51 protein-coding genes, 4 tRNA genes and 3 pseudogenes (1 of these 58 running past the window's edge) are annotated in these 57,671 nt (G+C 43.9%); 13 read left to right on the top strand and 45 right to left on the bottom strand.

Annotated features, from left to right (window positions below; genetic code table 11):
* From ACLTWA_RS00290 to ruvA, 6 genes are all read right to left on the bottom strand, one after another.
* Positions 1-839, bottom strand: partial view of a peptidoglycan D,D-transpeptidase FtsI family protein gene (locus ACLTWA_RS00290; RefSeq protein ID WP_412325564.1) — the 5' portion only. It extends 586 nt beyond the left edge of the window; the window shows 839 of its 1,425 coding nt (coding positions 1-839); its start codon is at positions 837-839; its stop codon lies off the left edge, out of view.
* The gene (locus ACLTWA_RS00285; protein ID WP_412325563.1) at positions 829-2,154 is read right to left on the bottom strand and encodes an FtsW/RodA/SpoVE family cell cycle protein; all 1,326 of its coding nucleotides are present in this window, start codon (positions 2,152-2,154) and stop codon (positions 829-831) included. The genes ACLTWA_RS00290 and ACLTWA_RS00285 overlap by 11 nt, the downstream gene beginning before the upstream one ends.
* Positions 2,155-2,161: 7 nt before the next feature.
* Positions 2,162-4,297, bottom strand: coding sequence for a DUF3656 domain-containing U32 family peptidase (locus ACLTWA_RS00280; RefSeq protein WP_412327141.1), 2,136 nt, complete (start codon positions 4,295-4,297; stop codon positions 2,162-2,164).
* A 120-nt stretch (positions 4,298-4,417) separates the two neighbouring features.
* Positions 4,418-4,786, bottom strand: a complete 369-nt coding sequence (locus tag ACLTWA_RS00275; RefSeq protein WP_412325562.1) for a cell division protein ZapA — start codon at positions 4,784-4,786, stop codon at positions 4,418-4,420.
* A gap of 82 nt (positions 4,787-4,868) precedes the next feature.
* On the bottom strand, positions 4,869-5,867 hold the full coding sequence (ruvB, locus tag ACLTWA_RS00270) for a Holliday junction branch migration DNA helicase RuvB (protein WP_412325561.1): 999 nt from the start codon (positions 5,865-5,867) through the stop codon (positions 4,869-4,871).
* A 21-nt stretch (positions 5,868-5,888) separates the two neighbouring features.
* Positions 5,889-6,497 carry a Holliday junction branch migration protein RuvA gene (gene ruvA, locus ACLTWA_RS00265; protein WP_412325560.1) on the bottom strand — a complete coding sequence of 203 codons (609 nt, stop codon included), beginning with the start codon at positions 6,495-6,497 and terminating at the stop codon, positions 5,889-5,891.
* A gap of 166 nt (positions 6,498-6,663) precedes the next feature.
* Between ruvA and ACLTWA_RS00260 the strand changes: the two genes are divergently transcribed.
* A complete protein-coding gene (locus ACLTWA_RS00260) occupies positions 6,664-7,752 on the top strand; it encodes a ribonuclease H-like domain-containing protein (RefSeq protein WP_412325559.1) in 1,089 nt (362 codons plus the stop codon).
* A 9-nt stretch (positions 7,753-7,761) separates the two neighbouring features.
* Here the strand turns inward: ACLTWA_RS00260 and ACLTWA_RS00255 are convergent, their stop codons facing one another.
* Both ACLTWA_RS00255 and ACLTWA_RS00250 read right to left on the bottom strand, forming a co-directional pair.
* Complete coding sequence (locus ACLTWA_RS00255; RefSeq protein ID WP_412325558.1) at positions 7,762-8,571, bottom strand: AraC family transcriptional regulator; 810 nt, start codon at positions 8,569-8,571, stop codon at positions 7,762-7,764.
* 41 nt (positions 8,572-8,612) lie between these two features.
* Entirely contained in the window at positions 8,613-9,158 is a 546-nt protein-coding gene (locus ACLTWA_RS00250) for a DUF5662 family protein (RefSeq protein ID WP_412325557.1), read from the bottom strand.
* A gap of 214 nt (positions 9,159-9,372) precedes the next feature.
* On the opposite strand from ACLTWA_RS00250, the gene ACLTWA_RS00245 reads away from it, so the two are divergent.
* Positions 9,373-9,570 carry a cold shock domain-containing protein gene (locus tag ACLTWA_RS00245; protein WP_025233342.1) on the top strand — a complete coding sequence of 66 codons (198 nt, stop codon included), beginning with the start codon at positions 9,373-9,375 and terminating at the stop codon, positions 9,568-9,570.
* Positions 9,571-9,707: 137 nt separating this feature from the next.
* Here the strand turns inward: ACLTWA_RS00245 and hslO are convergent, their stop codons facing one another.
* The 11 genes and pseudogenes from hslO to ACLTWA_RS00190 form a co-directional block, all read right to left on the bottom strand.
* Positions 9,708-10,589 carry an Hsp33 family molecular chaperone HslO gene (hslO, locus tag ACLTWA_RS00240; protein WP_412325556.1) on the bottom strand — a complete coding sequence of 294 codons (882 nt, stop codon included), beginning with the start codon at positions 10,587-10,589 and terminating at the stop codon, positions 9,708-9,710.
* Between the two features lies 1 nt (position 10,590).
* A complete protein-coding gene (locus tag ACLTWA_RS00235; RefSeq protein WP_412327140.1) occupies positions 10,591-11,349 on the bottom strand; it encodes a class I SAM-dependent DNA methyltransferase in 759 nt (252 codons plus the stop codon).
* Positions 11,350-11,457: 108 nt separating this feature from the next.
* On the bottom strand, positions 11,458-11,967 hold the full coding sequence (locus ACLTWA_RS00230) for an SEC-C metal-binding domain-containing protein (RefSeq protein ID WP_412325555.1): 510 nt from the start codon (positions 11,965-11,967) through the stop codon (positions 11,458-11,460).
* A 137-nt stretch (positions 11,968-12,104) separates the two neighbouring features.
* Complete coding sequence (locus ACLTWA_RS00225) at positions 12,105-14,666, bottom strand: transglutaminase-like domain-containing protein (RefSeq protein WP_412325554.1); 2,562 nt, start codon at positions 14,664-14,666, stop codon at positions 12,105-12,107.
* Positions 14,667-14,694: 28 nt separating this feature from the next.
* A complete protein-coding gene (locus ACLTWA_RS00220) occupies positions 14,695-15,459 on the bottom strand; it encodes a DeoR/GlpR family DNA-binding transcription regulator (RefSeq protein WP_412325553.1) in 765 nt (254 codons plus the stop codon).
* Entirely contained in the window at positions 15,438-16,205 is a 768-nt protein-coding gene (locus ACLTWA_RS00215; RefSeq protein ID WP_412325552.1) for a copper homeostasis protein CutC, read from the bottom strand. The genes ACLTWA_RS00220 and ACLTWA_RS00215 overlap by 22 nt, the downstream gene beginning before the upstream one ends.
* Before the next feature lie 44 nt (positions 16,206-16,249).
* A complete protein-coding gene (locus ACLTWA_RS00210; protein ID WP_412325551.1) occupies positions 16,250-17,218 on the bottom strand; it encodes an ABC transporter ATP-binding protein in 969 nt (322 codons plus the stop codon).
* A gap of 11 nt (positions 17,219-17,229) precedes the next feature.
* Positions 17,230-18,220, bottom strand: a pseudogene (locus ACLTWA_RS00205) (ABC transporter ATP-binding protein).
* Between the two features lie 10 nt (positions 18,221-18,230).
* Positions 18,231-19,136 carry an ABC transporter permease gene (locus tag ACLTWA_RS00200; protein WP_412325550.1) on the bottom strand — a complete coding sequence of 302 codons (906 nt, stop codon included), beginning with the start codon at positions 19,134-19,136 and terminating at the stop codon, positions 18,231-18,233.
* A gap of 2 nt (positions 19,137-19,138) precedes the next feature.
* Positions 19,139-20,077 carry an ABC transporter permease gene (locus ACLTWA_RS00195; RefSeq protein WP_412325549.1) on the bottom strand — a complete coding sequence of 313 codons (939 nt, stop codon included), beginning with the start codon at positions 20,075-20,077 and terminating at the stop codon, positions 19,139-19,141.
* Between the two features lie 90 nt (positions 20,078-20,167).
* Positions 20,168-21,817: a peptide ABC transporter substrate-binding protein gene (locus tag ACLTWA_RS00190; RefSeq protein ID WP_412325548.1), complete on the bottom strand. Its 1,650-nt coding sequence runs from the start codon at positions 21,815-21,817 to the stop codon at positions 20,168-20,170.
* 345 nt (positions 21,818-22,162) lie between these two features.
* Here ACLTWA_RS00190 and ACLTWA_RS00185 point away from each other — a divergent pair, with 345 nt between their 5' ends.
* Together ACLTWA_RS00185 and ACLTWA_RS00180 are read left to right on the top strand one after the other, a co-directional pair.
* Positions 22,163-22,330: a CPC_1213 family protein gene (locus ACLTWA_RS00185; RefSeq protein WP_412325547.1), complete on the top strand. Its 168-nt coding sequence runs from the start codon at positions 22,163-22,165 to the stop codon at positions 22,328-22,330.
* Complete coding sequence (locus ACLTWA_RS00180; RefSeq protein ID WP_412325546.1) at positions 22,327-22,545, top strand: heavy-metal-associated domain-containing protein; 219 nt, start codon at positions 22,327-22,329, stop codon at positions 22,543-22,545. The genes ACLTWA_RS00185 and ACLTWA_RS00180 overlap by 4 nt, the downstream gene beginning before the upstream one ends.
* Positions 22,546-22,728: 183 nt before the next feature.
* Here the strand turns inward: ACLTWA_RS00180 and ACLTWA_RS00175 are convergent, their stop codons facing one another.
* A complete protein-coding gene (locus tag ACLTWA_RS00175) occupies positions 22,729-24,402 on the bottom strand; it encodes a S8 family peptidase (RefSeq protein ID WP_412325545.1) in 1,674 nt (557 codons plus the stop codon).
* Between the two features lie 173 nt (positions 24,403-24,575).
* Between ACLTWA_RS00175 and ACLTWA_RS00170 the strand changes: the two genes are divergently transcribed.
* Entirely contained in the window at positions 24,576-26,258 is a 1,683-nt protein-coding gene (locus ACLTWA_RS00170; RefSeq protein ID WP_412325544.1) for a S8 family peptidase, read from the top strand.
* Here the strand turns inward: ACLTWA_RS00170 and mscL are convergent.
* The 3 genes from mscL to ACLTWA_RS00155 all read right to left on the bottom strand — a co-directional run bounded on the left by mscL (position 26,255) and on the right by ACLTWA_RS00155 (position 28,780).
* Positions 26,255-26,788, bottom strand: coding sequence for a large conductance mechanosensitive channel protein MscL (gene mscL, locus ACLTWA_RS00165; RefSeq protein WP_412325543.1), 534 nt, complete (start codon positions 26,786-26,788; stop codon positions 26,255-26,257). The two genes, ACLTWA_RS00170 and mscL, sit on opposite strands and share 4 nt — an antisense overlap.
* Before the next feature lie 223 nt (positions 26,789-27,011).
* Positions 27,012-27,773, bottom strand: coding sequence for an SDR family NAD(P)-dependent oxidoreductase (locus tag ACLTWA_RS00160; RefSeq protein ID WP_412325542.1), 762 nt, complete (start codon positions 27,771-27,773; stop codon positions 27,012-27,014).
* A 101-nt stretch (positions 27,774-27,874) separates the two neighbouring features.
* Positions 27,875-28,780: a LysR family transcriptional regulator gene (locus ACLTWA_RS00155; RefSeq protein ID WP_412325541.1), complete on the bottom strand. Its 906-nt coding sequence runs from the start codon at positions 28,778-28,780 to the stop codon at positions 27,875-27,877.
* Between the two features lie 143 nt (positions 28,781-28,923).
* Here ACLTWA_RS00155 and ACLTWA_RS00150 point away from each other — a divergent pair, with 143 nt between their 5' ends.
* Entirely contained in the window at positions 28,924-29,883 is a 960-nt protein-coding gene (locus ACLTWA_RS00150; protein WP_412325540.1) for a ketopantoate reductase family protein, read from the top strand.
* 102 nt (positions 29,884-29,985) lie between these two features.
* Here the strand turns inward: ACLTWA_RS00150 and ACLTWA_RS00145 are convergent, their stop codons facing one another.
* From ACLTWA_RS00145 to ACLTWA_RS00105, 9 genes and pseudogenes are all read right to left on the bottom strand, one after another.
* A complete protein-coding gene (locus ACLTWA_RS00145) occupies positions 29,986-30,354 on the bottom strand; it encodes a DUF1634 domain-containing protein (RefSeq protein ID WP_412325539.1) in 369 nt (122 codons plus the stop codon).
* Positions 30,351-31,184 carry a sulfite exporter TauE/SafE family protein gene (locus tag ACLTWA_RS00140; protein ID WP_412325538.1) on the bottom strand — a complete coding sequence of 278 codons (834 nt, stop codon included), beginning with the start codon at positions 31,182-31,184 and terminating at the stop codon, positions 30,351-30,353. The genes ACLTWA_RS00145 and ACLTWA_RS00140 overlap by 4 nt, the downstream gene beginning before the upstream one ends.
* A 14-nt stretch (positions 31,185-31,198) precedes the next feature.
* Entirely contained in the window at positions 31,199-31,918 is a 720-nt protein-coding gene (locus ACLTWA_RS00135) for a GntR family transcriptional regulator (protein ID WP_412325537.1), read from the bottom strand.
* Positions 31,919-32,239: 321 nt separating this feature from the next.
* Positions 32,240-32,353 (bottom strand): annotated as a pseudogene (locus tag ACLTWA_RS00130) (rubredoxin-like domain-containing protein); the annotation flags it as partial.
* 210 nt (positions 32,354-32,563) lie between these two features.
* Entirely contained in the window at positions 32,564-32,767 is a 204-nt protein-coding gene (locus ACLTWA_RS00125) for a holin (RefSeq protein ID WP_412325536.1), read from the bottom strand.
* 112 nt (positions 32,768-32,879) lie between these two features.
* Complete coding sequence (locus ACLTWA_RS00120; protein ID WP_412325535.1) at positions 32,880-33,203, bottom strand: glutaredoxin; 324 nt, start codon at positions 33,201-33,203, stop codon at positions 32,880-32,882.
* A gap of 41 nt (positions 33,204-33,244) precedes the next feature.
* On the bottom strand, positions 33,245-33,610 hold the full coding sequence (locus ACLTWA_RS00115) for a molecular chaperone Hsp90 (RefSeq protein WP_412325534.1): 366 nt from the start codon (positions 33,608-33,610) through the stop codon (positions 33,245-33,247).
* Positions 33,611-33,686: 76 nt separating this feature from the next.
* Positions 33,687-35,261, bottom strand: a complete 1,575-nt coding sequence (locus ACLTWA_RS00110) for a flotillin family protein (RefSeq protein ID WP_412325533.1) — start codon at positions 35,259-35,261, stop codon at positions 33,687-33,689.
* Between the two features lie 341 nt (positions 35,262-35,602).
* A complete protein-coding gene (locus tag ACLTWA_RS00105) occupies positions 35,603-36,166 on the bottom strand; it encodes a GNAT family N-acetyltransferase (protein ID WP_412325532.1) in 564 nt (187 codons plus the stop codon).
* A 494-nt stretch (positions 36,167-36,660) separates the two neighbouring features.
* Between ACLTWA_RS00105 and ACLTWA_RS00100 the strand changes: the two genes are divergently transcribed.
* Positions 36,661-37,878, top strand: a complete 1,218-nt coding sequence (locus tag ACLTWA_RS00100; protein WP_412325531.1) for a 6-phosphofructokinase — start codon at positions 36,661-36,663, stop codon at positions 37,876-37,878.
* A 190-nt stretch (positions 37,879-38,068) separates the two neighbouring features.
* Entirely contained in the window at positions 38,069-39,709 is a 1,641-nt protein-coding gene (locus tag ACLTWA_RS00095) for a diguanylate cyclase domain-containing protein (RefSeq protein ID WP_412325530.1), read from the top strand.
* 207 nt (positions 39,710-39,916) lie between these two features.
* On the opposite strand, the gene ACLTWA_RS00090 is transcribed toward ACLTWA_RS00095, so the two are convergent.
* The 3 genes from ACLTWA_RS00090 to ACLTWA_RS00080 form a co-directional block, all read right to left on the bottom strand.
* Positions 39,917-40,000: transfer RNA gene (locus tag ACLTWA_RS00090), tRNA-Leu, on the bottom strand.
* Between the two features lie 187 nt (positions 40,001-40,187).
* Positions 40,188-40,271: transfer RNA gene (locus tag ACLTWA_RS00085), tRNA-Leu, on the bottom strand.
* A gap of 48 nt (positions 40,272-40,319) precedes the next feature.
* Positions 40,320-40,403, bottom strand: a tRNA-Leu gene (locus ACLTWA_RS00080).
* Between the two features lie 157 nt (positions 40,404-40,560).
* Between ACLTWA_RS00080 and ACLTWA_RS00075 the strand changes: the two genes are divergently transcribed.
* The 5 genes from ACLTWA_RS00075 (at position 40,561) to ACLTWA_RS00055 (ending at position 45,182) form a co-directional block, all read left to right on the top strand.
* Positions 40,561-40,644: transfer RNA gene (locus ACLTWA_RS00075), tRNA-Leu, on the top strand.
* Between the two features lie 286 nt (positions 40,645-40,930).
* Entirely contained in the window at positions 40,931-42,790 is a 1,860-nt protein-coding gene (locus tag ACLTWA_RS00070) for a TIGR03960 family B12-binding radical SAM protein (RefSeq protein ID WP_291683575.1), read from the top strand.
* Positions 42,780-43,487, top strand: a complete 708-nt coding sequence (locus ACLTWA_RS00065; RefSeq protein ID WP_173750135.1) for a TIGR03936 family radical SAM-associated protein — start codon at positions 42,780-42,782, stop codon at positions 43,485-43,487. Before ACLTWA_RS00070 ends, ACLTWA_RS00065 begins: the two co-directional genes overlap by 11 nt.
* Positions 43,480-44,688, top strand: a complete 1,209-nt coding sequence (locus tag ACLTWA_RS00060) for a ribonuclease E/G (protein WP_226853452.1) — start codon at positions 43,480-43,482, stop codon at positions 44,686-44,688. Before ACLTWA_RS00065 ends, ACLTWA_RS00060 begins: the two co-directional genes overlap by 8 nt.
* Positions 44,685-45,182 (top strand): NUDIX hydrolase, encoded by a 498-nt coding sequence (locus ACLTWA_RS00055; protein WP_173750134.1) that lies wholly within the window; start codon positions 44,685-44,687, stop codon positions 45,180-45,182. Before ACLTWA_RS00060 ends, ACLTWA_RS00055 begins: the two co-directional genes overlap by 4 nt.
* A 70-nt stretch (positions 45,183-45,252) precedes the next feature.
* On the opposite strand, the gene ACLTWA_RS00050 is transcribed toward ACLTWA_RS00055, so the two are convergent.
* From ACLTWA_RS00050 to ACLTWA_RS00005, 10 genes and pseudogenes are all read right to left on the bottom strand, one after another.
* Positions 45,253-46,533: an amidohydrolase family protein gene (locus tag ACLTWA_RS00050; RefSeq protein ID WP_173750133.1), complete on the bottom strand. Its 1,281-nt coding sequence runs from the start codon at positions 46,531-46,533 to the stop codon at positions 45,253-45,255.
* Positions 46,534-46,583: 50 nt separating this feature from the next.
* Positions 46,584-47,453 carry an amidohydrolase family protein gene (locus ACLTWA_RS00045; protein WP_173750132.1) on the bottom strand — a complete coding sequence of 290 codons (870 nt, stop codon included), beginning with the start codon at positions 47,451-47,453 and terminating at the stop codon, positions 46,584-46,586.
* A gap of 67 nt (positions 47,454-47,520) precedes the next feature.
* Positions 47,521-49,017 carry a glycerol kinase GlpK gene (glpK, locus tag ACLTWA_RS00040; protein WP_173750131.1) on the bottom strand — a complete coding sequence of 499 codons (1,497 nt, stop codon included), beginning with the start codon at positions 49,015-49,017 and terminating at the stop codon, positions 47,521-47,523.
* A 290-nt stretch (positions 49,018-49,307) separates the two neighbouring features.
* On the bottom strand, positions 49,308-50,477 hold the full coding sequence (rlmD, locus tag ACLTWA_RS00035; RefSeq protein ID WP_173750130.1) for a 23S rRNA (uracil(1939)-C(5))-methyltransferase RlmD: 1,170 nt from the start codon (positions 50,475-50,477) through the stop codon (positions 49,308-49,310).
* A gap of 165 nt (positions 50,478-50,642) precedes the next feature.
* A complete protein-coding gene (locus tag ACLTWA_RS00030) occupies positions 50,643-51,692 on the bottom strand; it encodes an NAD(P)-dependent alcohol dehydrogenase (RefSeq protein WP_412325529.1) in 1,050 nt (349 codons plus the stop codon).
* Between the two features lie 115 nt (positions 51,693-51,807).
* Positions 51,808-52,935 (bottom strand): ROK family protein, encoded by a 1,128-nt coding sequence (locus ACLTWA_RS00025; RefSeq protein WP_173750128.1) that lies wholly within the window; start codon positions 52,933-52,935, stop codon positions 51,808-51,810.
* Positions 52,936-52,951: 16 nt separating this feature from the next.
* Positions 52,952-53,479, bottom strand: coding sequence for a hypothetical protein (locus ACLTWA_RS00020; RefSeq protein ID WP_173750127.1), 528 nt, complete (start codon positions 53,477-53,479; stop codon positions 52,952-52,954).
* 185 nt (positions 53,480-53,664) lie between these two features.
* Positions 53,665-54,876, bottom strand: coding sequence for an aspartate kinase (locus ACLTWA_RS00015; RefSeq protein ID WP_173750126.1), 1,212 nt, complete (start codon positions 54,874-54,876; stop codon positions 53,665-53,667).
* Between the two features lie 73 nt (positions 54,877-54,949).
* Positions 54,950-57,484, bottom strand: coding sequence for an ABC transporter permease (locus ACLTWA_RS00010; RefSeq protein WP_412325528.1), 2,535 nt, complete (start codon positions 57,482-57,484; stop codon positions 54,950-54,952).
* A pseudogene (locus ACLTWA_RS00005) lies at positions 57,481-57,671 on the bottom strand (ABC transporter ATP-binding protein); the annotation flags it as partial. The gene ACLTWA_RS00010 and the pseudogene ACLTWA_RS00005, both read right to left, overlap by 4 nt.

Raw genomic sequence — 57,671 nt, 5'->3', positions numbered from 1 at the left:
AGATTTGCAAATGCTCCGTTGCAGGAATTTGCAAATGCCTGCTGGAAATCCTGATGTCCATGGGCCGTTTCATGATAGCATTTGATAGCATACTCCCCATTTTTATAGATTCCATTACAGTCAAAGGTATAATTTCTGTAACCTGCTGGATTTTCTCTCATATATTCCAAAGCCGTTACCACCTTAAAGGTGGAGCCGGGAGGATACAGCCCCTGTGTGGCCCGGTTTAAAAGCTGGCCAGATGTATTTTCTTCTGCCACCAGATGCTCCCAGTCGGCAGGCAGGGTGTTGGGGTTATAATCCGGTTTTGATACCATGGCCAGGATCTTCCCGGTGTCCGGTTCCATAACCACAACAGCCCCATTCCTGCCCCCCAAAGCGTCATAGGCTTTTTTCTGCATATCCACATCAAGGGTAGACACCACATTATCTCCCTGATTCTTTATGGAAGACAGTTCATTTACCACCTGTTCTATGATGTTTACATGGCTGGTAAGCAGATAAAAATTAGAAACTGCTTCCAGGCCGGTTTTTCCATTGGAAGAATATCCTACTACATGGGCAAACAAAGAATCAAAGGGGTAGACCCTGGTTTCATTTCCTTCCCCGTCCACCTCGGTACGTGCAAGAACCCTTCCGTCATTGCTTCTTATCTCTCCCCGCACCACACGGTCTGCAAAGCTGTCCAGCCTTGCATTATAGGAATTGTTGATCACGGTATCACTTTTTACGAATAAAAAATAGCAGTAATAAGCCGTCAGTCCTGCAAATAAAAGCACGACTCCATAGGTGAGTATCAGCATATGGCGGTTTGCTTTTGGATTTGAATTAGTCTTCATATTCCTCTTCTTCCTCTTCATTGCGCTTTAAAACATACAGCCCCTGGATGATTCCGAAAATAATAAATGTACTTAAAATTGAGCTTCCGCCGTAGCTTACAAACGGAAGTGTCACACCGGTGGAGGGAATAAATTTGGTCACACCGCCTACGGTTAAAAACACCTGGATAATGTAAATGGTTCCAAGGCCAAATGCGATCAGCTTATAAAACACTGCCTGCATCCGGCCGGCAATCATCATGAACTGCAAAAAACATCCAAGACAGATAAACAGGATACATAATGCAAAGACCCCGCCCAGTTCTTCAGAAACGGCAGAAAAAATAAAGTCCTTTTCCACCACCGGAATCTTTCTTGGAAGGCCCCGGTAAAGTCCCATACCAAACCATCCTCCGGTGCCTATGGCAAATAAGGACTGGGTAATCTGATACCCTTTACCGGCAATATCAGACCATGGATTCAGCCAGGCCAAAATACGGGTCCTTACATGGGCAAAGATCTGATAGGCAAGTAAAGAAGCCAAAACACCTCCGCCTGCCCCAGCCAGAAGATACAGCCACTTCCCCGTCGCAACAAACAGCATAAAAACATAGGTCACAAAGAATATAAGAGCACTTCCCAAATCTTTCGACAGCACAAGGATCAGAACATGAAGGGATGCAATTCCGGTAACGAGAAGTACGGTCTTTAAGCTGGTAGAGCGGTAAAACATGGTAGCGACAAAAAATACATAACTGATTTTTACAAACTCTGACGGCTGAAAGGAGAATTCGCCCAGTCCAAGAGAAAGCTGGGCACCATAACTGCTGGTTCCTGCCAAGCATACGATACCAAGAAGCAAAAGTCCCCCGATGCCGTAGAACCACGGGATTTTGCTTAACTGCCAGACACGGTCAATAATGAAAGGAATCACCCAGGTGACCAGAGCCGCCGCCACGACGATGACAAACTGCTTCATGGCACGGTCAAAGGAAAGTCTGGTCAGCATAATAAAGCCTACCGTCAAGAGCATGCACATATTATTGACCAGAAGTCTGGATGCATTCCGGTAAAACAACCGGTACAGGCACAGATATAGAAAGAAGAACAAAACCTGCGCCAGATAAAATACCAGCACCCGTTCATCTTCCGTCTCAAACCATATAATGAGATAAGCCAGAAGATGAATCAGGAACATGGCAAAATTCTGGCGTCTGCAGATTTTATTTTTTCTGAATTCATCCTGTATGGAAAATACACGAAAATTAAAATATGTGTATAAAGCGATCAACAGTATCATCAGATATCTGGATACGTCAATTATCAGATTAATCATATGCCACCTACTCTACACCGCGTTTAAAATGACCTCTTGTAAACTCATCAAACGGCAGTTTTGCTCTCTGCCCCTGATAAAACTCCTCTGAAAAATATCTTATTACTGCTTCTGTCTGCCCTTGATCCTCAGTGGTAAACTGAAGCCGCAGGGAAGACGGTGCTAAAGCCTTTACCGCATCATCAAAACCATGAAGAGATACCGGAGCAGAATTATAAATGGAATTATAACAAAATCTGCAGTGGTTTTTTACAGGAAACTCTTTGCCCATACGGTCTTTGAGCATAAGTACCGCAGGACTTTTATCACACTGTTCGGTTCCCTGATGGATACACTGTGCAGTTACCATCATAGGCAGTCTGCCATATATCAAAAGCTCCCCCGGAACGCTTAGTTTTCCCAGTTCTCTGCTGTTTAATTCCACCGGCCAGGTAAGCTCATCCGCTCCCAGCTTTAACAGCAGCTTCTGGGACCAGCGGTTCATTCCATATACGCCGAAATCAAATACCAGATCTCCTTTGATTCCCTTTTGCTTTAGATACCCGACTTCCTCCAGAGAACGGATCAAAAAGCCGTCAAACCCGGCTTCTTCAAGTTCTTTTTTGTATCTGTCAAAGAACTGCTCTGCCTGTTCACGGAAAATGTGAGGCATGGTAAGCATACATTCCTTGCCATTCCTGCGGCATAGGTCTGCATAAGTGCTCCACCGGCCCGGTTCAAATTCCGCAGCATCGATATAAATGCGGCCTACCTGATTGCTTTCTGCCGCTGCCTCCAGACAATCCGGCCGCTCCAGAGAAACCGTCAGCTTTGGAACTTCAAGTGACTTTTTCTTCACAAAAGCTGGACTTTCTTCTGCTTTAAGAATACTTTGTCCATATTCTCTCCGGTAATCCTTTAAAACAGCCTGCTCAAGTTCTTCCAGCCCCCGGCGGCGAAGCTCATTCAAAGACTGGACCGGAAGGAATACATTTCCATTCAGCTGTATCTCAAGACGTTCAAAATAAAAAGGAGTATTCCCGGTCTTTTCAAGCTGCTTTTTCACTTTTTCTTCTGTCATCGGCTGGTTTTGAGCTGTCTGTACCAGGTCCCCTGTGATCGTAACCTCATGTCCGCAGGCTTCTAACCGCAGACAGGCCCTCTGGCCTTCTTCCAGGAAAGCATGACCTCTGACCGGTTCTTTTATCTCTTTTTCCACATAATTCTTATCCAAATAATCAAATAAGGCCTGATTCCCTTCCCGAAAAGAAGGTTTTTCCTTCCAGACCACCATATCCCGTCCGTTATGGCGCTTATAATACCCGTCGGTCTGACCTCCCCGGTCAAATAAATCCAGCAAAGTCTTCCGGTCCTCTTCCATGACCTGATATCCTTCTCTTCCCTGGCTAAGGTAGAGGTCCGCATATTTACGGTAAATGCTTACCACTCCGGCCGTATATCTGGGACTTTTCATTCTTCCTTCGATCTTCATGGAATAGACACCTGCCTCAATCATATCCGGAATCAGATCCAGGGTGCTTAAATCCTTAAGGCTCAGGCAATAACGGTCCTCTTTTTTCCCAAGCGTCTTTCCGTTCTTCTTAACCTCAAAAGGAAGACGGCAGGTTTGGGCACACCTCCCCCGGTTTCCGCTCCTCCCGCCGATCAGACTGCTGAAAAGACACTGCCCGGAATAACAGTAACATAATGCGCCGTGTACAAAGCTTTCGATCTCCACATCGACCTGGTCACGAATCTTTTCAATATCCTTTAAGGACAATTCTCTGGCCGTCACTACCCGCTCGGCTCCCAGATCCTTTAACATAGCAGCACCATAGGCGCCTGTAATGGTCATTTGAGTACTCGCATGGATGGGAAGTGCGGGAAATTTTTCTTTTATATAGGAAAGAACGCCCATATCCTGAACAATCGCCGCATCAAGCCCCTGTTTGTAATAAGGAAGAAGATAATCAAAAAGTTCCTCCATCTCCTGTTCCTTCATCAGCGTATTGACCGTAAGATACAGCTTCCGTCCATGCAGATGCACATAATCTATGGCTTCCAGAAGCTTGTCCTCTTCCGGGTTTTGTGCAAATGCTCTGGCACCGAATCTGCTGCCTCCCATATAGACGGCATCAGCTCCCGCCGCAACCGCTGCCTTCATGCTTTCCAATGATCCTGCCGGAGCAAGAATTTCTACCGCTTTCTTCACATATGCCTCCTGAATCCCTCTATTGATGAAAGAGAGGATGCCATGGCTCTGCCATAGAACATCCCCTCCTGTTTATTCCTTTTTTTCACTGTCCGCCAGCTTCTTTGCTTCTTCCAGTTCCGCTTTGACGGCCTCAAGCTTCATCTGAGTCGCCACCAGCTCATGCTTTAAGCTGTACGTCTCTTTCTCCATCTCCGCCTTCTGCTGCTCCAATCTTGCAATCTGCTCTCTGGCTTTGAAATAATCATCCGCCATATTCAGCTCTATCATAACATTCTGGTACTCCGCACTCTGCTTTGTGAACCCTTCCTGACGCTTTAATGTCAGAACCATCTCATTGATATAACTGGCCAGACGCTGAATGTATCCTTCTTCTTCACTTCCAGCTAATGTATAAATCTTGCCATCGATTAAAACTTCAGTATTGTGTTTGGAATCCATGTTATTCTCTCCTGTTATCATTTGCTCTTTCTTTACTATATCACACTTTATAGCGTTAGGAAAGTTCTAAAATTCAGGCTCGTCACGGTTCCATGGCAATCCCAAGATGATGATAGGCCCGTTCGGTAGCAACACGTCCCCGGGAGGTGCGGTTTATAAATCCGTTCATCAGCAGATAGGGCTCATAAACATCTTCTAAGGTTCCGGCATCCTCGCCCAAAGCCGCGGCCAGGGTATCCAGGCCAACCGGCCCGCCGGAAAATTTCTCGATCATTGTGGTCAAAATGGCCCGGTCATTGTAATCAAGACCAAACTTATCCACATCAAGGATATCCAGTGCAAAATCTGCCACTTCTCTGGTAATAATACCATCGTATTTTACCTGGGCAAAATCACGTACTCTCTTTAACAGACGGTTTGCAAGTCTGGGGGTTCCTCTGGACCGTTTGGCGATCTCTGCTGCGCCGTCTTCTTCGATCTCCACATGAAGGACCTTTGCGGATCGGCATACAATGACCTTAAGTTCCTCCGGAGTATAAAATTCCAGCTTCTGTACCACTCCGAAACGGTCCCTCAACGGAGCCGTCAAAAGCCCGGCCCTTGTAGTCGCTCCTACCAAAGTAAACCTGGGCAGATCCAGTCTTATGGATCTTGCTGCAGAATCCTTCCCCAGCATAATATCAATGGCAAAATCCTCCATAGCCGGATACAGGACTTCCTCCACCTGCCGGTTCAGACGGTGGATCTCATCCACGAACAGCACATCGCCTTCCTCCAGATTATTTAAAATCGCCGCGATCTCACCAGGCTTTTCTATTGCCGGTCCTGATGTTATCTTTATATTAACTCCCATCTCATTGGCGATAATCCCGGAAAGAGTTGTCTTGCCAAGACCCGGAGGCCCGTAAAAAAGCACATGGTCAAGGGATTCTCCTCTGGCTTTGGCGGCTTCAATATACACTTTTAAATTGGTACGGATCTTTTCCTGACCAATGTATTCCTGCAGACACAAAGGCCGTAAACCAGGCTCAATCTGCTTATCTTCTTCCGTTACCTCTGTGGTTATTATTCTTCGTTCCATCTTTGCCTTTACCCGTTATCTCTATAAAAATGCCAAATGTTTTAAGGATGCCTTCAGCACATCTTCCGCTGTCATGGATTCTGTCACTTCCACTTTCTTAACGGCACGTCCGGCCTCCACAGAAGAATATCCGAGAGCTGTCAGAGCCTCAATGGCTTCTCCTGCCACTCCGCCTGTTATGGACCCGGTGCTTTCTTCCTCTGTAAGCACAGGCAGCAAAAACTCTTTAAGATCGATCTTGTCCTTTAAATCCAGAATGATCCTCTGGGCTGTTTTTGCACCTACGCCGGGTGCCTTTGAAATGGCTTTTGCGTCTCCGGAAACAATGGCTCTCCTTAAATCATCAGGAGACAGGGCAGACAACACGCCAAGGGCTCCTTTGGGACCAATTCCATTCACACTGATCAGCTGCTTAAATATCTGCAGGTCCTGGCGGTTTAAGAACCCATAGAGACACATGGCATCCTCTCTTACCTGAAAATATGTATAAAGTTTTGCTTCCCTGCCGACTCCCGGCAGCTTCTGAAGCACTGACACAGGTACGTGTATTTCGTAGCCTATATTTCCACACTCGATTACAACCGTGTCCTCGAAGATTTCGGCCACCGGCCCTTTAACAAAAGAAATCAAATCCGTCCGTCTCCTTTTGGCTCTCTCTGGTATTCATATTCAATGCTTTTATCATAGCATACTGCCTGTTGTTATGCAAGCAGATAGTCGAACAAATATTCTGTTTTCGTTGACGAAAGGACCTGCTTCCGCTATAATATTTGTGAAAGAAAGGACGGAATCATTCATGATCACCTTACATAAAACCATTGAATTTGAAGAGACCTATCCCCTTGACCGCATAGGCAGACGGGATGATCTTCTGTTTTTTGATATAGAGACCACCGGTTTTTCAGGGGAGTATTCCACCTTGTATTTAATCGGCTGCGTATACTACCGCAACGGCTCCTGGAATCTGGTACAGTGGTTTGCCGATACGCTGGACGCGGAACAGGAGCTGCTTTTAACCTTTTTTGAATTTTTAAAGGAATTCCGAAAAGTCATACATTTTAACGGGGATGGGTTTGACCTTCCCTACCTGTTAAAGCGCTGCCGCGCTCACGGGCTTTCTTATGACTTTTCTGAGGTGGACAGCTTTGATATATACAAAAAGATACGCCCTTACCGGGAAGTCCTTGGTCTTTCCAGTTTGAAGCAGAAAGCCATTGAAGCATTTTTAAAGGTGGAGCGAAAAGACCTTTATTCCGGAGGGCAGCTCATTGAAGTGTACAAAGATTATTTAATGACCCATGAGAATTTTTTATTCGACTTACTAATCCTTCATAATGAAGATGATTTAAAGGGAATGCCTTTGATCCTCCCCATATTGAATTATCCGGATTTTCTGGAAGAGGAATTCAAACTGGAGCGTCAGGAGCTTATAAGCCAGCCGGATATCTTCGGTCGGGAGCACCGGTCCTTGCGGTTAACCTGCAAAAACGGATTTTCTGTCCCCATAGGATTTTCAAAATCCAATTCCCTTGTCCTTCTGGAGGCAGAAGAGGAAAAGCTGACCATCACCATTGACCTTTATGAGGGGGAATTAAAATATTTCTATCCGGATTATAAAAATTACTATTATCTGATTTACGAAGACAAAGCCATTCATAAAAGTGTGGCTGAATACGTGGATAAGGAAGCCAGGATCAAGGCCACCGCAAAAACCTGCTATACCCGCCAGTCCGGGCTTTACCTTCCGCAGTTTTCCCAATTATGGTCTCCTTATCTTCAGATGGAATACAAAGACAAGATCACTTATGTTTCTTATGATCCCTGCCTGCTTGAAGATCCCGGGAATGCCAGTACATACATCCGTCATTTGCTCAAGAGCCTGTAACAGGGCCGGTTATACGATTCCCTTCATTTTTCTAAAGACTCTGGGCGCAACTCCTTTGATCTTTTTAAATGCATCCCCAAAGTAATTTCCATCTCCGAATCCGCATTCCACCGCGATTTCAGTAATCGGCCTGGAGGTGGTCAACAGTAAGTCTGCCGCTTTTCTGATACGGATATTGGTTAAGTATTCCTTATAACCAAAGCCGGTGACTGCTTTAAACTTTCTGGAAAAATAAGCAGGGCTCATATGAATCCGCTCCGCCACTTCCTCCAGAGTGATCTGTGAGGCATAATGATGGTATATATATTCGGCCGCCTCCTCAATGGCTTTTTCCGCAACCGGAAGCTTTACCGGTTCCGGCTTGGCTTCCTGACACCTGGATAGAAAAATCAGCAGTTCATAAAGGTAATTCTGCATCATCACTCCGGAATATCCATCCTGCCCTGCCGCTTCATATTCCATTCTCTTTATCAGTTCCTCCGCATAAGCCTGTCTTCCTTCCGGTATGGATATTCTGGGGTTGCGGAACAGGTGCATGGTCATCTGAGTGCCGCACTGTTCTTCCATCGGGGCCAGATACTCTTTTCCAAAACTTAAAGTGACCCGTTCATTTACCGGACTGGAATAGTAGGTCGTACGGTGGATTTCTCCCGGAGAGATCAGGCATAAGTCTCCCGGGGAGATATAATATAAGGTATGATTAATCAATAATCTGCAATGCCCTGATTCCAGATAAAACAGCTCATACCACGGATGCCAATGGCTGTTGGCCATGTTAAATTCAAAGGAACGTTTCGTTCTGCTTATAATAAATTCCATGATCTGCTCCTGCTCAATGAATCATCGCTTGTACTTCCTTTTTAGTAATCTCCTTTTTTCAGCAATTCTCTCATATATGCAAACATTTTTTCTTCCCCTTCTTCTTTCAGCATAAGCAAAAGCTCCTCAAGCAGCTTTCTTGTCTCCGGAGCAATTACTGAATAAGGCTTTGTCAGCATATAATATTCCCAGGGCGACGCATCGGTATAATTTTTGCCTTTATAGGTTCTGCATGCAGCCATCCGGTCGATGACCATCTCAATCACATACTTTAAAGGCATCTTAAGTCCTACCAGGCCTTTGGAATAATCTTTGGAAAAATCAATCCAGTACTCATCATGATGCTTGTTGCGTCCCTTATGATGGAGCCATGCTCCGGAATATCCTTTTTCCTCTCTTTCCGCAGCGTTAGGGCTTCGGTTTCCCTGGTAATACCTAACTCCTGCAAGAAACTCCTGAGGGCTGAATTTTGATAAATCATGAAGAAGCCCCTGCTTATAAAGACCCACTCGAAAACAGTTCTTCATGACCTGGAACTTATGCCGGTTTACGGTGCTGAAATGTCCCCAAATATTTCTGAATTTCATTGTTCATCCCTTCTTATCCTATGTCGCATTCTTTTCCCATTCTACCACAATTTTCTCCGTATTTACCACCCATTTTTACCATTCATTTATTTTTGTGATTTCTTGTTTTTTAAGGCGGAAAATGTTTGACACTTTCCCCGTTTTATGCTATTCTTAGGGAAGTTACAGATATCCTGTAGCAGTACAATTTTTTATTCGTTTTGGAGGTATCATAATGAAAGGTACAGTTAAGTGGTTTAACAACCAAAAGGGTTACGGATTTATTTCCGACGAACAGGGTAACGATGTATTTGTTCACTACTCAGGTCTTAGCATGGATGGTTTTAAGTCTTTAGACGAAGGCGCAGCTGTTGAGTTCGATGTAGTTGACGGAGCGAAGGGGCCACAGGCAACAAACGTTACTAAATTATAATCATTGCTCATCAGTGTACCTTTTTTCAATATACAGGAAGAAGTTATATTGTTTCACATGATTACGACTAGAGCCACCCGGATTGGATGGCTCTTTTTGATGGTTTGAAAAGGCGGATAATCCCGAAAGCGGGACATTTAACCATTGGCCTTTTCGTAAAGATCCGTCAGGTCTTCCACTGTAAATTCGTAATTTTTGTTGCAGAAATGGCAATTCACTTCTATACTTTTTCCATCATCGATCATCTCCTGGAGTTCTTTTCTTCCGATGCTGATCAATGCTTTTTCCACTCTGTTCTTATCACAATTGCAGTGGAATCGCACAGGAACCCGCTCCATCATCTCTACTCCAAAATCTCCAAGAATATGCTCCAGAATCATCTCCGGTGTTTTTCCTTCATCCAAAAGCGAAGTGATAGAGGTGATTTCTCCCAGCTTTTTCTCAAGCTTGTCTATAATCTCATCCGATGCTCCGGGAAGAAGCTGTATGATAAAACCACCGGACTGCTTCACCGTATTTTCCTTGTTCATAAGGACTCCCAGTGCAACGGAGGATGGAGTCTGCTCTGATGTGGCATAATAATAGGTAAGATCTTCTGCAATTTCTCCGCCTACCAGGATTGTCTGACCAACATACGGCTCTTTTAAGCCAATGTCTTTGATCACACTCAATACACCTTCTCCTACTGCACCGCCGACATCCAGCTTTCCATCCTGATTCGGCGGGAGCATGACTCCGGGATTATAGGCATAGCCTTTTACATTCCCTTTGGAATCGGCTGTTACGGTAAGACCTTCTATGGGACCGCTACCCTGAATCTTAATGGTCAGCAGATCATCCTCTCCCTTCATCATGATTCCCATCATGCTGCCTGCTGTCAAAAGTCTTCCTAAAGCCGCAGTTGCAATGGGACTTGTATTATGAGCCTGTCTTGCATGCTCCACCAGCTCTCTGGTTGTTGCAGCAAAGGCACGGATCTGATGATCTCCTGCTGTCGCTCTTACAATATAATCCGTCATTTTATAACTCCTTTCCATGTTCTCTTGCGATGATATAAATCCGCTCACTGGTCTCTTTTACCGGTTCTTTCGTAAATGCATCATACGCCGCCACAAATTCCATTCCAGATTCTGCGATGGCCTCTTTAACCTGTGACAAAGTATAGGATTTCTGATAATGGTATTCCGTATACTTGCGGTATAAATCTTCTTCCTGCTTTATGAACAGCGATAGTCCATATTCATTGATCCCGGTTTCTTTATCGTAATAATTGTCCCAGATAAAGCTGCATTCCTCCCGGTCTTCCGCAATGGTAGAATCGCCCATAACTTTTTCATATTTATAGGCCGTGTTCAAATCAAAGATAAAGATTCCGCCGGGGTCCAGATAATTATTGACCAGACGGAACACGTTTGTCAGTTCCTCGTATTCCAGAATATAATTCATACAGTCACAGATGCTTATCACTGCACGGACTGTACCGTAAAGCTCGAATTCTCTCATATCCTGCATGAGGTAGAGGATATCCTTTCCTGACTCTGCCTTCTTTTCCATGGCAATCTGAAGCATGTCTTCAGAGTTATCCACTCCTATCATATCATACCCACGATCTGCCAGTAATTCCGTCAGACTTCCTGTCCCGCAGCCAAGATCCAGAACCAGTCCATCGCTTATATCATATTCCCTTAAAAGACCGGAAACATAGCCGCACCAGTCTTCATACGGAATGTTGTCCATAAACAGATCGTAGACTTCTGCAAATCCCTCATAAGCCTCCATTTGCACATTCCCTTTCCTGCGTCCATACTTTAAAAACAAAGCAGGTAGCCCCTTATGAGGTACCTGCCTTCCTGTCTCTTTTTTCTTTAAAAGAAACGCCCGGTCTTTCTACAGGCCGCTTCCACAGCACTTTTTATATTTCTTGCCGCTTCCGCAGGGACATGGATCGTTTCTTCCGATCTTCGCTCCCTTAACAACCGTACCGGAAGCTTTCTGCTTTTTATACAGTTCTTTTCTCTTATCCTCTGTCAGTATGTTATCCCACTGAGGAAGATTATACAACCATTCTGCCTTTGCCTCTACCATATTATAATACAGCTTTTCTGTATCGACCTCAATCTTGACCACCGTTTTCTCATCCATGGTCTCGATTGGATTTTCATATCCTTTTAAGCTTTCATTGATTCCATCTAAAAATCCGGTCATCGTCTGAACATCGGTGCCGTATTTCTTTGCCAGTTCTTCGACGGTTCCTTCAATGACTTCTTCCGGTTTTGAAAGAATATGTTCATAGATTCCTTTTTCTACCTTGAAATACTCTGCCCATAATTCTTCTTTGCCTTTATCATCCAATCCCTCACCATATGCCAGATTTCTCCAATTTTCTAAAATAGTCATGCTTAAACCATCCTTTTATCTCTTAATTTCTGGTAATACTCCATCAAACAGTATATAACATCTTTATGGATTTTGCAAGCTGTCCGGTCATATGTTTTAGAACTGCCGTCAGGCTGAAGTTTCACCGGTTTCTTTGCTTAAGAGAGTCTCAAAAGCTTGACCATCAAATCCACACTTCCCACATTATAACCGCTGCATCCGTAGATGGCCTTTAATCCGGGCTTTGTCACGATCAAAAGGGGCAGCTTCTCCGGGTCCACATACATTCTGCGGGCAAGGGGCTCTACGGCATCCTCAAAATTTATAAATGCAGTACGGATGACCGGTATCTCAGCAAGCACCTTTTGAAGCGTGGGATTTTTTAGGGAAACCTGGTCCCGTACAAAGAATAATATCTGCGCATCCAGCCTGTTCAATACATCCTTCTGCTCCAGCATCTCATTAAGCACATGTTCCGTAGGTTCCTCTCCTTCGGATAAAAATGCAAGGATATTGGCTCTGTTTCCTGTAACGGATGATGCCGTGGTTTTTATATCATTTTCACCGGAAGACAGCTGCATTTCAAAATCTTCAAGAACGTTGGCAACCAGCATATCCTCCAGATTTCCTTCCCGAAGCCGCATGGTTATCTCTTTTTCTTCCTTATCCTTTAAATCAAGCACATAAGCACTGGAACGCTGGCCACCGCCTGGCATCCGGGCGGAAGTGAGAAGCCGGTAGGTCCCCGGTTCCAGATCCAGCTTCAATATGCCGTCTGTAAATTTAAGTCCCGTATAATCCAGGGTCTCAAACCGGTCTTTTTTTAACTTTCCAATGGTCCAGGTCTGATAATAGGTCCATGACTGCTTTGGGTCTGTATACAGTATTATGGATGCAGAAAGCATGGAGCTGACAGCCTTTGTTTCCTTCTTTCCTGAAACAGGAACAAAGGAACCATTCTCATAGAATTCTGCTTCCAGATTAACCGGATTAAGCCTTGCCGGAATGCCAAAGGTCCGGCAGATGGCCGCAAACAGGATCTTCTGGCTGATGGGATTTGCAAAGGAAAGTCTGAGGCTGCCTGCAGGAGTGGAACAAATCGTACTGTAATCCAGCTTTGATAAGAATTTAATATGACTTTTTATATATTCCCATACGCTGGCAGGGTTATTTTGAAAGCTGTTTTTCTCTTCTTCCGAAAAGTAGTTCTGAATAAATTCCCGGTAATCTGTCAACTCCTCCAACAAAATCCTGGGACACAGGATATATGCCTCATAAATGTCCAGACTTCCTTTTTCCGCCCACTTATCCCGATATGTGCCTGCTGCCAGATGGCTTTCCAAAATATCCGCTTTGGCATCTTTATAATCCTTTATGGTCAGACTTTTTAACATTGCCAGCCGGTCCGGATTGTTATCTTTATGCAGAAACTGAAAAATCTCATCAAAATTGCCTGCGGACTGTTTAAGCATCCCGACCGCTTCCGGATATAAAAGAGCCTTTTCTTCCTTATAGCAGGCGTTAATACGGCCTTCCCGCATTTCTGCGGATTTTTGGAGCCGTTTTTTGTTTTTCTCTTTTTGCTCTTTTGTAAGCGTCACCGGATGCATGGGATAATCCCCGGGCGCTTCTACATCCGCATCCAGCCAGATATCTTTTTGACAGATAGCTGCTTTTTTGTCAAATACAAGAACCAGCCGGTCCGTATCCTTAACGCTGGTCCAGGCTTCCAGCCATGTCCCGTCTTTCACGGCACGGATGTGCACATCCCCAAGCCCAATGGTAATGAAGGCTCTTCCGGCTTCATTGGTGGTAAGTGTGGCAACCGGGCAGTATTCTGCCATATTTAAAATCTCTATAAATACAGTAACATCCTGCAAGGGATTTTTTTTCTCATCCACAACCAGAATCTCATATGTTTTTGTCTTTGCATAGGTTTTTGTCCCGTTGTAATAAACGGTTATATCTTCCCTGCCCACGCATTCCAAATCATCATTGACGGAATAATCGGAAAACGTTCTGGTATGTATAAGCAAAGCTCTGGAGGAAGCATTTGTAAACCAGCCTCTATTAAGGACCTCTTCCGGCTCACAGGCCCCGAGAAACTGCCACTTCCCTTCTGCATAAACTTCCACCCATGCATGATTATCGTCACAATGTGCCCATCTTGGTGTATATACCTGTCTGGCCGGAATTCCCACGCTTCGGAATGCAGTCACCGCAAAGGTGGATTCCTCCCCGCAGCGTCCTTTTCCTGACCGGTATAAGGTCATGGGGGAAATGGTACGGTTATCCGAAGATTCATACGTTCCGTTTTCTGCACACCAGTAATTGATTTCCAGAACAGCCTCTTTGACAGAAAGCCCTGAGATCCGGTCCTTTAACTGATCATAAAAGAACCGGCGGCAGTCTTCGATATTCTCGGAATTGACACGGTAATAGAGAATATGATGCAGAAATACGTCTTCCTGGATATTCCGGCACCACTCCATTTGCTGATAAACCATCAGGGAATGCCTGACAAAGCCAAGGAATACGGAAAATCCATATTCCCCTGCATCCCGCAGCGGCATGGTGCCGTAGAGAAATTTCATAAGCACCTGCTCATCCGGTGTACATTGTTCCATTGCTTCTTCTATTTCTTCTTTTAAGGTTCCAAAAAACGGAAGCCGTCCCATATATTTCTCCTGGGCATATTTTTGCAGATGTTCTGAAAACATTGGAAGGTTCTCCTTTTTCTTTGTAATGCTATACCAATATCCTCACTCCGGCTGAATCAAACCGCCTTGCCGTTGCTTCATCCGGCATCGAATCCGTAATGATTCCATCAATATCGTCAAAGTGAGCAAATTTATAGGAATCATTAAAGTAAAACTTGTCTTTCTCCATGACCAGATATTTGTGCCTGCTGCTGGCAATTGCAGCTCTTTTTGTAAGACCGTCTTCCACGCCCAGAGTCGTAATGGAATTATCCGTAAGATCCAGCCCGCAGGTGCCTATGAATGCCCGGTCAAAGCTGTACTGCCTGATGATCTCAATAGCTGCTGCTCCCATAAATCCATTGACCGTCCGGTACATGATACCACCTGTACCAATGGCAGTGATTGACGGATTTACCGCAAGGGCCTGCATGATATCAATCATATTGGTCACTACCGTAATACGTTTATGAGAATTGGCAAGCTGTTCCGCCACCATGATATTGGTGGTGGAGATATCCAGAAAAACAGTTTCATTGTTTCCGATCAATTCAAATGCCTTCTGGGCAATCTTCTTCTTTTTCTCAATATTTGTATCTCTGCGGTCTATGACATCCCGCTTCAAAGGATAATCCTGAGATAAAAGGGCCCCTCCGTAGGTTCTTTTCAGTTTTCCTGCATTTTCAAGATTCTTTAAATCCTTACGTATACAGTCTTCCGTAACCTGAAATAAAGTGCTTAACTCTTTTACCTTTACCATGCCCTGATCCTGCAAAAGTTTTAAGATCCGGTCTAAACGTTCTTCTGTAAACATGCCTTTTCCTCCATACACCTTTTCGCCTGACTAATCTTATCTTCATCTGTACGAAAAATGTCATATTCGCCGATTCCCGGAATCCCCATGTTCACATCATCTTTTCGATAACGCATTCCGCTGTCCACAATCACTTTCCCCGACATATGGAAACACCGGACATTGGATTCCTCCATCAGGCTGGAAATGACATGGGCATCCACACCGCTTCCAGCCATAATATCGATCTTGTCTTCCGCCAGTCTGACCAGTTCTCCCAAAAGTTTCTTTCCTTTCAGACAGGTATCCTGCTGCCCGGAGGTGAGTATGGTATCAACTCCGATCTCCATTGCTTCCTTCAGGCTTTTAAAAGGATCCCGGCACACATCAAATGCCCGGTGAAGGGTCATACTGCCCTTTCCCGCTTCTATGCGAAGCTTATGTAAACGCTCTTTGTCAAGATTTCCGTCAGGATCAAGAAAACCGACGACAAATCCATCAGCCCCAAGCTTATGAAACATTCTTGTATCTTCTAAAATCATCTGAAACTCATGATCTGTATACAAAAAATCACCATACCGGGGGCGAATCAGCACGTTGATCGGAACGTTGCAGGCTTTGCGTATCTGCTTAAACTGGCTGACTCCGGGAGTGGTTCCTCCAATCACCAGATTGGCGCACAGTTCCAGCCGGTCAGCACCTCCCCGTACTGCTGCTTTCGCAGACTCCACAGAATCCACACAGACCTCCAGGATATAGTCTTTCATCGTTTTCTCCTAAATATATATTTTTCACTCGCTATGAATCCGGTCTAGACCGCCTTATGGCAGGCCGCATAATGCCCCGGCTTCACTTCTTTAAATTCCGGTGATAACTTCCGGCATACCTCATCCGCATGAGGACACCGGGAGGCAAACCTGCAGCCCTCCTTTAAATCAATGGGATTTGGCAGACTTCCTTCCAGCATGATCCGGTTCCGCCCTTTTTCTGCATCCGGATCCGGTATGGGAATCGCCGAAAGCAATGCTCTGGTATAAGGATGAATCGGATCTTCAAACAGTTCTTCACTTTCTGCCAGTTCCACAAGTCCTCCCAGATACATGACACCGATTCTGTCGCTGATATGCTTTACCATGGATAAATCATGGGCAATGAATAAATAAGTCAGGCCTCTCTTTTTCTGCAGCTCCTTTAACAGATTAATGACCTGTGCCTGAATGGACACATCAAGTGCGGAAATAGGTTCATCACAGATAATAAACTCCGGGTCCACTGCCAGCGCTCTGGCAATTCCCACTCTCTGGCGCTGTCCGCCGGAAAACTCATGAGGGAACCGGTTGGCATGTTCTTCGGAAAGACCTACCGTCTTTAAAAGCTCCAGAACCTTTTTCTCCCGTTCTTTTCCAGAAGCGATTTGATGGGCATCCATTCCTTCCGCCACAATATCCATGACCTTCATTCTGGGATTGAGAGAAGCATAGGGATCCTGAAAGATCATCTGCATTTTTCTTGAAAATTCACGATGTCCGTTCGCAGACAAGGAAGCGTCAATGGCCTGACCATCGTAAATAACCTCTCCGGAAGTAGGCTCATACAATTGGATGACCGTTCTGCCAAAGGTTGATTTTCCGCAGCCGCTTTCTCCAACAAGACCAAATGTCTCTCCTTTTAATACCTCAAGTGTCACATCATCCACCGCTTTCAAGGTCTGCTTTTTCCCTACCTGAAAGTATTTCTTTAAATGCTTCACTTCTAATAATGGTTTCTTTTCTGTTGACATTCTGATCCCCCTTATTCTCTGAGAGCCCCGGCCCGTTCATCAAGAAGCCAGCAGCGGGCATGATGGCCGTTTTTCAAGTCCGTATCTTCCGGCATATATTCCTGGCAGACTACCATTGTTTCCCTGCATCTGGCTGCAAACGGACAGCCTTTCGGCGGTTCCATCAAATCAGGCGGTGTTCCGGGAATTGCCGTCAGCTCCTTGCCTTTATCCATGGCCTTTGGTATGGAAGCCAGAAGCCCTTTGGTATAAGGATGCTTTGTTTCGTAAAACAATTCCCTGACTCCGGCAGTTTCTACCAGCTGCCCACCGTACATGACGGCAACCCGGTCTGCAATATTGGCCACCACCCCCAGATTATGAGTGATCATAATGATGGAGGTTTTGATCCTTTTCTGCAAATCCCTTAAAAGATCCAGAATCTGAGCCTGAATCGTCACATCCAAAGCGGTCGTCGGCTCATCTGCAATTAATATCTGAGGATCACAGGCCAATGCGATTGCAATCACAACTCTCTGGCGCATTCCGCCGGAAAGCTGGTGGGGGGTACTGAGAGAATCTTGCTTCCGGGCTGGAAATCCCTACCAGGGAGAGAAGCTCAATGGCCCGCTCCTTTTTCTTTTCCCTGCTCATATCGTTTCTGTGCTCATTTAACACTTCCATGATCTGCTTTCCAACCGTCATGGTGGGATTTAAGGAAGTCATAGGATCCTGAAAGATCATGGATATATCAGACCCTCTTACCTTCTGCATCTGATGTTCCGTGAATTTTGCCAGATCATTGCCTTTAAACATAATCGAACCTTCTGTTATTCTTCCATTTTTCGGAAGGAGCCCCATAATGCTTTTAACGGAAATGGATTTTCCGGAACCGGATTCTCCTACGATTGCAAGAGTCTCCTGTTCTTCCAGATAAAAACTTACCCCCCTTACCGCCTGTACAATCCCATGCTGGGTCTTTATATTCACATGTAACTGATTCACTTCCAGTAATCTGCTCATGCCATTTCACCTACTTTCTCATCCTTGGGTCTAATGCATCCCGCAGTCCGTCCCCCAAAATACTGAAACAAACCATAATAAGAACAATTACGACCGCAGGAAAAATCAATACGTGGGGGAAATTTCTCAATACCTGGTATCCATTATTAATAAGAACTCCTAAAGAAGCCTTTGGCTCCTGCATACCGATCCCGATAAAGCTCAAAAATGCCTCTGTAAATATGGCAGAAGGAATTGTGAACATGGCATTGATAACAATGACTCCTACGGTATTGGGAATCAAGTGTTTCCATATGATCCCAGTCGTTCTGGTACCTAAGACTCGGGCCGCCAGGACAAATTCCTGATTTTTCAGCTTTAATATTTCCGCACGTACCAGACGGGCCATATTCACCCAGCCGGTAATGGAAAGTGCTGCCACAATGGTCCAAATGCCTGCCGGCATGATCATCATCAAAAGAATTACAATAATTAAATGAGGGATGCCCACCAATACCTCAATGATACGCTGCATCACTGCATCCACTCTGCCTCCGGACAGAGCAGAAACCGCACCGTAAGCCACTCCTACCGTCAAATCAAGCAGTGCCGCCACCAAAGCAATGAGAAGGGAAATCCGTGTTCCCATAAAGGTCCGCACCCATAGATCCCGTCCAAACTGGTCCGTTCCAAATAAATGAACCAGAGACGGAGTCTGATAAATCATATCATAATTGGTTTCTTTATAAGAATATCTTGAAAATTCCGGTGCAAGAATTGCTAAAATCCCAATGGCGATCAGCGTAAATAAAGATACGACTGCCGCTTTATTCTTCTTTAAACGCAGCCACCCATCCTGAAACGCCGTAAGGTTGGGCCTTGCAATATGTTCCTTTTCTGATTCATCTACTTTTACTTTTACAAATAATTCATCCATGATCACCCCTCCTTACCTGATGCCAGACGTATCCTGGGGTCAATCAGGGAATACGCAATATCCACGATCAGAACTACAAATATATAAAAAGCACTGTAGAAAACAGTGATTCCCATAATTGTGGAATAGTCATTTGCCTTAATACTGTCTACAAATAAGCTGCCGATTCCCGGTATGGTATAGATGTTTTCCACCGCAAGGGAACCGGTAAGAAGATTGACTACGATAGGTCCAAGAATGGTCACTACCGGAATGATGGAGTTCCTTACCGCATGGCGCATCAGTACTTTCATCGGACTGAGTCCCTTTGCCCTTGCCGTAACGATATAATCCTGTTCCAGTACCTCAAGCATTTCCGTACGGATGAATCTGGCAACCATTGCTGTGGCAGAAAAAGAAAGCGCAATGGATGGAAGTACAGAACATTTCCATTCCGTCCAGAAGCCAACGGGCAGAATGCCCCATTTCAAAGCCACGTAATACTGCAAAAGAGCCGCAGCAACAAAGTTAGGGACTGACACCCCTAACACGGCCAGAATCATGGTAAAGTAATCAATGCCGCTGTTATGCCTCCAGGCAGCGATAATTCCCAGCGTCAGTCCCACTCCTAAACCAATGAGAACCGCCTGTAGTCCGATAAGGGCAGACGGACCGATTCTCCCGCCAATAACAGAAGACACCTTTTGCCCCGAATAGGTAAAAGATGTTCCAAAATCACCGTGAAGAATATTTCCCATATATTTTACATACTGACGGGGCAGAGATTCATCTAATCCATACTGTTCTAATATTGTCTGCTGCTGTGCTGCCGACATTAAATTAAACCGCTCTGCGTCAAAGGGAGATCCGGGCAGCTTCTTCATCAGAAAAAAAGTGGCGGTAACAATGACCCAAAGTGTAAACACCAGATAAATAAGCCGCTTTGAAATATATTTTATCATGCTGCGTTCTCCTTTGCATTGATATTGTGGTAAGTTTTTACAAAAGAACCATCCTTCCTCTTATACAGATAGGAAGGATGGCTGTGTTGCCTATTCAAAATAAGCGTATTTGAATTCCACTTCTGGTCCGAATGGGTGGTTGACCAGTCCTTTTACGTTGGATTTTGTAAGAGTTGCAGATCCTCTGTGGAACAAGGGAGCTACCACCACATCGTCCTGTACCAGGATTTTCTCTGCCTGCAGCAGCATATCCAGACGCTTTGCATCATCGGTTTCTGTTTTCGCACCGCTGATCAGTTTGTTGTATTCCTCATTGGTGTAGGAACCGCGGTAAGGAGTTCCATTGGTCCATAAATCCAGATAGGTCATAGGATCATCGTAATCAGCGCCCCATGCGGTGGATGCGAACATGTAATTATCATTATCCATTAATTCATTTCTTGCCTGAACGGTTTTTGTATCAATGACAATGTCAATGCCTAAGTTCTTGTTCAGCTCACTTTGTATGTAAGTGGCAACCGCTTTTGTTACAGAATCATCTCTTACCAGTAACGTAAGCGTAGGAGTCTGACCCAGCTCCTTTACGCCCTCTTCCCAGTATTTCTTTGCCTGTGCTGCATCAAAGGGGCTAACAGTCCCGTTTAATTCACGGAAGGTCTTCTCATCATTTCCATACATGCCTTCTGCAATAAGCCCGGCACTTTTAGAGGATCCGTCCGCCAGAATTGCTTTTGCAAGAGTTTCTCTGTCAATTGCCATAGAAACGGCCCGGCGGATATTTTTATTGGCCATTACCGGATTTGACAAAGAGAACTGAAGATACTCGGTTCTAAATTCACTTTCTGAATGGAATTCCGGATCATTTTCATAAGCTGCTACATTGGAAGAATCCAGTTTCACCTGGCTTAATTCATTAGCAAGATACGCATTTAAGGCTGCCGAACCGTCTTTCATAACACGGACTCTGGCATCTTCAACCTTAACATTTTCTGCATCCCAGTATTTCTCATTCTTCTTTAAGTCAGCTCCCACAGCCGGATCGTAGCTGGTAATTACGTAGGGACCGCAGTAGATCATATGATCAGCCGTCAGACCATACTGATCGCCTTGTTCCGTTACATAGGCTTCGTTAAGAGGGAAAAACTGGCAAAGAACGGTTAATCTTGGAAAATAAGGTGTTGGTGCCTTTAAGGTCACTTCCAGAGTCTTGTCATCAAGAGCCTTTACTCCAACCTCCTCCGCTTTTACGGTTCCTTCATTATACTCAATCCCATTGACAATATAATCTGTCATAATAAAGCTGTAGCCGTTGGTTGCCTCTGCACTCATCTGCTTTAACCAGGCAAATACAAAATCATTGGCTGTCAGAGGAGTTCCGTCGCTCCACTGCAGGCCGTCTCTTAAATGAAAGGTATATGTAAGCTTATCCTCTGAAACATCAAAGCTCTCTGCAAGCGCCGGCTGTGCTTCATTCTTCTCATCGAGACGAAGAAGACCTTCAAATGCATTATTATTCACCATTGCCGACTGGCTGTCAGAAGCAGCCCACTGTACCAGTGTCTTGATCTCGGCATTGGCATATACGCTGAGTACCTGACTGCCTGCAGCCGCTTCACTTTCTTTTCCTGCAGCCGTTTCACTTGCGGCAGTACTTTCCGTGGAACCGGTAAAGCCACAGCCTGTCAGAACGCCCATGGCCAGACAAACCGCCGAACTTAAAGCTAAAACTTTTTTTCTCATCGTTCCTCTCCTCTTAACAATTGTTTTTTATTGTTTCATCTTAATTTACAGGCATTTCGCCCATCAAATTATTAGAATTATACATAAACCGCCTATTTAAGTCAATATAATTTTCTTATTTTGTATTGTTTTGAATTGTTTCAATTCAAAACAAGTAAATATACCTTTTTATCGGCCATATAATTAAGATTCTTTTGTCCATCATTAATATTCTTCGTTTTTTTAGTTATATATACACCTTACCGAACTGCTTGTCTGGTTTTAATTGTAAACGTATAGCAGAATGAAACTTTTATATAAATGGGATACTAAAATAACAGCTATATAGAGAAAAGGAGGCAAACTATGAGCAGAAATCAAAAAAAGAGTACCGCCAATCACAAAAAGGAAGACGGAACGTTTCATTCCAAACATGTCAATCACAATCCACAGGCAGAAAGTGCCAGAGCCGTGTTTGGATTAAAGTCCGATAACTCAAAAGAAAAAGAAAAACACAAAGGAGACATCTCATGAACCGAGTACACTACAATATTTCCGGAATCCAAAATTCTGAAATGAAGACACAGCTTAAAAATGCACTAGAAAAATTAGATGGAATTTCCATGGTAAACGTTGATGTGGCAAGAGAATCAATTGAAATTGGATATCGTGATTCAACAGACGAAAATTCCATAAAGTCCTGTATTGAAAATGTTGGCTGTAACATTATAAGCCAGACAGACCGGTAAAAAGCCTGCACACAAAAAAATACCCCACATGCGACGCCTTTGCCGCACATGGGGTATTAAAAAGGGGAGGATAAGTATTCACTTATCTTTGGTATATTTTTATTATGGACCATTTTTGAAATTATATTCAAACAAATATAATTTTTTCTTCTAAACATTACGGAATGTCCTTATTTAACTGGTTTATATATTGGTCAGCCGCTCAAACAGCATGTTTACTTCAATCTTACCATACCCCCAGATGTTATTGGGATAGGTAAAAGCAGTGCTGCGCTGGGCACCTCTGATAATCAGGCGGTTTACATCATTACCTGTTATATTGGTGTAATTTCCTCTTGGCACTGCCCATTCAAAAACCATGGCAACGATTCCTGCTGCCTGTGCGGCAGCGCATCCGCTTCCGGTGATCGTTCCGTACCGGTTTCCAGGAACGGCGCAAGCAAGCTGGAAACCCGGCGCTGATATATCCGGCTTGATCAAGCCGGTTCTTGTATAGCCTCTGCCAGACTCCGGCAAAATGCTGTCATTAAACTGGTTGTATGCTGTTACGGTCAAAGGGTTGGTGGCATTCCCCGGAGAGGTTATGGTGGTGTCCGGATTAGAATTAACGAAAAAGGTTTCATCCGAAATCAAATCCCCGGACGGCAGCCACGCGTGAAAAGAAAACGCCTCATTATCTAAATTCACGACCCGGATATTCCAAATTCCCGGAATGGGGTTTTGGAAACGCATCAATATCAGCTGGTCTCCGGTTTCTTCTTCAAATATATAATTGTTGATCCATACACCGCTTTCATTGGAGGCAAGGGAAAATTCCCTGCACTCACCTAGTGAAGGGAGGACTTCTCCGGTAGATTCCTGATTGGGTGCTATAATTTCAATCGCCAGTCTGGCTGGTGCAAAGGGCCACAGCTCGATGGCAAACAGCCTGTCACTTTCTCCTACACGCAATTCAAACTGATTGGAAAATGGCTCTGCAATGGTATTGTTAAAGTAATGTCTCCGCTTATTTGCTTCATTACCGGTGGTTATGGTGATTCCGGTCAGAGGCTGCTGCGCCAGAAAATTGGTATAATAGCTGGTTGCCCCTCTTCCGTCATGGCTTGACTGGTTTGTTCCCATTGCAACGCACACAACAACCGGACGGTTCAGCCTTAGTCCCACTGATGTTACATAATTAAGGCCGATGATCAAGTCCGATTCCTGGTAGCATTCCGCTTCTTCCGGTACAAAAAAAATTCTTTTTAAATTTGCTTTCGCCGGTTTCAACTTGACAATAAGAAGATCTGCTTCCGGAACAACACCGCTGAAAGACTGTTCCAGATTGGGCTTTCCCGCCATAACGCTTGCAATTGCGGTTCCATGCCCATTGGTATCTACGGAAGGGACAATGGATAAAGGATTTTCTGATCTCAGCGCTACATTGATATGTTCTCTTGTATACTCCGTGCCATATGTATATCCTTCCGGCGGCGGCCCAGTCTGTATGGTCTGATCCCAAAGAGAGAGGATTCGCGTAGTTCCGTCATTATATAAAAATGCCTGATGCTGATAATCAATTCCCGTATCTATCACCGCAACAATGACTCCTCTTCCAAACAATGCAAGATAGGGATTTCTTTGCACCGTTCCGATGCCGGACTGTTCCAGGCTGATGGTGGAACTGAGAGTAAGGACAGAGGGAAACGCATTGTATGGATAAGTCCCCAAATCACATGGGGCTCCGTCAGTACTGGGAATATGAGCCAGGGAATGCCTCAAATTCATAAATGTAATATTATCTCCTGTGTCATAACTTGGAATCATAACATTACTGATAATTATATCATAATAGTTTTCATCCACTATTTTCTGCACAATCAGGCCTCCCCATCTGCAACTATGGCGCATATGATATATTTTATGCAAACAGACTTCTATTATGAATGCAAGATCCATGCTCTTCCCGAAAAAACAATCCTCATATCCGCAGAAATGGCGCATAAACTATAACATATATTATATCCGCAGATGCAAAAAGGGGCAAAATTATGGAAAAAATACTGGACAACAATTATTATGACCTCATTATCAGTAATTCCCTTATTCCGGATTTCAGCAGCGGAGATAACATCACATGGCTGAATAATGACCATTCTCTGCTTCATGTTTCAAAAAATGATATGCAGCTTTGTGATCTGGGCTTATATCCATACTATCTTTACTCTTCACTTTTTACTCTCACATCTGTCGTCAGCACAAATCCCGGAAATGAATGCTCTGTCCAGCAGTCCACAGACTACCGTTTATTCGGGCAAGGTATCATGGTTGGTGTGATCGATACGGGAATCGATTACCAACATCCCGCTTTTTTAAACAGAGACAAAACCTCCCGGATCATTTCCATCTGGGATCAAACCATACAGGATGGGGAGCCTCCAACAGGTTTTTCATTTGGCACCGAGTACACAGGACCTGTCATTAATGATGCGCTCCAATACACAAATCCCCTGACCGTAGTACCTACCACTGATGATAACGGGCATGGAACCGCCATTGCCAGCATCATTGCCGGATCCTATAATGAAGAACAATCCTTTTCTGGCGTTGTTCCCAATTCAAACCTGATCGTTGTAAAATTGAAGGAAGCAAAACAAAATCTCAAAATGATCTTTTGCGTTCCTGATGATAGACTGTGTTATCAGGAATCCGACATCATTCTTGGTGTTCGATATCTCATTACAGTGGCGCAAAGATTCAAACGCCCGCTTGTCATCTGTATCGCTCTCGGCAGCAGCCAGGGAAGCCACGACGGACGGGGAGCCTTAGGCACTTATCTGGAAAGTATAATTCGGATTCCCAATATTGACGTGGTTGTCTCCGCAGGAAATGAAGGAAACAGCAACCGTCATTATTATGGAAGAAACTATGCGCCTCCTCATACAAAGGATTTTCAGCTTAACGTCAGCCCGGTGGACCGGATGTTTTCCATGGAAATCTGGCCTCATGTACCCGGAAGGCTTTTCGTCGAATTAGCCGCCCCAAACGGGGAACAGATTCCGCTCATCACTCCCACCTTTGATGTCTGCGAGCAATTCAACTTTAAATCCAGCAGCAGCATTGTCTGGATCAATAACATGGCCTTTGAACGGGGTACCGGAGACCAGCTGATACTGATACGTTTTGTAGATCCGCTTCCGGGAATATGGTATTTCCATGTGCAAAGTACAAATGACGAACCATTCTCTCTTCATTCCTGGCTGCCTTCCGGAGATCTGATATCCGATGGAACCTTCTTTCTCCTTCCTGATCCTGACACCACCATAACCGCACCCGGCAACACCTGGCATCCCCTTACAGCAACTGCCTATAATCAAACCAACGGCAATATACTTGATATGTCCGGCAGAGGCTATACAAGAAGCGGTCTGGTAAAACCGGATCTGGCAGCCCCCGGCTATGAAATCACCTGTGCCGTTCCTGGAAACGGGTATGGAACGCTGACAGGGACCGGAGCGGCGGCAGCCTATATTACAGGCGCCTGTGCATCTGTCTTTGAATGGACTCAGGGCAAAGGCAACTTTACCTACACGACCGGCGAACAGATCAATCTGATGCTAATGAGATCAGCCAGACGCAATCCGAATTTCAACTATCCGAATAACATCTGGGGGTATGGTGTGGTCGATGTAAACACATTGCTGGACCGGCTTTCCGATGACCGTCCAGACTAGCTCTGACCGGAATCCGAGCCGGCTTCGTTCTGCCCTTTTAGCTGGCTTGTACAGTAAGGACAACGGGTCGCATTCACATGGATCTGCTTGTAGCAGTGAGGGCACTGCTTTTCCTGGGAAGCTGGATTGGCTGCAGTCTGAGGCTTTGCCTGCTGTGCAATCACCTGCTGCGATTTTCCCCGAAGGGTATTGAGAGCTTTTACCATTATAAAGATCACAACTGCCATAATAAGAAAATTGATGACTGATGTAATAAATGCACCATATGCAAATACCGGACCCATGGAGCTTGCAGCCGTCAGGTTTGAAACATCAGCCCCTTCCTGGGGAGTATAAAGAAGCAGGAATTTATTGGAAAAGTCCACGCCTCCGGTAATCACACCAATAAGGGGAGAAATAATATCCTTAACCAGGGAACTGACAATTGCCTGAAAGGCTGCACCGATAATGACACCGACTGCCAGATCCACCACATTTCCACGTAAAATAAACTCTTTAAATTCATTGATTACTGGTTTATCTTTGCTCATAACCATCTATCCTCTCTCAGTATCTGTATCGATACTTTTTATATTTACTATTCAACTGTACATAACACACTTCCTTATGATGCATTGGCATGATTCAAAATATTCATACCGTAAGAAAGAATCACGCTTGCAGGATTCTCCCGGAGTTTTTTTATCCTATAAGACGAACTCTCCTATACGATAAAAAGACCCACAGCCAGGAAACTTCTGTGGGTCTTTATTTTTAAACAGCCGTATATCCGCCATCCACTGGCAAAATAACTCCCGTAACGTAAGATGCTTCGTCACTTCCCAGGAAAACCGCAGCAGAATTCAATTCCCCTTCGTTGCCATAGCGTCCCAAAGGTACCGTAGCTTTCATATAATTTGTGAACTGCTCTGTTTTTAAAGTATCAATGGTCAGTTCTGTGGCAAAATATCCAGGACAGATGGCATTGCAGGTAATATTATATTTTGCAAGCTCTGCTGCTACCGCACGGGTAAAATTGACCACTCCTCCCTTGGACGCATGGTATGCTACCGTATCGATTGCAGTATTCCCAACCAGACCGTACATAGAGGCAATATTAATGATTCTTCCATACTTCTTTTCAATCATATGTTTGGAAAACGCTCTGGTGACCTTGAATACACTGGTCAGATCGGTATCAATGGTAAAATCCCATTCTTCATCCGTCATGTCCACAACGCCTGCATTCTTTGCGGAACCTGCACAGTTTACTAAAATATCCACCTTACCAAATTCCTTTATAACCGCATCTGCCGCAGCTTCTACAGAAGCTGTATCCGTTACATCACAACGAACCGCCAAAACCTTTACGCCAAAGGATTTAATCTTTTCTGCCACCTGCTCAAGCCGCTCAAGCCTTCTGGCAGTAATCACCACATCAGCTCCCTGTGCAGCGAACCCTTCTGCCATCTGTGCGCCAAGACCAGAAGAAGCACCCGAAATAACACAAACTCTACCTTTTAGATCAAACATCATCTAACTCCTCTCTTTAGAAAAAACTCGCTTATATGATTGATATTATTTTAACATATCTTGTCGAATGCGTCAATAAAAACATAGGCAAAAGCCGGATATTATCACACTTTCACCATATCATCTATAACATTTTCTGCGTTCTGCTGAACCCACTCCCTTGCAAAAGCAGAAAAGCAGCGTATGGTTGGATGCAGTACTTTCCTTGAGGAGATACAAAAATAAATGACGCGATGCACTTCAGGGTCAAGAATTCTTCTTATATAGCCATTAAAACCATAAGAATCAAGTACCAGCTTAGGCAGAATGCTGATTCCACAGCCTCCGCACACCATGGCAATGGCCGCCTGATCGCTTAAAAATCCATTATGCTCAATCAGCTTTCCCTTTGCCTGGCGCAATATTTTGCCAACCGCATAACTGGTTCCCTCACTGGGGATAACAAAGGTCTCACCTTTTAACAGCTGGGGGGTAATCGTTTCATAAGCGCCCAAAGGATGGTCGGGAGACATGATTACATAGTAAGGATCGTTGACCAGAGGAATCTCATTGTCCTTCCTGCTTGATTCGGCTGTAAATGCACAGTCAATGACATCCTTGGAAAACCAGTCCTTCATGATCTCATAATTAATGGCATCATTCATATACAATTCTACATAAGGATATAATTTCCTGAATTCAATAATAATCCTTGGCATCCACTTTACAGCCACACTGGTTATAACACCGATCCGGATCCTGCCATGGTGGATCTTTTCCTCTCCGGCCAGAATCCGGATGGCCTCCTCTTTTTCCGCAATTTCTCTTGCCAGAGGATAAATGCGTTCCCCTTCTTCCGTAAGAGAGACCCCGTTTCTTCCCCGGTAAAGAAGTTTGATTCCCAGCTCCTCTTCCATGGAAGAAATCATGTGGCTGGCAGCCGTCTGGGAATAACTTAACTGGGCGGCTGCCTTTGACAGATTTCCGGTTTCAACTGCACGTACAAACAGTATATATTTGTTGACATCCATATTTTTCTCCATTCTTCCAGCATACTTTTCCATCATATTATACATGAAAATCATTCATGGTACTATTGAAAAATCAACATTATATGTAGAAAAATATTCATGATACTATATATAAGTATTTTATAAAAACGCGGAGGAATCAAATGAAAATTGCAATTCTTGGAGCCGGAGCAATGGGAAGTCTTTATGCCAGCTATCTTGCCCCCTTCCATCACGTCACATTATTGGACAGCTATAAACCGCAGGTTGAAAAAATAAATTCTGACGGAATAACTAAAATTGAATATGACCGCTCTGAAACTACATTCCCTGTCAATGCAGTGTTAAGCGGTACAGATATCGGCGTTCAGGATCTTATTATTGTATTTGTAAAGGGAATCCATACTTATGAAGCCATGAAGCAAAACCTGGCACTGCTGGGTTCTGACACCATCGTGATGACACTGCAAAACGGCGCAGGCAATAACCGGGATATTGGACAGTTCGTACCAAAGGAACGGATTATCGTAGGAACCAGCAGCCATAACAGTGTTTCCATGGGCCTTGGAAGATTTTATCATTCCGGCTGCGGCCCCACCAACATTGGCCCTGACTTCCCCTGTAAAGAATCTCTGCGGGATGTGAAACTGGTGGCAAAGGCCCTGGAGAAAAGCGGCATAAACGTGAATATTATTGAAGACATTCAAAAAGTCTTATGGCAGAAGCTGCTGGTCAATTGCGGAATCAATGCCCTAAGCACCCTGATGCAATGTAAGATCGGAGAGATTTTTACCAATTCCTTTCTCTGGGATTTGTGCAAAAAAATCGTATATGAATGTGTAATGGTTGCAGAAGCAGACGGCACCTTCTTTGACCGGAAGGAAGCACTGCAAATCGTTCAGCATGTATGCGAAAATGATGCAGAAGGATATGCCAGTATGTATCAGGACCGGCAAAATAAACGAATCACAGAGATCGACCGGATCAACGGAGTTGTCGCCAGGCTTGGACAGGAATATGGAATCTGCACCCCCTGCAATCACATGCTTGTGACCCAGATCCATGCCATGGAACAGCTCTATCTCAAATCAATTACTGAGGCCGCTGCAAATCCGTCTAAATAAATGGTAATATACAAAAAACGTCTTGATTCCGGTTATAGCAGCCCGTATCAAGGCGTATTTTCATGTGAATCTATAATTTTCATATAGAGTAGGGCCGCAGTTTTATTTCCCCAGGAAAAAGCTGATGATTAAAATCACAAATACGGTTGTGGTAATTATTACATACAAATAATCCTTTTCCCTTAAAAAAGTGATTATGGATACTCCCACTCTTAAAACCGGTGTAAGAATCAACACAAACAGTCCGCTTAAAATAATTGCATAAGATTTAAAAGCAAAGAATCCTTTAAATATTTCAGACAGAGACGTGGGGAAACTTTCCAAAGGATACCCGCTGTTTCCGGTCAGGACAAACAACAGTAATCCAAAGCCTGTTATGACAGCACTTATCGCCACTCCCACCCTTAAAGTCCTGCTGATCCAAAGTTCCCCATCATAAATATCTTTGTCTTTTGCACCATTCTTACTCATAGCTTCACACCTTTCATAATCATCTCAACGGAAACATACAACAATACCGGAATAAAAACCAGACGCAGGGTAGTGCTTTTTAGCCGTTGCATAACTTTTGTTCCAACAGCAGCGCCAAGAAGAACTCCAAGGGCAACAGGTGCCGCAATCTTTGGATCAATATTGCCTCTGGTCAAATATATCCCTGCACTTGCGGCAGCCGTAACACCGATCATAAAATTGCTTGTGGCAGTAGATACCTTCATAGGAAGTTTCATAAAGGAATCCATGGCCATTACTTTAAAGACGCCGCTTCCGATTCCTAAAAGCCCGGATATGATTCCTGCCGCATACATCATGCCAAAGCCGCCGTAAATTCCTGTTACATGATAATCCACCGTCTGCCCAAGAGCTTTGTCATAATAGCTTCCGTTCAGTTTCAGTTTATCGGACATGGGATTTTCCGGGAACTTTTGCGGCAATTCCTGATTTCTCTTTTTAAACATATTCACAGCGGAATACAGCAAAAGAAATCCAAATATCAGATATAAATACCTGGTACTGACAACCCCCGCAATGACTGCTCCTGTCAGCGCACCGGTAGTCGTTGCTATCTCTAAAAACATGCCTGCCCGCACATTGGTTATCTTATCTCTTAAATAAGCAATGGCAGAACCGCTGGATGTGGCAATCACAGATACAATACTGGCTCCGATCGCATATTTGATGTCAATGCCAAGTAACAGGGTCAGGGCCGGAGTAATGATAATTCCTCCGCCAAGACCGAGAAGAGAACCAATAAAACCTGCAAATACGGATATGAGCAGTATTTCAACCGTTATGGAAATCATCGTACAACCACCTTTTATCTTAATTTTAAATCCACCGAAAAGGTAAATTTATCGCTTCTTATGACAGACTCACGAAACTCAATGGGAATGTCCTTCAAATCATAAGTAATCCGCTTAATCAAAAACACAGGCATTCCCTCATCAACCTCTAAAAGCTCAGAATAATAACGGTCTGTCACACAGGTATCAAGGAATTCCTTTGCTCTTGATATACAGCACCCATATGTGTTTTCCAACAGATCATAAATCGAAAGGCTCTCCAGGTCATAGGCTTCAATGTCCGGAGCAATATCTGATGGAATGTATGAATTCTCTATGATCACAGGCAGATGATTCAGGCTTCGGATACGGGTAATTCTTTTTACCTTCTGATTGTCAGAAAGATTCAGGGCCTTTTGAACCTCAGCATTCTGCTCATCCTTAATTCCCAGCAGCACAGAGTTTTTATTGAGCTCGCTGTGATCCCTTCCAAAACTATAAAACCGAAACAGACTCTGTTCAATCTTTGGCTGGTTCACATAAGAGCCCTTCCCCTTTTCCGTCAGAATAAGGCCTTCACTCTGAAGCTTTTTTATGGCATTCCTTACCGTTGCCCTGGTCACTCCAAATTCCTTTACCAGATCATTCTCTGATGGAATCAGGTGATTGGGAAGATATACTTTTGTAAGGATACGTTCCCGAATCTCCTGATAAATCTGTAAATAATAAGGAAACCCATTGTCTTTTTGAATCATCGGTGCACCTCCTGATTACTTGTGTATACATGTTATATTATAACATCATTTTTTTATTCGTCAAGAAAAAGAGACGCCTCAAAGACGCCTCTTTTATTTTAATTAGTATTTTCCTAATTTCATGTGTCCGGCAAGCTCGGTTTTGCATCTCTGCTTAATCACCCATGCCTCATTTTTTGCCTCAGTAAATGCAGCCAGACATTTTGGGTCCAGGTTGTCTTCGATTCCTTCCTGACTCAGTGCAATGATTTTTTCTGCCAGAGTAATAACTTCCATGTGAATGGCATTGGTACGGTCAGAACGGTAGATCTTTTCTGCGTCTTCTGCGCTAAGTTCTTCGAACTTATCTGCGCCCATTTTACATTTTGGACATTTTTCTGGAGCTGTCTCTCCCTCATAAACATAACCGCATACTGTACATTTGAATAACTTCATAAATACATGCCTCCTTAAATTGAAAAAATTAATCAATATCATTTGATTACTACTAGTATTAATCACTATTCCTGATTTGTCAATCACTGAACGTTTTTTTCTATAAAATTTTTTATTTTTCAGAACGTACATTCGATTGTAACGGGGGTTAAAGTAATTCTATAAAAAAGGCCCGGGATTCCCCGGGCCAAAACCTTGTGCCATCAAATACTATTCTTTTAATTCCGGAAGTCCTGCAATTGATGTAAGAAGCGACATGATTCCGGCAAGCGCTGCCGTAGATCCTACCAGTACCCAGTCTACGCCTGACATTACTGCTGTAGTACCGATAGCAGCTGCCGCTGTCTGTGCCATTGTCTTAATCGCTCTTATTCCTGCAGCCTTCGCCCATTTTAATAAGTATTCCTTATTCATTTACTTGTCCTCCTTATCCACCAGATATTATATGCTACAATATAAAATATGCTATTATTAGGCATATCAGCACTAATGTCTGGAATAAGAAGGTTAAATTATATCAATTTCATCAGCATTGCCCTTTTTTATCAATAGAACAGGAAGGTGCTGTGTTCTCTGCATCATCTTCCACATCAGGCATATCTATGAACCGGCCAATATCCAAGGTCTTTTCTCCATTCTCCAATATAAAAAATGGTATTCCGATTCTGCCGGACTGTTTCACCTCTTTAAAAATACTGTCGTTATCACGATAAGCCAAAAATTCTTTTAAAGTTGCAGTATCACCAATGATATTTTTATAATCCAATTCAATATTATCAAGTGCAGACAAACTCTTTTTCGCTTTAACGCAATCACTGCAGATTTCTGCTCCATACATGGTTATCTTCATATTTACCTCACATTCTGTAATCAAAGACAGGGTCTGACCGCTTAAACCTCTTTGAGAATCGTATCCTTCTTCTCAAGAATTGCTTCTACCGCCGAACAAGCCGGGCAATCACAATATTTTTTTCCTGCGGATTTGATTTCCTTTGCATGCATTGCAATGTTCTTCGCAACATCCGCTCCCAAAAACTTCATTCCTTCCTCAGATTCTGCTAAACCAATCAGCCCATCGACCGGCATAATATCTTGTTCCAATTGATCAATATACTTTTTTGTTTCCACCGCTTCTCTATCCGTTCCAACAGCATCCAACCAGATCTGTGCGGCTTCTTTTGCCTCCTTGCTGCATGATGGTGCACTCATAAATTCATGAGTTTTTTCAATAACATAATTTAATAATTCTTTATCCATAATTATTATAACCTCTTTTCTGTGAATTTTATAATCATTTTACCATAACCGTTGTACTTTTGCTCTTCTTTTTCTATTACTGCTGCTTTTCATCAAGCGTTTTGCCGGATTCAGCTGTTTCCTCTTTGGTCTCATTAGCGGCTTCTACTGCTATTACCGCTTTCGCTGCATCCGAAGCAGATGCATGTTCCGGGATGCCGGTAATATTAAGATTCTTGGTTACTTTTGCATCATATGTATCGGCCTTCATAATTTCAGAAAGGTCAACTCCCGTTGCTTCCTTCATTGATTCAAACAATTTAGCCATTACAATCGGCACATTTCCGGCAACAGAGCTGATTCCGTCTCCAGCTCCACCGTTTCCTCCGATAATGGTAATCTTATCGATCTGTGAAAGAGGCTCTGCAATCTTTCCGGCAATTTCCGGGAGCACCTTAATCATCATTTCAGCCATGGCAACTTTATTATACTTCTGGTAAGCTTCTGCTTTCTTTTCCATTGCTTCCGCCTCTGCCAACCCTTTTGCCTGAATAGCGGCTGCTTCTGCTTCTCCCTTTGCCTTTATACCTTCTGCTTCCTGGAGCATTGCATATTTTTCAGCCTCAGCCTGAGCCATTTTTGCTTCTGCTTCTTTTTCCTGCTCATACTTTTTCGCTTCCGCTTCTTTTTGCCTTCTGGCTAACTCTGCGGCAGCTTTCTGCTCTACGGAATAACGGTCTGCATCTGCTTTTTTATTGATTTCCGCCTCTAAAGTCTGCTGCATAACTGCAACTTCCTTACTTTTCAGCTCTGCTTCTCTCTCCGTTCTGGCAATCTGTGCATTCACTGTTGCAGTCTGAATTGTCTTTTGCTGTTCCTGCTGCTGAATTTCATATGCCGCATCCGCCTGTGCCTTCTTTGAATCCGATATTTGCTTTAATTCGGCCTTCTTAATCTCAAGCTCATTATTTCTTGTGGCAATTTCTGTTTCCGCATTGACTCTGGCATCGTTTGCTTCTCTGTCTGCTGCCGACTGTGCAATCGCGACTTCTTTGTTGGCATTTGCCTTTGCGATTGCCGCATCCTTTTTAATCTGTGAAATATTGTCGATACCCAGATTATTAATGACATCATTCTCATCCCGGAAGTTCTGAACATTGAAACTGACTAACTCAATCCCCATCTTCTCTAAATCCGGAATGACATTTTCAGAAACCTTACTGACAAATGTTTTTCTGTCGCCAATCAATTCACGCAATTTCATCGTACAGATGATCTCCCGGACATTACCTTCCAAAACTTCTGATACAATTGCTCCGATTTCCTCAGAAGTCTTATTCAAAAAGTTCTGTGCAGCCAGATCAATGGATTTGTCCTCTGCTTTAATCTTTACGTTTACAGCGGCATCAACAAAGATGTTAATGCAATCCTGCGTTGGTACAGGGTCCTTCGTTATGATGTCAAGCGGAATCAGTTTAAGGTTTAACTTATCAAGCCTTTCCAGAAAAGGAATCTTAATTCCTGCACGGCCAATCAAAATCTTCGTCTTCTTTTTAAGACCGGAAATAATATACGCGGTATCTGGCGGTGCCTTTACATAACCGGAAGCAAGAATTCCTAATATAACAATGGCTAAAACAGCCGGAAAAAATGGTAATAACGCTTCAAACATAATTTGCTCTCCTTTTTACTATTTATCATACATTATAACTCATACCTTACATATAAATAACCGGGCATAGCTTTTAAGATTACAGAAGCGTAGGCCATACCAATATAGATTTTACTGTTTTAAAATTATAAATATGCTTTTTAGGCATAAAACATTTCAAAAGATTTTTATATGCAAAGTTTAAGATTGTAATATATAGTAAAGTTTTAGAATGGATTATCATGCAATGCTTTAAAATAATTATCTGATAAATCCTTCTTCCTTTATTTTACCAATAATTGAAGGTATGTCAATTACTATTAAATAAACAAGATTTCTGACAGAATATCGCGTCAGCATCATCAACCAATATCCGCCTGAATTAAATTTTGTGTTTTTGACATATTATCTCTCCACTGCTTTGCTGAAAGGCGATATTCATAAGAAAAAAACTTTTCATGAAATTCTTCAGCTTCATAGGTTCCCTCCTGCTGATATGCAAATCCACACTTTTCAATTAGCCCTTTTGATGCTAAATTATCCTGGAAGCAGCATGCCCATACGTATAAAACTCCATGGTGAAAGAGATCGTCCAAAACTGCATTTACAGCTTCTGACATTATACCTTTTCGATGATAATTACGGTTTAATACAAACCCTAGCTCCCTGGTATCTTTACGTCCTTCTTCTGAATCCTCATCAATGGAAATGTGACCGATAACCTTCCCGCTATCAAGCAAAGTTATTGCCAGCTTATGCCCCTGCATGATCCAGTCAGAAAGAACACGTTCCGTTTGTATTACTGATTTGTGTACGCGCCATCCTGCCATTTCCCCCAACCCTTTCTGGCTGCAATATTCAAAAACATCGAATATATCCTGTTTGGCAAAAGGACGCAGAAGTAAACGGGAGGTAACTATATTCATATCTCTTTCTCCTTTAAAAATAACTGTACTAATATAATACTTCTTTAGCCGCTGACTATCAAGATCAATTCTGTTTACTTTGTACAAGCATTCCAAAACTGCCTTTACATCAGCATTACTTATACTTCACATTTTTTTCACAAGCCGTACAAAATTTATTTACATGTTCTACAAACTTTTTTCATATCTATCAATTATACTTTAAACATAAACAAGAGCAACCCCATAACTTGTTTTATAAAAACTTTTTTTCATAACTCGCCGGTGAAACCCACATTTCACCGGCTCCTCCCTTTTACGGGACTCTTATTTCTTTCCGGCCCCTTCTCTCCCTCCATTTTCCAGTTCCCCAAAAGCATCGCACATACATGGATTTTTACGTTCCATCGTCTTTCAAGCGGTAAATATAAGGAAATGACCGTTGCAAAGATCTGCTTTCTATTATAGAATAAGAAGCGTGCCTGTGGCATACGCAAATCTGGAGGATATTATACATGAAGAAAAATGCAATCGTAGGACAATCCGGAGGCCCCACCGCTGTAATTAATGCAAGCCTTTACGGTATTATTAAAGAAGGAATGGCTCATGAAGAAATCAAACAGGTCTATGGCATGATTAACGGCATCGAAGGCTTCATGTCCGGCAATTATATGGACCTGTCAAAGGATTTGACGGCAGAAGAACTGGAACTGCTTAAAATGACGCCGGCCGCTTATTTAGGCTCCTGCCGCTATAAGCTTCCGGATGATCTTTCTTCTCCTTTTTACCCTGCTCTCTTTGAAAAATTCCGGGCAATGGAAATCGGATATTTCTTTTATATTGGCGGAAACGATTCTATGGACACGGTAAGCAAGCTTTCCCGCTACGCGTCCCACCACCAAAGTGATATCCACTTTATCGGAATACCCAAAACCATTGATAACGACCTGGTTCTTACTGATCACACTCCCGGATATGGAAGTGCTGCCAAATATGTGGCTGATACGGTCCGCGAGATCGTTTTAGATTCATCGGTCTATCAGCAGAAATCCGTCACTATTATAGAACTGATGGGTCGCCATGCCGGATGGCTCACGGCTGCCAGCGCTATGGCAAGAAAATTTAAAGGAGACAATCCTGTCCTTATATACCTTCCGGAATCGGATTTTGATTTTGAACAGTTTGCTTTTGATGTGCAGCATGCACTTACCCAAAAAAGCTCTGTAATTATCTGTGTTTCAGAAGGTATATCTGATTCCAAAGGGAAATTTATATGCGAATATTCTGATGACGTCCAGTTAGATTCTTTTGGCCACAAAATGCTGACCGGCAGTGGTAAAATACTGGAAAACTTTGTAAGGAACCGTTTTGGTGTAAAGGTTCGCTCCGTAGAATTGAATGTGAATCAGCGGTGCAGCGGTATGCTGGCCTCTGCTGTTGACATTGAAGAATCGGTACAAGCTGGTACCGAAGGGGTCAGAGCCGCAATAAAGGGCGCCACCGGCATGATGATTGCCTTTAAGCGCACCTCACATTCCCCTTATGCCATGGAATGCATGACTGTTGATGTGAATGAAGTATGCAACAAGGAAAAGCTGTTTCCCTCAGAATGGATCTGCGCAAACGGAACCGACGTTACATCTGATTTTCTTAACTATGCCCTTCCTCTTATCCAGGGAGAACCTAAAAGAAAGATGGAAGACGGTCTTCCCGTTTATATTTACAGAAAATAAATACACAAACAGCAAAATTTCTAAAAGGATTGTCTTAAAAAGACAATTCTTTTTTAGGTTTCAAGTAAAACCTCGAATAAAAGAAAAGTTTGTTTTTTGTAATTCTTATAGCATTTTTTTACTGCATGTCTCATATATTCTAATAAAGCTTATTCTATATTTGAAAAGCACATATGGGAGAAAGTGAAAAATGAACGGAGAATCCTTTTTAGATCGCATTCCTTGCGGCATACTGAAGCTAAATACCAGGGAGCCTTTTACTATCCTCTACTGCAATCAGGCCATCAGGTCCTGGTTCCACTCACCCTCTGTCTTAAAAGACCTTGTACACGGACCGGAATATGAAGCACTTGCAAAAGAGATCCGATGTCATCTTTCAAACGGCAGGAACCGCTTCTTATTGGAATTTAAAACAGATTCAGACAATATGTATATCTGGTTTTCCATGGAAGTGAATTATATTACTGAGGAAGATATTTTATACTGTGCTGTATCAGACATTACAGATAGAAAGAAATCCCAGGAGCGTCTGCGCCTCAGAGAAGAACAATATCGTCTTGCCACCCAGCATTCCAGCTGTCTTGTAAGCATTTATGATATTCCTTCCAGAACCATTTCACCCACCCCTGAATTTTCCAGAAACTTTTCATTCCCGCATGCCCAGCCTCTGTCCCCGGAACTCCTTATTGAAAATAACATTGTACATAAAGAAAGTATTATGGATTTTCTTGATTTTTTTCATTCCATGGGAGAAGGAAAACCAGAAGGAAAATGTATCGTGCGTTTGAGAACAGGTGATAATTACCGCTGGTTTGCCACCCGCTATTCCCTGCTCTGCACGGAAAACCAGGCACCGGTCCGAAGCATCATCTCCTGTCAGGATATAACTGATGAATATGAAAAAGAGCTGGCTTATCAACGGTGGATGGATTACATGGAGGAACAGAAAAAAAACTGCATCGGTTATTATGAGTATAATCTGAAATTTGATTTGTTTGAAGAAATAATCGGGGAGCTGGCGGCAAACCTGCCGGATTACGCCTCCAATTCCTTTTCTGACATCATGTGCTTTACTGCGGAACATTTTATTTACGAAGAGGACAGGGAAATGTACCTTCAATTTTTCAACAAGGAGCAATTACTCTCCCACTATTACAGAGGGAACCGCTCCCTTCGGCTGGAACACCGCCGCTTAAGACCAGACGGCAGCATGATATGGGCGCTTGGCATGGTACAAATCGTTTCAGACCCATATACAGACACCATCAAGGCTTTTATTCTGATCAAAGATATCGACGCCACCAAGCGGGAAGCCATTACACTGCAAGAGCTGTCAGAGCTGGATTCCCTTACGGGTCTGCTGAACCGGGCCACCGCCATCAGGTCCATACGTCACGCTTTAAAAAACAGCCAGAGCCATCATATCCTTATTATGCTGGACATAGACCGTTTCAAGCAGTTAAATGACAGCTATGGGCACCAGTTCGGAGACAAGGCTCTGCACCGGGCCGCCTCAAGATTGAAGTCAGCCTTAAGAAGAGATGACATTTTCGGCCGTCTGGGGGGAGATGAATTTATTATTCTCTTAAAGGATGTCTCCTATAGTATGGATTTGTACGCCCGGCTGGAAAACTTATGCAACTTAATCGGAAGTGCCTTAGAACCGGAAGCCCACATATCAGGAAGTCTTGGTACCGCCGCATATCCGGAAGACGGAACCAGTTTTGAAGAATTATATGAAAAAGCAGACATTGCTCTCTATCATGCCAAAAAACACGGAAGAAATCAATACACGGTTTATGAACATGGTATGAGTATGAAAGAGTGCTGAAAACAATTGTTATCCGTACTCTCTTTCTACTTTTATAAGAAAGAATCCTGCAAGCGGAATTCTCCGCCTGCGGCGGGTCGCCTAAACGGCAGGATACCCCAACGCCGCCGTGCGATCCCTTCGGAGGTTTTTTTATCGTATAGGACGAACTTTCCGATACGATAAAAAAAGCCCTGCGGTTCACCGCAGGACCTTTCTCATCACATATGCAGAAGAAGGGACTTGAACCCTCAAGGTATTGCTACCACACGGACCTGAACCGTGCGCGTCTGCCAATTCCGCCACTTCTGCTTATTAATTGTACGAATTGAACAATTAATTTATACAAATTATAATACTATACTTTTCAGGATTAATCAAGCACTATTTCAACTTTTTTATGTCTGTTGTAAATACGAAACAGCTTTTTGATTTTGCAGGAACACAGAACTGTCCATAAAATCAAAAAAAGAACCTCACAGGGAGATTCTCACATAAATGCGGGAGATGGGACTTGAACCCACACGATCATACAACCACAAGATCCTTAGTCTTGCCTGTCTGCCAATTCCAGCACTCCCGCATGTCATTAAATAAAAACCAGACAGCCATGACACTCTGTAAGGTTTCATGCAGAAGAAGGGACTTGAACCCTCAAGGTATTGCTACCACACGGACCTGAACCGTGCGCGTCTGCCAATTCCGCCACTTCTGCATTTCGTTGTTATCTTTCGCAACAACAATAGCTATTATAGTATACAAGCCCACTTCTGTCAATATGTTTTTCCAATTATTTTCAAATTGTTTTTTGTATATATTTTTCAAAAAACATTGACAATTCTTCCGGAAAATGGTAAGATAAGATTCGTTGTGCGGGAGTGCTGGAATTGGCAGACAGGCAAGACTAAGGATCTTGTGTCTGTATAGACGTGTGGGTTCAAGTCCCATCTCCCGCAGTTTTATACAGAGTGTAAAGAGGGCTGAAATCCTAAATACAAAGGGTTTCAGCCCTTTTCATTTCTCTCTCCCTTCTTTAGCAGCACTACTTTCTCTTTTGTATTTTTGCAAAATTTCAGTCAGAAATCCAGTAAGATTTGACAGAGGGAACAGTATTTAGTACAATTTAGGAGATAAAATAGGATACATGATGTCTATTATAAAAATGATAGTCGGTATATTTCTGTATAAACAGTAAAGGAACCTTGCTTTACAGTTAATAAAATCTAAAAAATGGAGGTTTTCATGAGAAAACTAGCTTTAAGCGATGAAATATTACTAAAAATCGAGAAACCAGCCCGCTATATCGGGAATGAAGTGAACTCGGTAATGAAAAACAAAGATGAGGTAGATATCCGTTTCGCTATGTGCTTTCCAGACGTCTACGAAATCGGAATGTCCCATTTGGGAATCCAGATTCTCTATGACATGTTTAACCAGAGGGAAGATACCTGGTGCGAAAGGGTATATTCTCCCTGGCCGGATTTGGACAAAGTGATGCGGGAGAAAAAAATTCCTCTGTTTGCATTGGAATCTCAGGATCCGATTCGTAATTTTGACTTTCTGGGAATTACCATTCAGTACGAAATGTGTTATACCAATATTCTGCAGATACTGGATTTAAGCGGTATGCCTTTAAGAGCAGCGGATCGGGACGAAAGCTGGCCTTTGGTTATGGGAGGCGGTCCTTGTACTTATAATCCGGAACCATTGGCGCCATTCTTTGATTTGTTCTATATCGGAGAAGGAGAAACTGTCTTCGGAGAAGTTTTGGATTCTTATAAAAAATACAAAAAAGCTGGAAAAAGCAAAAAAGAATTTCTGGAAAGAGCTGCGGAAATTCCCGGAATTTATGTACCTTCCTTCTACGATACCACTTATAAGGAAGACGGAACCATTGCCTCTTTTGTGCCTAACAATCCGCATGCAAAAGAAAAAATCGAGAAACAGGTCGTTATGGATATCACCAACACCTATTATCCGAGGAAACCTGTCGTACCTTTTATCAAAGCCACACAGGACAGGGTAACTCTGGAAGTACAAAGAGGCTGTATTCGCGGCTGTCGCTTCTGTCAGGCGGGTATGCTGTACCGCCCTACCAGGGAAAGAGATGTAAAATTTTTAAAAGATACAGCAAAAGCCATGCTGGACAGCACCGGACACGAGGAAATTTCCCTTAGTTCTCTGAGTACCAGCGATTATTCTAAACTGCAGGAATTGCTGGAATATTTGATTGACGACTGTTCTGAAAGAAAGGTGAATATTTCTCTGCCTTCTCTTCGCATTGACTCTTTTTCTCTGGACGTTATGCGTAAAGTACAGGATATCAAAAAAAGCAGCCTGACCTTTGCACCGGAAGCAGGTACTCAGAGAATGCGGGATGTGATTAACAAAGGGCTCACAGAAGAAATCATTCTGGAAGGCGCAGGCAAAGCCTTTGAAGGCGGTTGGAGTAGAGTAAAATTATACTTTATGCTGGGACTTCCCACAGAAACAGAAGAAGATATGAAAGGAATTGCTCATCTGGCCGAGTCCATTGCCAAAAGATATTATGAAATCCCAAAAGACCAGCGACACGGCAAATGCCAGATTGTAGTCAGCACTTCTTTCTTTGTGCCGAAACCTTTCACTCCATTCCAGTGGGCCGGAATGTTCCGGAAAGAGGATTATCTGGAGCGAGCAAAAATTGTCAAGGAAGAGATTAAAGCACAGTTGAATCAGAAAAGTATTAAATACAATTATCACGAAGCTGATGTAACCGTTTTAGAGGGAATTCTGGCCCGCGGTGACCGAAGAGTGGCGGACGTATTAGAAGCAACTTACCGAAAAGGTGCTATTTTTGATGCCTGGTCCGAATATTTCCGCTATGACCTCTGGATGGACGCTTTTGAAGAGGCAGGTCTTGACCCGGAATTTTATACTTTAAGAGAGCGCCCGCTGGACGAAATTTTCCCGTGGGATTTCCTGTCCATTGGAGTAACACGGAAATTCCTGGAAAAAGAATGGGAAAAAGCCCATCAGGAAGCAGTTACGCCAAACTGCAGAATGAAATGTTCCGGCTGCGGTGCGGCAGCTTACAAAGGAGGTGTCTGCATTGAAGGTTAGAGTAAAATTTGCAAAACAGGGAGCCATGAAATTTATCGGGCATCTGGATATTATGAGGTATTTTCAGAAAGCTATCCGCAGGGCGGACATTGATGTGGCGTATTCTGAAGGATTCAGTCCCCATATGATTATGTCTTTTGCTGCCCCACTGGGTGTAGGTGTGACCAGCACGGCAGAATATTTTGATATGGAAATTCAGACATCCATACCGTCCAAGGAGGCCATCAGACGACTGAATGATACTATGGCAGAAGGTATGAAAGTGCTTAGTTTCCGGCAGATACCAGACGGAAAAGCCAATGCGGCCATGGCTCTTGTGGCGGCTGCCGATTATCAGGTGAATTTCCGGGAAGGTATGGCACCCGGAGACGACTGGAAAGAAAAGGTACAGGCCTTTATGGAACAGCCGGAAATTCTGGTTGTAAAGAAAACGAAAAAGAATGAAAAAGAGGTGGACATTAAACCTTTTATTTATGACTTACATTTAGATAACGGAGGAATATTCCTTCAGCTTGCAGCCGGAAGTGTCAAAAATACCAAGCCGGAGCTGGTAATGGAAGCATTTTATCAGTTCTGCGAGAAAGAATTTGATAGTTTTTCTCTTTTGGTGCATCGCCTGGAAGTATATGCAGATAAAGGGACAGAAACGGAACGAAAACTGATTTCTCTGGAAAACCTGGGAGAAGACCTTGAGTAGGCTGATACTGACTCCCATGGAATACAAAGGCATTCCCATGCTGACGGCTGCGTTAGAAGAAAACGGGCGTATCTGTCAGATAAATCCCATGGGAATGTCAAAAAGCTGTATTCTGGGAAATATTTATATTGGAAAAGTAAAAAATCTTGCTAAAAATATTCATGCAGCTTTTGTGGAAATTGCAGAAGGCCAAATGTGCTACTACTCCTTGGATGAAAAGGAACCGCCTGTTTTTGCCAATCCCAAAAAGAATGAAGAAATCAAACCGGGAGACGAAATTGTGGTACAGGTGGCTCGGGAAGGAATAAAAAGCAAACTTCCCTATGTGACAGGCAATCTGAATTTTACCGGTCATTATCTGGTGCTCACTTCTCACAGAAAAGAACTTGGTTTTTCCGGGAAACTGACAAAAGCGGAAAAACAGCGTTTTCGGGAACTTCTGGAAAACCGCATGCCGGAAAATGCAGGTATCATTGTCAGAACCAACAGCCGGAATGCAGCTGATGAGGAGATTCTGATAGAACTGGATTTGCTGGTGCAGAGATACCAACAGGTTTTATTGAAAGGAACATCCCGGGTATGCTTTTCTCTTCTGGAAGAAAGCCTGCCGGAATATATGCAGGTTTTGCAGAACGTATACACCGAACATCTGGAAGAAATTGTGACGGATAACAAGTCCTTGTATGAAGCGGTTTCCAGTTATGCCAAAACCGCCTTTCCCGAAAACACACAAATCCGCTTGTATGAGGACAAACTCCTTCCGCTCTACAAATTGTACAGCCTGGAAAGCGCCCTGGAACATGGACTGCATGAAAAAGTCTGGCTGAAATCCGGCGGCTTTCTGGTCATTCAGCAGACCGAGGCTTTTGTGTGTATTGACGTCAATACCGGAAAGTTTACAGCAAATAAAGAAATGGAGGAAACCTTTCGAAAAATCAACCTGGAAGCGGCCGCAGAGATTGCTTTGCAGCTAAGACTCCGAAACCTGTCCGGTATCATTCTCATCGACTTTATTAACATGAAAAGCCCGAAGCATAAAAAAGAACTGATGGAAAATCTGCAGGCGTATTTAAATCGTGACCCGGTAAAAGGAACGGTGGTTGATATGACTTCCCTGAACATCGTGGAAGTAACCAGAAAAAAAGTGCGGAAGTCTCTTACAGAAGAAATGAAAGAACTGGCAAAGGAGGTTGTATCTTGAAAGAAAAGTCCCAGCTGACCACCTTGTGTTATATTGAAAACCAGGAACAGTATCTGATGCTGCACCGGGTTTCAAAGAAAAATGACGTAAACAAAGATAAATGGATTGGCGTTGGCGGCCATTTTGAAGCCAATGAGAGTCCGGAGGAGTGCCTCCTCCGGGAAGTTCACGAGGAAACCGGACTGACGCTCACTTCCTACCGTTTTCGCGGATTGGTTACCTTTCATCTGGAAAAAACAGACGGAGATTTTTCAGAAACAGAGTACATGTGCCTGTATACGGCAGATGCATACGAAGGTGAAATCACTGAATGTGAGGAAGGCGTACTGGAATGGGTGGATAAAAAAGATTTGTTCCGGTTAAATCTCTGGGAGGGGGATAAGATTTTTTTCCGTCTTCTGGAGGAAGACAGAGTTTTCTTTTCTCTCAAACTCAGCTATGTGGAAGATGAACTGAAAGAGGCGGTTTTGGATGGAAGGACACTGGATTTATGAAACTTTTCTTCTATCCAAAATAGCTCACTCTTTCATATTCATATTTTCTATAGAATCTTTTTCTGAAAAATCAGCGAATACATACTCCATTCACATACTTGCACACAATATTCTGCTCATCCCCCAGATAAATAAAACGCTCCAGCCTCTGTGAAACCTCCAGCTTCCGGGGCTGGGGCAGACTGGTGTCATCCAAGACCAGCGCATCAAACGCATACCCCGGCAAAAAACTTCCCACGTTTCCGAAAAAAGAACCTCCACCCAAAGTTCCCATATAAAAGACCTCTGGAAATGTAAGAGGCTTTGCCTCGGAATCCACCAGACGCCAACGCAGCTTAGAGCACTGCACCGCATCAGCCATGGCACGCAGAATGGAAGTGTTGCTGCCTGCCGCCATATCACTGCCCAGTCCTATTGAAACGCCCGCGCTGAGAAACTTTCGTACCGGTGCAATTCCGGAGGACAGATTGGCATTGGACTGCGGACAATGAGCCACATAAACGCCCTGCTCTTTCATCAACTGGATTTCCTCCTCGTCTACCCAAATACAGTGCGCCATCACCGCAGGATAAGTTCCGCCGAAAAGTCCTGCCTGAAAATAAGCATCGCTGTAAGATTTCGCCTTGGGACACAATTCCTTTACCCAGGCAACCTCCTGAGGATTTTCCGATAAATGAGACTGAACCGGCAAACCATATTCCTTCTGAATCGTTCTCAGCTCTGCCATCAGTTCATCACTGCAGGCCGGAATAAACCTTGGGGTCAGAATGGGCCTGGTATGTCTGTATTTTCCCTCTGTCTCCTGTAACCACCGTCTGGTTTCTGCTGCAGAACTCTGTGCGCTTGCCTCTTCCAGATTTTTTCCGCCGTTTCTGTCCATATTCACCTTGCCTGCATACGTTTCCAAACCGGATTCTTCCAACAAATCCATCAGAATTTCTGTGGCTTCTACATGAAGAGTGCCAAAGATAACGGCTCTTGTCACTGCACTTTTTTTCAGTTCCTCCACATACATGCCATATGCCCTTTGAGCGTATTCCAAATCCGCATATCGGGCCTCTTCCGGAAATGTATGGGTGTTAAGCCATTCCAAAAGTTCCAAATCCATTCCCTGCCCCCGAAAAGCATACTGGGGCGCATGGGCATGCAAATCCGTCAGTCCCGGAATCACCAGAACGTCTCCCATATCTCTCACCTCAAAAGAGGCAAACTTCTGAGGTATCTTTTCAAAAACTCCCTGGCAGACACCATCTTTACAGACTGCATAACTGTTGGGTTTTATGTGAAGTTTTTTCTTTTCATCGCTATAACAAATATGTCCTTTCAGCACAAAAGATTTTTTTCTGTCCATTCTGAGTCCTCCTGATGTTTTCTCTGCCGTCATGATAACGGTTAATTTCTTTACTGTCTCTGGAATTTTTCCCGTATCCTCTGTTCGCCTTCCAAAAGACGCTGCTGCACCGGCTGGCTGTCCCCCAGAATTTCCTTAAAGCAATTCCATTCATCTGCAAGTCCCTGTCCGTGATAAACCCGGTAAGCCCCCGCATCGCTTCCCAGTGCCATGTGCACGCCCCGGGCAAAAGCACTGCGGATATTCCGGCTTCCCGTTTCCCAGATTTTCTTCAACACCTTATCGGAAAAGCGGCCGCAGCCAATCATATTTTTTACCACTGTAATTGTAGGCACCCAGACCACATCGGACTCTGCCATCGCCTGTATGGTTTCCCCGTCCACATAATTTCCATGTTCCACGCTGTCTGCCCCGGCTTCCACCACTTCTCTTACCGCCCTGGCACCATTGGTATGAGCCATGACTGAAAATCCCTCCTCATGGGCAATATGCACCATTTCCTTTACTTCGCCAAAAGAAAGGGGTGTTTCTGTCACCGAACCATCTGTGTTAAAATCCATAATTCCCGTGGTCATAATTTTAATAAAATCTCCGCCCTGAGCACCAGCTTCTTTTACAAGGGCTGCATACTCCTTCAGATTTTCAAACCCCCGTCCCACAATTCCTCCGTAGTGCCCTTTGCGGTGAATGGCAAAAACGGGCGTTCGGTAGTCAATACCGTATTCCCCTGCCAGTTCTTTCGCTCTTTTGGAAACCTGGAGATTATCTCCGCCGTCCCGGACAAAGGAAATATTTTTCTCCTGATATGCCCTGAAATGGCTGTAAATAACTTCCTCATCTACACCGTTCTCATGCTTTCTCACAGCCTGTCTGTAATTGACCGCGTTCATAAAAATATGTGCATGGTTTTCTCCAAACATGATGTCATCTTCTTTCCTGTTTTTTTCTGAATCTTACTCATACCTCGGATTTTCATAATGATTTCCGCTATTCTTCTCTTGCCCAGCCGTAAGCGCATTTCACCGCTTTTTTCCAGCCTTTGGACTTTTTGTCCCTCTCCTCTTCTGTAATTGCAGGTGTAAAGGTTCGGTCAACACTCCAGTTTTCCATAATTTCCTCTTTGCTGTTCCAGTATCCCACAGCCAGACCAGCCAGATAAGCGGCGCCCATAGCCGTAGTTTCCACACAGACCGGACGTTTCACCGGCACCTGTATCATATCCGCCTGGGCCTGCATAAGGAAATTATTGGCGCTGGCCCCGCCGTCTACCCGCAGGGAATTAATTTCCATGCCGGAATCTGCTTTCATGGCCTCAATCACATCATGCACCTGATAAGCCAGTGATTCCAGAGAAGCCCGGATAATATGGCATTTATTCACCCCACGGGTAAGTCCCACAATGGTTCCTCTTGCATATTGATCCCAATATGGCGCCCCCAGCCCGGTAAATGCCGGAACCACATAACACCCATTGGTATCTTTTACTTTCTGCGCCATATATTCGGAATCCTCTGCGGAATCAATAAGACGCAGTTCGTCCCGCAGCCACTGAATCACAGCGCCTGCCACAAATACAGAACCCTCCAAGGCATAATTCACTTTACCGTCCAATCCCCAGGCAATGGTTGTAACCAGCCCATTTTCGGAAAACACTGGTTGTTCTCCTGTATTCATCAAAAGGAAACAGCCTGTGCCGTACGTATTCTTTGCATCTCCCCTGGAAAAGCAGGCCTGTCCAAAAAGTGCGGACTGCTGGTCTCCTGCTGCTCCTCCGATAGGAATTTCGCCTCCGAAAAAACTGCTGTCCGTCACACCGTAAATACAGCTGGAAGGCTTCACATCCGGCAGCATACACCGGGGGATATCCAATTCCTTTAAAATATCCTCGTCCCATTCCAGAGTATTGATATTGTAGAGCAGCGTTCTGGAAGCATTGGAATAATCCGTCACATGGACAGCACCCTTTGTCATTTTCCATATCAGCCAGGTTTCTACGGTTCCAAAAAGCAGTTCTCCCCTTTCAGCTTTCTCCCTGGCCCCTCTCACATGGTCTAAAATCCACTTTACTTTCGTTCCTGAAAAATAGGCGTCGATAATCAGTCCGGTTTTCTTCCGAAATACATCCGTGAGTCCTTTTTCTTTCAGAGAGTCACAATATTCCGAAGTCCTTCTGCACTGCCACACAATAGCATGATAAACCGGCTCTCCTGTATTTTTATCCCATACCACTGCAGTTTCTCTCTGATTGGTAATACCGATGGCCGCAATATCCTCAGCCTCTGCACCGGCTTTTTGCATTGCCTCCACAGCAACGCCCAGCTGGTTGGACCAGATTTCGTTTGCATCGTGTTCCACCCAACCCGGCTTTGGAAAATACTGGGTAAACTCCTTCTGGGCAAAGCTTACGATTTCCCCTTTTTTATTAAATAGAATGCAGCGGTTACTTGTGGTTCCCGCATCTAATGCCATTACATATTTTGCCATATCTCTTTACCTCCTGCCAGAATAAAAAAGCTGTCCAGAAAAAAAGGATTTCCTTTTATATCTGACAGCTTTTCTCGTACTCTTTTCTGCCTTGCTTATTGCTTTTGCATAACATCTATTGCTATTTTAGCGCGATTCGAAGAAAATTTCAACAAAATAAGGATTTTTTCTAATCTTTTTACACGCTATTCAGCTGCCAAACTTTTTTTGATAAGGATAAGCCTCTCAACATAGATCTTGTAAATTTCGCGCCATATCGTCTTCTCTAATACTGCAAAATTTATATCGTTCTATTTCCTCTTATCATCACAATAAGTCAGCTTTGCGATACATTCACAATGCTCCGTCATCGGAAACAAATCCACTCCCTGTATCCATTCCACCTTCCATCTCTGCTTCACCAATATCTCCAAATCCCTCTGCAGCGTCTCCGGATTGCAGGAAATATACACCAGTTTCTTCGGCCTCATACGGCTTACCGCCTGGAGAAATTCCGGAGTGCTGCCTGCTCTGGGCGGGTCCATAAAGACCACGTCCATATGCTCTCCTCTGGTCGCCAGCTTCTGTATAAATCTTGTGGCATCCCCGCACAAAAACCGGGCATTTCCCAAATGATTTTCCTTAGCGTTTTCCACCGCGCATCGAACCGCACTCTGATTCAGTTCCACGCCCAAAACACTTTTCGCATGCTTTGCTGCAGTAAGTCCAATGGTCCCTACACCGCAGTAAGCGTCCAGAACCGTCTGTTTCCCGTTCAGCCCGGCAGCTTCGATGGCCTTCTGATATAGAATTTCCGTCTGTTTCGGATTCACCTGGTAAAAACTCGAAGGCGCGATACGAAACTTCACTCCACAAAGGGAATCCGTAATATAGCCTTTCCCATACAAAATCTTCTCCTTGTCACCCAGAACAGCACTGGTGGAACGAGGATTTATATTCTGCACAATGGTGGTAATATTAGGGCAAAATTCGCGAATCTTCTTTACAAATGCCTTAGAGCCCGGTAAAATCGGTGAAGCTGTTACCAGAACAGCCATAACTTCATCCGTCGTCAGACTATGCCTTACTAAAACATGGCGAATCAGCCCTGTCCTTCTATCCTCATCATAAGGCTGGTATTTGCAGTCTGCTGCCGCTTTTCGCACAGCCTCTACAGCTTTATCCAAAGCCGGCTGGTGAAGAAAACACCGTTCTACCGGTATTACCCTATGGGTTCCCTGGGCATAAATTCCGCTCTGCAGCCTCTTTCCCTCTCCACGTGTAAAGGTCGAAATTACTTTATTTCGATAATGCCAGGGGTTCTCCATTCCAATCACAGGCTGCACCTTTCCGAATTTTCCAAGAAGCTTTTCCAATCTTTTCTGTTTCTTTTTTAACTGTTTTTCATAAGACAGAGACAACATACTACAGCCGCCGCAGCCCATTTTTTCCAATTCACAGCTTCTCTTTTGTTCTTCCATTTTTCGTCCTCCTGTAATTGCCTCCCGGGCAGATGATTGGCTTTATTATACCATTCTCCACTTCTTTCGTCATGCTTTTTCTGATATTTTTTCATACAACAAAAAGCCCCCGTATGTCTGCTTTTCTTCTGACACACGAGGGTCTTCTTCTGTTACCTGAAAATCTTATCCGTGAATTTTAATGACACCTTTTACAATTTCCGCCTTGTTATGAATACTGTAATCCATAGCCTTCTGTACATCATCCAAATCAAATATATCCGTTACAATCCCCTTCAGATTTACCTTTCCGGAAGCCACGGCATCAATAGCCATCGGGTAAATATGACGATAACGGAACACCGTCTTAAAGGTCAGCTCCTTGTCCAGAGCGATACTCATAGGCAATGTTACTTCTCCGGTTTTACTGTATCCTACCAGCACAATGGTAGCACCTTTCTTTGTAATCTGTATGGCCTGTCTTGTGGTAATTTCACTTCCTGCTGTTTCAATTACCAGGTCTGCGCCTTTGCCAGCAGTCAGCTCTTTTATACGGGCTGCCACGTCTTCTTTCGCACCGTTAATGACTCCGATCGCTCCTAATTCCAGGGCTTTTTCCAGACGTTTCTCCATGATATCCACTACATAAACTTCTGTCACACCTCTGGCCTTTAAAGCCATCATAGACACCAGACCAATACATCCCGCTCCCATAACTACGGCCTTCTGTCCCAGGTGCGCATCTCCCTGAATGGCTGCATGGAAACCAACAGCCAAAGGTTCAATCAAAGCACCTTCCAGTGTACTTACGTTGTCCGGCAGTTTAAAGCAAAGCCCTGCTTCGTGTGCCACATATTCCTGAAAAACTCCGTCAACCGGCGGTGTTGCAAAAAATTCCACATCCGGGCAGAGATTGTATTTACCTTCTTTGCAGAATTCACAGTGTCCACAGGTTTTTCCCGGCTCTAAGGCTACTCTGTCACCGACTTTTAAATGGGTGACATTTTTGCCCACTTCTACAACTGTGCCGCCCGGTTCATGTCCCAGCACAAAAGGCGGCTTTACAATAAAATCTCCAATAGCCCCTGATTCATAATAATGCAAGTCACTTCCGCAAATACCCACATATTCCAGTTTTACCAGAACTTCATCATCCTTCGGTGTGGGAATATCACGCTCCTCAAATCCCATTTTACCAATCTCCAGCATAACCGCTGTTTTCATTTTACCTTCCATGGCTGTCCCTCCGCTTATTTTCTTTATTTTATACTTAATTAAACAGTTTTATTATGTTTTTATAGTATAGCAAAGGAACAAAAAAGTCAATAAAAAAATGGTAATTTTCTCTGTTTTACACGGTTTCCAGAAAAGATTCGATGACTCTTAATCCGGCTCCCAGAGCCGCCGCTCCCCTTTGATACCGGCAGGCTCTTACGAAAGGCATGCTCTCGCCAAACGTATTTCGCTGGTAAATTTTTTTCCAGACAGCATCCAGATACGGTTCCAGATAACTGCCCACATACCCTCCCAGTACAATGTCACAGTCCAGTATCATATGAAGATTATTCACCGCTACAGCCAGTTTATCTGTGTAATCCTCCCAAAGTGCAGCACTTTTTTCTTCCCCTGCTTTCAGAGCAGAAAAGAATGCCTCCAAGTTTCCCTCTTTCGTATCAGCCAGCCTTTTTGCGGAACAATAGACATCCAGACAGCCTTTTTTACCACAGTAGCACAACCCGCCGTCCGGAACAAGAGTCATATGTCCCGCTTCACCGCAGCGGAAATTTTTTCCCTGGGAAAGCTCTCCGTGGGCGAATACTGCACCGCCTACGGTATTACTGAGAGACAGATAGAAAAACTCTTCCCCACGGTCTGCCTGCAGACCCTCCGCATACGCACCAGCATTGGCATCATTCAGGAAAAAACAGGCATAAGGAAAGCAGGCGCTGACCTCCTCTAAGGGCAGCCATTCCACCCCCAGCACATGGGAATATGTAATGGCCTTCTTCTCAAAATTTACGATTCCCGGAAAGGAAATACCCAATCCCAGGAACCGAGTTCTGTCCACCTGGTTTTTATCCAAAAATCTTTCCAGATTCTGTGCCAGTTCCTGGTAATAAGCCATTCCCTTTTCATATGGTTTTGCAAATCTCTGACAGTCCAGAATCTCTCCCTGCAAATTCACCAAGAGCATGCTCACATGATTTCCGGTAATATCTATTCCTGCTGCAAGCCGAAAATCCGCACAAACTTTTAAAGCCTTTGCCCTCCGGCCTCCGGTAGAAGCCAGTTCCCCCACTTCCTGCAAAAGTCCTCTTTCCAAAAATTCTTTTGTATTCTGGGTCACGGTGGGAAGACTCATTTGCAGATGGTAAGCAATGTCCGGATTGGAAACAACACCTGCTTTGCGGATATAGCGAAAAATCCGGTTTCTGTTATTCTTTTTCACCTCAATATTTGTTATCTGTTTCTTTGTCATATCCTGCCTCTATGAATTATTCTATTCCATATTTGTCCTTCAAATCTTCATATCTCTCCTGCCGCATCTCGTCTGCCCTTTCCTTTGCCGCTCTGTTTGCTGCACGCATGGGAACCCAAAAAACGCCTAAGATAAGCACACCGCCTACAGCCATAAAAACCAGCCACTTCACCCCGGCCCGAATAGAAGGCTTCAGCATTTTTTTCTGAAGCTCGTTGATGTTCAGTACCTGTCCATACCGTCGTTTCCGGCAATGGGGACAGGAAAACTTCTTGGCATAATAAGAATAGTGGGGACGGTTTACAAATGCACCGTTCTGAATACGGGTTTTTGTCGTTCTCACAGATTTTGCCATAATACTTTTTGTAAATTCTCCGGCGCTTACTTCATACTCCGTTCCACATATTTCGCACTTTATATGACCGGTAAATTCTCCGTCTGCCACTACTTTTACGCCGCTTCTGAAAAACTGTACCCCGCAGAAAACCACCCAGCCAAGAAGCACGAAAAATAAGAGTACCAGCAGAATTGTTCTGATATCCATACCTTCTTCCTCCTTTTTCCCAGTATAACATCTATCTATTTTCCTGTCATGCTTTATTTCAGTAAATTATCCAATTCTTCCAAAATCTCCAAAACAAAAACTGCCTTATGAATACACATCCGCAAAGCCCTTTTAGGTATCTCTGCTGCCTGCTTCATAAGACAGTTCCTTATTTCACACGTTCTTTATTCCCATTCAGCCGCAAACCGGTCATGCACTGCCCGCATAGCTGCTTCCGCTTCATTTTCTGCAATGACTGCGGTGATACGGATTTCCGAGGTTGTAATCATATCCGTGTTAATCCCTGCATCAGAAAGCGCCTCGAACATTTTTGCTGCCACACCGGGATTTGAGCTGACACCTGCACCGACTACGGAAACTTTTGCAACATCCTCCTCACAACTGATGTTTACAGTTCCAAGCACATCGCTGTGCTGTTTTAAAAGTTCTGCTGCCATGAGCATATCCGGTCTGGCAATGGTAAAGGTCAGTGTTTTGGTTCCGTCCTTTTCCAGAGACTGAATCATAACGTCAATGTTCATTCCGTGTTTGGCCAGCAAGTTCAAAAGGCGGAATGTGCTTTCCGGGTCATCTTTCATTCCTGCCACTGTAATTTTCGCAATATTCTTATCGGTTGCCACACCGCTTATCAGCATTTTTTCCATTTTTGTGCTCTCCTTTACCACTGTTCCTTCTGCTTCGCTCATACTGGATTTCACCACCAGCTTTACATTATATCTTCTCGCCATCTCCACGCAGCGGTTATGTAATACCTTTGCTCCAAGAGAAGCAAATTCCAGCATTTCCTCGTAAGTAACCTCTTCCATTTTTCTGGCATTTGGGACAATACGGGGGTCTGCGCTGTATACGCCGTCTACATCGGTATATATCTCACAGACGTCTGCATTCATGGCCGCTGCAAGAGCCACTGCCGTTGTATCGGAGCCGCCTCTTCCCAAAGTAGTCACATCTTCGTATTTATTAATTCCCTGAAAACCGGTAACCACTACAATTTTGTTGGAATCCAGTTCCTTGCGGATACGTTCTGTATCAATTCTCTTCAGTTTTGCATTCTGATAAGCAGAAGTCGTGTGCATCGCCACCTGCCATGCATTTAAAGAAATGGCAGGTACTCCCATCTGAAGCATGGTCATGGCCATAAGGGATACCGATACCTGTTCTCCTGTAGACAACAGCATATCCATCTCCCTTCTGGACGGCATATCCGTAATCTGCTGCGCCTGGCTGATAAGCCCGTCTGTGGTCTTTCCCATAGCCGAAAGCACCACAATCACCTGATTTCCATCTTTCCATTTCTTAATGCATCGTTCTGCTACATTTCTGATTTTTCCCAAATCTGCTACAGAACTTCCACCGAATTTCATTACTGCAAGCATAAAGTTCTTCTCCTCTGTCTGTATTTCTGAAATTCATTATAGCACTAAGAAGTGTTAAAGTCACCTGTTTCTTTTATTCATTCCGCAGTCTTTCCACCAGACTCTGCTTCTCCAGATTCCGGAAGCAGAAATAGGGCACTGCTACCGCAAAAATCACCAATATAGGTGTACAAACCACCAGTGGAAACAGCGTAAACTGAAAGCTTGACATGCCGCCTTCCACCATACTGCGTATCACGGTTCCGATGACCAAGCTGCTGACAGCATAAGACGCAGCCAAAGTCAGTCCCGCATAATACAGCCCTTCTAAAATCAGCATTTTCCGCAGCTGCTTTTTGCTCATACCTACACTCTGAATCATAGCAAATTCCTTTCTCCGGCTCACAACGGATGTTACCATACTATTTATAAAATTTAAAATTCCTACTATGGCAATCACCACGCTGATTGCATTTCCCATAACCGCAGAGGATTTTGTCTGTTTTTCATACTGCTCTGCAATGGTGGCTTTAGAAGTCAGATTGGAGTGATTTCCCGTTTCCTTCAGATAGGTTCTCACCTCTTCTTCTGCCTGTGCCGTTTTTTCTTCTTCCACATTGACATACAGCTTTCTCATGGTGCTGTCCGGCCAGAGCTGGCAAAAACGCTCTGCCGGCATAAGAAGGCCCATAGTATAACGGTTGTCCTCCCCAGCCTCAGAAGCACCTTCTGTCACAGGACTGAAAGGGGCTACTACAGCCATAACTTCAAAGGTTTTCCCCTGAATTTCCACCTTTTCTCCCACGGAATACGTAGGCATGGTCACATTTTTCTCCTCTGTGCTTGGTCCCTCTGCCAGAAGATAATTTCCTGCAGCAAACTTTTCTTTGTCAAAAGTACCTTCTAAAAGGTATTTTTCTTTTGTGATACTGTCCAGAGGAATCCCTTCAAGTCCTATGATTTCGGCAGTTACTTCTTTGGTTTCCATGGCTTTTCGGCAGTCTTCGGCCCCGCCCTTGTCAAAGGATGCCCAGTCCTGCAAAACCTCTTCTGTATAATAATTCTCCATATTCTTCACAGCGTTGTCACTGAGCTTCATAGAAAATTCCCTGGAATACAGACAGCCCTCTTCTGTTTTTCCCGGAAGCTGCTGCACTTTTTCTACAAGCGCCTCATCTATAGTGCTGTCTGTGGGGTCATACCCGTTCACCCGCTCTTCACTGTCTGCATCGTCAAACTGTAAAGTTGCAGCCGCCAGTTCCTCCAGATACACATTCATATCAAAAGAAGCATTCTTTGCATAAAAAGCGGAGAGCAGTACCAGCGCCAGAGTCAGCGACAAAATCACGGTTATTGTACGCTTTTTATTCCTCCAGAGATTTGCCCAGGACATCTGTTCCACGGACACCGTTTTAGGACGTTTTTTCTTTCCGATTTTTGTCTCTGCGTCACAATAACGAAGCGCTTCCATAGGAGAAATCTTTCCTGCAATTCTGGCCGGGCGCAGACAGGAAACCCACACGGTAATCCATGCAAACACCGCAGAACCTATGAAAATCACAGGACTGCCAGAAACCACTGCACTTCCATCTGACCAGCTAATCAAGCCTGGCACCAGCTTCATGCCCAAAAGCCACCCAAAAACAAGCCCCAGGGGAATCCCAATGGCGCATAAACGGTTTGCCTGTCCGTAAATCAGTTTTTTAATCTGTTTTTTGGTAGTTCCCAGGGTTTTCAATTTCCCGTAAAACTGAATATCTGCAGATACTGAAATCTGGAAAATGTTATAAATAATCAGATATCCTGCCACAAATACCAGAAACATACCTGCATACATAGGCAGACTTTCCTGCGCGGCCTGAACCCCCATTCCCGGGGAATATGCCAGGTTTACCCCATATTCCAATTCTTCCAGACCTGTGTCTTTTAGGACGCTATCCATGGTGCTTTCTATATTTTTCGTATTTTTCAAATGCACCTGGGCCATATGAAGTCCCAAAACCTGTCCCTCTGAATTTTCCACTCCCCCTGTCATTTTCTCTGCGAATTCCCGGCTGACCCAGGCATAGCTGGCATAGGAAGAAGCATTATCTTCCCAAAAACCACAGAGGGTAAAAGTGCTTTCTGTCACTTCCGGGCTGTTGATATCCCTGCGCCACTGCAAGGTCACCTCTTCTCCCAGCTTATGAGGTATCCCCAGTTTATCCAGCACTTCTGTTCCCGCTGCCAGTTCGTTTTCTTTTTGCGGCATATGTCCGGTTGTTGGTTCTGCAAAGGAATGGCTGGCATACATATCATCTCCCCAACGGATTTCCACCTGGCGTCCTGCCAGCTTTTCATTCTCTGCCAGCCCAAGGACAATGCTCTCGCCAACGCCTTTTACCTTAGGATGTCCTGCAATTTTCTCTGCTGCTTCTCCTGTGATTTCTTTAAAAGAAATCTGTGCATCATACCCGGACTGACGAAAATTCATGGTTATTATGTTTTCGCTGATACTTTGAGCGAGCACAAATAAAGTAGTAAACATCAGAGTAGTTAAAAAAACAGCAAGCACTGCCACCAGATTGCGCCCCTTATTCTGACAGAACGTACGGTTGGTCAGTGTTTTCATAAGATTGTTCTTCTTCATAATATCCTCCCCTGCTGCTGTACAATCTTTCCGTCCTCAATACGGACAATGCAGTCTGCCATCTGGGCGATTTCCGGGTTATGGGTAATCATCACAATGGTCTGGTGAAACTCTTTTCCCGTCATTTTCAAAAGCCCGATAACGTCATCACTGGTCTTCGAGTCCAGATTTCCGGTTGGCTCATCAG

The sequence above is a fragment of the Lacrimispora sp. genome (assembly GCF_046972725.1).
Lineage (GTDB): Bacteria > Bacillota > Clostridia > Lachnospirales > Lachnospiraceae > Lacrimispora.
The sequence above is the reverse complement of the archived record's forward strand: the minus strand, read 5'-3'. Positions and strand labels throughout refer to the sequence as shown.

Coding starts and splice junctions, on each gene's coding strand:
- ACLTWA_RS00285 (WP_412325563.1), bottom strand. CDS start 2,154: ATGATTAATCTGATAATTGACGTATCCAGATATCTGATGATACTGTTG.
- ACLTWA_RS00280 (WP_412327141.1), bottom strand. CDS start 4,297: ATGAAGGCAGCGGTTGCGGCGGGAGCTGATGCCGTCTATATGGGAGGC.
- ACLTWA_RS00275 (WP_412325562.1), bottom strand. CDS start 4,786: ATGGATTCCAAACACAATACTGAAGTTTTAATCGATGGCAAGATTTAT.
- ruvB (WP_412325561.1), bottom strand. CDS start 5,867: ATGGAACGAAGAATAATAACCACAGAGGTAACGGAAGAAGATAAGCAG.
- ACLTWA_RS00260 (WP_412325559.1), top strand. CDS start 6,664: ATGATCACCTTACATAAAACCATTGAATTTGAAGAGACCTATCCCCTT.
- ACLTWA_RS00255 (WP_412325558.1), bottom strand. CDS start 8,571: ATGGAATTTATTATAAGCAGAACGAAACGTTCCTTTGAATTTAACATG.
- ACLTWA_RS00250 (WP_412325557.1), bottom strand. CDS start 9,158: ATGAAATTCAGAAATATTTGGGGACATTTCAGCACCGTAAACCGGCAT.
- ACLTWA_RS00245 (WP_025233342.1), top strand. CDS start 9,373: ATGAAAGGTACAGTTAAGTGGTTTAACAACCAAAAGGGTTACGGATTT.
- hslO (WP_412325556.1), bottom strand. CDS start 10,589: ATGACGGATTATATTGTAAGAGCGACAGCAGGAGATCATCAGATCCGT.
- ACLTWA_RS00235 (WP_412327140.1), bottom strand. CDS start 11,349: ATGGAGGCTTATGAGGGATTTGCAGAAGTCTACGATCTGTTTATGGAC.
- ACLTWA_RS00230 (WP_412325555.1), bottom strand. CDS start 11,967: ATGACTATTTTAGAAAATTGGAGAAATCTGGCATATGGTGAGGGATTG.
- ACLTWA_RS00225 (WP_412325554.1), bottom strand. CDS start 14,666: ATGTTTTCAGAACATCTGCAAAAATATGCCCAGGAGAAATATATGGGA.
- ACLTWA_RS00220 (WP_412325553.1), bottom strand. CDS start 15,459: ATGTTTACAGAAGAACGTTTAGACCGGATCTTAAAACTTTTGCAGGAT.
- ACLTWA_RS00215 (WP_412325552.1), bottom strand. CDS start 16,205: ATGAAAGACTATATCCTGGAGGTCTGTGTGGATTCTGTGGAGTCTGCG.
- ACLTWA_RS00210 (WP_412325551.1), bottom strand. CDS start 17,218: ATGTCAACAGAAAAGAAACCATTATTAGAAGTGAAGCATTTAAAGAAA.
- ACLTWA_RS00200 (WP_412325550.1), bottom strand. CDS start 19,136: ATGGATGAATTATTTGTAAAAGTAAAAGTAGATGAATCAGAAAAGGAA.
- ACLTWA_RS00195 (WP_412325549.1), bottom strand. CDS start 20,077: ATGATAAAATATATTTCAAAGCGGCTTATTTATCTGGTGTTTACACTT.
- ACLTWA_RS00190 (WP_412325548.1), bottom strand. CDS start 21,817: ATGAGAAAAAAAGTTTTAGCTTTAAGTTCGGCGGTTTGTCTGGCCATG.
- ACLTWA_RS00185 (WP_412325547.1), top strand. CDS start 22,163: ATGAGCAGAAATCAAAAAAAGAGTACCGCCAATCACAAAAAGGAAGAC.
- ACLTWA_RS00180 (WP_412325546.1), top strand. CDS start 22,327: ATGAACCGAGTACACTACAATATTTCCGGAATCCAAAATTCTGAAATG.
- ACLTWA_RS00170 (WP_412325544.1), top strand. CDS start 24,576: ATGGAAAAAATACTGGACAACAATTATTATGACCTCATTATCAGTAAT.
- mscL (WP_412325543.1), bottom strand. CDS start 26,788: ATGAGCAAAGATAAACCAGTAATCAATGAATTTAAAGAGTTTATTTTA.
- ACLTWA_RS00160 (WP_412325542.1), bottom strand. CDS start 27,773: ATGATGTTTGATCTAAAAGGTAGAGTTTGTGTTATTTCGGGTGCTTCT.
- ACLTWA_RS00155 (WP_412325541.1), bottom strand. CDS start 28,780: ATGGATGTCAACAAATATATACTGTTTGTACGTGCAGTTGAAACCGGA.
- ACLTWA_RS00150 (WP_412325540.1), top strand. CDS start 28,924: ATGAAAATTGCAATTCTTGGAGCCGGAGCAATGGGAAGTCTTTATGCC.
- ACLTWA_RS00145 (WP_412325539.1), bottom strand. CDS start 30,354: ATGAGTAAGAATGGTGCAAAAGACAAAGATATTTATGATGGGGAACTT.
- ACLTWA_RS00140 (WP_412325538.1), bottom strand. CDS start 31,184: ATGATTTCCATAACGGTTGAAATACTGCTCATATCCGTATTTGCAGGT.
- ACLTWA_RS00135 (WP_412325537.1), bottom strand. CDS start 31,918: ATGATTCAAAAAGACAATGGGTTTCCTTATTATTTACAGATTTATCAG.
- ACLTWA_RS00125 (WP_412325536.1), bottom strand. CDS start 32,767: ATGAATAAGGAATACTTATTAAAATGGGCGAAGGCTGCAGGAATAAGA.
- ACLTWA_RS00120 (WP_412325535.1), bottom strand. CDS start 33,203: ATGAAGATAACCATGTATGGAGCAGAAATCTGCAGTGATTGCGTTAAA.
- ACLTWA_RS00115 (WP_412325534.1), bottom strand. CDS start 33,610: ATGGATAAAGAATTATTAAATTATGTTATTGAAAAAACTCATGAATTT.
- ACLTWA_RS00110 (WP_412325533.1), bottom strand. CDS start 35,261: ATGTTTGAAGCGTTATTACCATTTTTTCCGGCTGTTTTAGCCATTGTT.
- ACLTWA_RS00105 (WP_412325532.1), bottom strand. CDS start 36,166: ATGAATATAGTTACCTCCCGTTTACTTCTGCGTCCTTTTGCCAAACAG.
- ACLTWA_RS00100 (WP_412325531.1), top strand. CDS start 36,661: ATGAAGAAAAATGCAATCGTAGGACAATCCGGAGGCCCCACCGCTGTA.
- ACLTWA_RS00095 (WP_412325530.1), top strand. CDS start 38,069: ATGAACGGAGAATCCTTTTTAGATCGCATTCCTTGCGGCATACTGAAG.
- ACLTWA_RS00070 (WP_291683575.1), top strand. CDS start 40,931: ATGAGAAAACTAGCTTTAAGCGATGAAATATTACTAAAAATCGAGAAA.
- ACLTWA_RS00050 (WP_173750133.1), bottom strand. CDS start 46,533: ATGGACAGAAAAAAATCTTTTGTGCTGAAAGGACATATTTGTTATAGC.
- ACLTWA_RS00045 (WP_173750132.1), bottom strand. CDS start 47,453: ATGTTTGGAGAAAACCATGCACATATTTTTATGAACGCGGTCAATTAC.
- glpK (WP_173750131.1), bottom strand. CDS start 49,017: ATGGCAAAATATGTAATGGCATTAGATGCGGGAACCACAAGTAACCGC.
- rlmD (WP_173750130.1), bottom strand. CDS start 50,477: ATGGAAGAACAAAAGAGAAGCTGTGAATTGGAAAAAATGGGCTGCGGC.
- ACLTWA_RS00030 (WP_412325529.1), bottom strand. CDS start 51,692: ATGGAAGGTAAAATGAAAACAGCGGTTATGCTGGAGATTGGTAAAATG.
- ACLTWA_RS00025 (WP_173750128.1), bottom strand. CDS start 52,935: ATGACAAAGAAACAGATAACAAATATTGAGGTGAAAAAGAATAACAGA.
- ACLTWA_RS00020 (WP_173750127.1), bottom strand. CDS start 53,479: ATGGATATCAGAACAATTCTGCTGGTACTCTTATTTTTCGTGCTTCTT.
- ACLTWA_RS00015 (WP_173750126.1), bottom strand. CDS start 54,876: ATGCTTGCAGTAATGAAATTCGGTGGAAGTTCTGTAGCAGATTTGGGA.
- ACLTWA_RS00010 (WP_412325528.1), bottom strand. CDS start 57,484: ATGAAGAAGAACAATCTTATGAAAACACTGACCAACCGTACGTTCTGT.